At 48.2% G+C, this 57671-nt stretch carries 59 protein-coding genes and 1 pseudogene (2 of these 60 cut by a window edge); 12 read left to right on the top strand and 48 right to left on the bottom strand.

Annotated elements, in window-relative coordinates; genetic code table 11:
- From KZ483_RS07270 to KZ483_RS07230, 9 genes are all read right to left on the bottom strand, one after another.
- Window positions 1-111: the start of a glycoside hydrolase family 32 protein gene (locus tag KZ483_RS07270; protein WP_220352008.1), read on the bottom strand. Its footprint begins 1758 nt before the window's first position; the window shows 111 of its 1869 coding nt (coding positions 1-111); the start codon lies at window positions 109-111; its stop codon lies off the left edge, out of view.
- 6 nt (window positions 112-117) lie between these two features.
- The gene (locus KZ483_RS07265; RefSeq protein ID WP_397376162.1) at window positions 118-1629 is read right to left on the bottom strand and encodes a glycoside hydrolase family 32 protein; all 1512 of its coding nucleotides are present in this window, start codon (window positions 1627-1629) and stop codon (window positions 118-120) included.
- Between the two features lie 4 nt (window positions 1630-1633).
- Window positions 1634-2464 carry a carbohydrate ABC transporter permease gene (locus KZ483_RS07260; RefSeq protein ID WP_220352006.1) on the bottom strand — a complete coding sequence of 277 codons (831 nt, stop codon included), beginning with the start codon at window positions 2462-2464 and terminating at the stop codon, window positions 1634-1636.
- Between the two features lie 16 nt (window positions 2465-2480).
- Window positions 2481-3374, bottom strand: a complete 894-nt coding sequence (locus KZ483_RS07255) for a carbohydrate ABC transporter permease (protein WP_258881573.1) — start codon at window positions 3372-3374, stop codon at window positions 2481-2483.
- A 121-nt stretch (window positions 3375-3495) separates the two neighbouring features.
- Window positions 3496-4836: an ABC transporter substrate-binding protein gene (locus KZ483_RS07250; protein ID WP_220352005.1), complete on the bottom strand. Its 1341-nt coding sequence runs from the start codon at window positions 4834-4836 to the stop codon at window positions 3496-3498.
- 116 nt (window positions 4837-4952) lie between these two features.
- Complete coding sequence (locus KZ483_RS07245; RefSeq protein ID WP_220352004.1) at window positions 4953-6557, bottom strand: response regulator transcription factor; 1605 nt, start codon at window positions 6555-6557, stop codon at window positions 4953-4955.
- 88 nt (window positions 6558-6645) lie between these two features.
- Window positions 6646-8385, bottom strand: a complete 1740-nt coding sequence (locus KZ483_RS07240; RefSeq protein WP_258881712.1) for a sensor histidine kinase — start codon at window positions 8383-8385, stop codon at window positions 6646-6648.
- A 36-nt stretch (window positions 8386-8421) separates the two neighbouring features.
- Window positions 8422-8685: a hypothetical protein gene (locus tag KZ483_RS07235; protein ID WP_220352002.1), complete on the bottom strand. Its 264-nt coding sequence runs from the start codon at window positions 8683-8685 to the stop codon at window positions 8422-8424.
- Between the two features lie 21 nt (window positions 8686-8706).
- Entirely contained in the window at window positions 8707-9231 is a 525-nt protein-coding gene (locus KZ483_RS07230) for a phosphonate ABC transporter ATP-binding protein (RefSeq protein WP_220352001.1), read from the bottom strand.
- 327 nt (window positions 9232-9558) lie between these two features.
- On the opposite strand from KZ483_RS07230, the gene KZ483_RS07225 reads away from it, so the two are divergent.
- The 5 genes from KZ483_RS07225 (at window position 9559) to KZ483_RS07205 (ending at window position 13482) form a co-directional block, all read left to right on the top strand.
- Window positions 9559-10242 carry a response regulator transcription factor gene (locus tag KZ483_RS07225; RefSeq protein WP_220352000.1) on the top strand — a complete coding sequence of 228 codons (684 nt, stop codon included), beginning with the start codon at window positions 9559-9561 and terminating at the stop codon, window positions 10240-10242.
- A 124-nt stretch (window positions 10243-10366) separates the two neighbouring features.
- Window positions 10367-11455, top strand: a complete 1089-nt coding sequence (locus KZ483_RS07220) for a sensor histidine kinase (RefSeq protein WP_220351999.1) — start codon at window positions 10367-10369, stop codon at window positions 11453-11455.
- Between the two features lie 74 nt (window positions 11456-11529).
- Window positions 11530-11910 carry a hypothetical protein gene (locus KZ483_RS07215; protein WP_220351998.1) on the top strand — a complete coding sequence of 127 codons (381 nt, stop codon included), beginning with the start codon at window positions 11530-11532 and terminating at the stop codon, window positions 11908-11910.
- Window positions 11907-12929 (top strand): FAD:protein FMN transferase, encoded by a 1023-nt coding sequence (locus KZ483_RS07210; protein ID WP_220351997.1) that lies wholly within the window; start codon window positions 11907-11909, stop codon window positions 12927-12929. The genes KZ483_RS07215 and KZ483_RS07210 overlap by 4 nt, the downstream gene beginning before the upstream one ends.
- The gene (locus KZ483_RS07205; RefSeq protein ID WP_220351996.1) at window positions 12907-13482 is read left to right on the top strand and encodes a ferric reductase-like transmembrane domain-containing protein; all 576 of its coding nucleotides are present in this window, start codon (window positions 12907-12909) and stop codon (window positions 13480-13482) included. The genes KZ483_RS07210 and KZ483_RS07205 overlap by 23 nt, the downstream gene beginning before the upstream one ends.
- A 481-nt stretch (window positions 13483-13963) precedes the next feature.
- Here the strand turns inward: KZ483_RS07205 and KZ483_RS07200 are convergent, their stop codons facing one another.
- The 14 genes from KZ483_RS07200 to KZ483_RS07135 form a co-directional block, all read right to left on the bottom strand.
- Window positions 13964-14374 carry a hypothetical protein gene (locus KZ483_RS07200; protein ID WP_220351995.1) on the bottom strand — a complete coding sequence of 137 codons (411 nt, stop codon included), beginning with the start codon at window positions 14372-14374 and terminating at the stop codon, window positions 13964-13966.
- Between the two features lie 259 nt (window positions 14375-14633).
- Window positions 14634-14981, bottom strand: coding sequence for an RHS repeat-associated core domain-containing protein (locus KZ483_RS07195; RefSeq protein ID WP_220351994.1), 348 nt, complete (start codon window positions 14979-14981; stop codon window positions 14634-14636).
- A 902-nt stretch (window positions 14982-15883) separates the two neighbouring features.
- Entirely contained in the window at window positions 15884-17869 is a 1986-nt protein-coding gene (gene abc-f / locus KZ483_RS07190; RefSeq protein ID WP_220351993.1) for a ribosomal protection-like ABC-F family protein, read from the bottom strand.
- Between the two features lie 102 nt (window positions 17870-17971).
- Complete coding sequence (locus KZ483_RS07185) at window positions 17972-18115, bottom strand: hypothetical protein (RefSeq protein WP_220351992.1); 144 nt, start codon at window positions 18113-18115, stop codon at window positions 17972-17974.
- A gap of 978 nt (window positions 18116-19093) precedes the next feature.
- A complete protein-coding gene (locus KZ483_RS07180; protein ID WP_220351991.1) occupies window positions 19094-19552 on the bottom strand; it encodes a hypothetical protein in 459 nt (152 codons plus the stop codon).
- Window positions 19553-19614: 62 nt separating this feature from the next.
- Window positions 19615-20724 carry a hypothetical protein gene (locus KZ483_RS07175; protein ID WP_220351990.1) on the bottom strand — a complete coding sequence of 370 codons (1110 nt, stop codon included), beginning with the start codon at window positions 20722-20724 and terminating at the stop codon, window positions 19615-19617.
- A 729-nt stretch (window positions 20725-21453) separates the two neighbouring features.
- Window positions 21454-21714, bottom strand: a complete 261-nt coding sequence (locus tag KZ483_RS29090; RefSeq protein ID WP_397376161.1) for a hypothetical protein — start codon at window positions 21712-21714, stop codon at window positions 21454-21456.
- Window positions 21715-22001: 287 nt separating this feature from the next.
- Window positions 22002-22604 carry a TylF/MycF/NovP-related O-methyltransferase gene (locus KZ483_RS07165; RefSeq protein WP_220351989.1) on the bottom strand — a complete coding sequence of 201 codons (603 nt, stop codon included), beginning with the start codon at window positions 22602-22604 and terminating at the stop codon, window positions 22002-22004.
- A gap of 124 nt (window positions 22605-22728) precedes the next feature.
- A complete protein-coding gene (locus tag KZ483_RS07160; RefSeq protein WP_220351988.1) occupies window positions 22729-23106 on the bottom strand; it encodes a VOC family protein in 378 nt (125 codons plus the stop codon).
- 176 nt (window positions 23107-23282) lie between these two features.
- Window positions 23283-23840, bottom strand: coding sequence for a DEAD/DEAH box helicase family protein (locus KZ483_RS07155; protein ID WP_220351987.1), 558 nt, complete (start codon window positions 23838-23840; stop codon window positions 23283-23285).
- A gap of 127 nt (window positions 23841-23967) precedes the next feature.
- Window positions 23968-24336, bottom strand: a complete 369-nt coding sequence (locus KZ483_RS07150) for a histidine kinase (protein WP_220351986.1) — start codon at window positions 24334-24336, stop codon at window positions 23968-23970.
- A 298-nt stretch (window positions 24337-24634) separates the two neighbouring features.
- Complete coding sequence (locus KZ483_RS07145) at window positions 24635-25246, bottom strand: restriction endonuclease (RefSeq protein WP_258881572.1); 612 nt, start codon at window positions 25244-25246, stop codon at window positions 24635-24637.
- A 261-nt stretch (window positions 25247-25507) separates the two neighbouring features.
- Complete coding sequence (locus KZ483_RS07140) at window positions 25508-26986, bottom strand: hypothetical protein (protein WP_220351985.1); 1479 nt, start codon at window positions 26984-26986, stop codon at window positions 25508-25510.
- Between the two features lie 360 nt (window positions 26987-27346).
- Window positions 27347-27928: a TetR/AcrR family transcriptional regulator gene (locus KZ483_RS07135; protein WP_220351984.1), complete on the bottom strand. Its 582-nt coding sequence runs from the start codon at window positions 27926-27928 to the stop codon at window positions 27347-27349.
- Between the two features lie 98 nt (window positions 27929-28026).
- Here KZ483_RS07135 and KZ483_RS07130 point away from each other — a divergent pair, with 98 nt between their 5' ends.
- Both KZ483_RS07130 and KZ483_RS07125 read left to right on the top strand, forming a co-directional pair.
- Window positions 28027-28674: an NADPH-dependent F420 reductase gene (locus KZ483_RS07130; protein ID WP_220351983.1), complete on the top strand. Its 648-nt coding sequence runs from the start codon at window positions 28027-28029 to the stop codon at window positions 28672-28674.
- 19 nt (window positions 28675-28693) lie between these two features.
- Window positions 28694-30103, top strand: coding sequence for an MDR family MFS transporter (locus tag KZ483_RS07125; protein ID WP_220351982.1), 1410 nt, complete (start codon window positions 28694-28696; stop codon window positions 30101-30103).
- 168 nt (window positions 30104-30271) lie between these two features.
- On the opposite strand, the gene KZ483_RS07120 is transcribed toward KZ483_RS07125, so the two are convergent.
- The 6 genes and pseudogenes from KZ483_RS07120 to KZ483_RS07095 form a co-directional block, all read right to left on the bottom strand.
- Window positions 30272-30526: a hypothetical protein gene (locus tag KZ483_RS07120; RefSeq protein ID WP_220351981.1), complete on the bottom strand. Its 255-nt coding sequence runs from the start codon at window positions 30524-30526 to the stop codon at window positions 30272-30274.
- A gap of 412 nt (window positions 30527-30938) precedes the next feature.
- A pseudogene (locus KZ483_RS07115) lies at window positions 30939-31147 on the bottom strand (hypothetical protein); the annotation flags it as partial.
- Window positions 31148-31375: 228 nt separating this feature from the next.
- Complete coding sequence (locus KZ483_RS07110; RefSeq protein ID WP_220351980.1) at window positions 31376-32248, bottom strand: alpha/beta hydrolase; 873 nt, start codon at window positions 32246-32248, stop codon at window positions 31376-31378.
- Window positions 32249-32262: 14 nt separating this feature from the next.
- Entirely contained in the window at window positions 32263-32895 is a 633-nt protein-coding gene (locus KZ483_RS07105) for a bifunctional 4-hydroxy-2-oxoglutarate aldolase/2-dehydro-3-deoxy-phosphogluconate aldolase (protein WP_220351979.1), read from the bottom strand.
- A 1-nt stretch (window position 32896) separates the two neighbouring features.
- Window positions 32897-34396, bottom strand: a complete 1500-nt coding sequence (gene mutY / locus KZ483_RS07100; protein ID WP_220351978.1) for an A/G-specific adenine glycosylase — start codon at window positions 34394-34396, stop codon at window positions 32897-32899.
- The gene (locus tag KZ483_RS07095; RefSeq protein ID WP_220351977.1) at window positions 34393-35253 is read right to left on the bottom strand and encodes a helix-turn-helix domain-containing protein; all 861 of its coding nucleotides are present in this window, start codon (window positions 35251-35253) and stop codon (window positions 34393-34395) included. The genes mutY and KZ483_RS07095 overlap by 4 nt, the downstream gene beginning before the upstream one ends.
- Window positions 35254-35417: 164 nt before the next feature.
- Between KZ483_RS07095 and KZ483_RS07090 the strand changes: the two genes are divergently transcribed.
- Window positions 35418-35768, top strand: a complete 351-nt coding sequence (locus KZ483_RS07090) for a c-type cytochrome (protein WP_220351976.1) — start codon at window positions 35418-35420, stop codon at window positions 35766-35768.
- Between the two features lie 90 nt (window positions 35769-35858).
- On the opposite strand, the gene KZ483_RS07085 is transcribed toward KZ483_RS07090, so the two are convergent.
- From KZ483_RS07085 to KZ483_RS07050, 8 genes are all read right to left on the bottom strand, one after another.
- Complete coding sequence (locus tag KZ483_RS07085; protein ID WP_220351975.1) at window positions 35859-36092, bottom strand: hypothetical protein; 234 nt, start codon at window positions 36090-36092, stop codon at window positions 35859-35861.
- A 79-nt stretch (window positions 36093-36171) separates the two neighbouring features.
- Window positions 36172-36564: a holo-ACP synthase gene (acpS, locus tag KZ483_RS07080; RefSeq protein WP_220351974.1), complete on the bottom strand. Its 393-nt coding sequence runs from the start codon at window positions 36562-36564 to the stop codon at window positions 36172-36174.
- A gap of 37 nt (window positions 36565-36601) precedes the next feature.
- The gene (gene modA, locus KZ483_RS07075) at window positions 36602-37324 is read right to left on the bottom strand and encodes a molybdate ABC transporter substrate-binding protein (protein ID WP_258881571.1); all 723 of its coding nucleotides are present in this window, start codon (window positions 37322-37324) and stop codon (window positions 36602-36604) included.
- A gap of 183 nt (window positions 37325-37507) precedes the next feature.
- Window positions 37508-38317, bottom strand: coding sequence for an ammonia-dependent NAD(+) synthetase (nadE, locus tag KZ483_RS07070; protein WP_220351972.1), 810 nt, complete (start codon window positions 38315-38317; stop codon window positions 37508-37510).
- Between the two features lie 11 nt (window positions 38318-38328).
- On the bottom strand, window positions 38329-38763 hold the full coding sequence (locus KZ483_RS07065; RefSeq protein WP_220351971.1) for a BrxA/BrxB family bacilliredoxin: 435 nt from the start codon (window positions 38761-38763) through the stop codon (window positions 38329-38331).
- A gap of 111 nt (window positions 38764-38874) precedes the next feature.
- On the bottom strand, window positions 38875-39258 hold the full coding sequence (locus KZ483_RS07060) for a DUF3905 domain-containing protein (RefSeq protein WP_220351970.1): 384 nt from the start codon (window positions 39256-39258) through the stop codon (window positions 38875-38877).
- Between the two features lie 47 nt (window positions 39259-39305).
- Complete coding sequence (locus tag KZ483_RS07055) at window positions 39306-39458, bottom strand: hypothetical protein (RefSeq protein WP_220351969.1); 153 nt, start codon at window positions 39456-39458, stop codon at window positions 39306-39308.
- Window positions 39459-39530: 72 nt separating this feature from the next.
- Window positions 39531-41219, bottom strand: a complete 1689-nt coding sequence (locus tag KZ483_RS07050; protein ID WP_220351968.1) for a two-component system sensor histidine kinase NtrB — start codon at window positions 41217-41219, stop codon at window positions 39531-39533.
- A 253-nt stretch (window positions 41220-41472) separates the two neighbouring features.
- Here KZ483_RS07050 and KZ483_RS07045 point away from each other — a divergent pair, with 253 nt between their 5' ends.
- Window positions 41473-42747, top strand: coding sequence for a BaiN/RdsA family NAD(P)/FAD-dependent oxidoreductase (locus tag KZ483_RS07045; RefSeq protein ID WP_220351967.1), 1275 nt, complete (start codon window positions 41473-41475; stop codon window positions 42745-42747).
- Between the two features lie 5 nt (window positions 42748-42752).
- On the opposite strand, the gene modB is transcribed toward KZ483_RS07045, so the two are convergent.
- From modB to xylA, 7 genes are all read right to left on the bottom strand, one after another.
- Window positions 42753-43415 carry a molybdate ABC transporter permease subunit gene (gene modB / locus KZ483_RS07040; protein WP_220351966.1) on the bottom strand — a complete coding sequence of 221 codons (663 nt, stop codon included), beginning with the start codon at window positions 43413-43415 and terminating at the stop codon, window positions 42753-42755.
- Window positions 43416-43527: 112 nt separating this feature from the next.
- Complete coding sequence (locus KZ483_RS07035; RefSeq protein WP_220351965.1) at window positions 43528-44973, bottom strand: TolB-like translocation protein; 1446 nt, start codon at window positions 44971-44973, stop codon at window positions 43528-43530.
- Window positions 44974-45074: 101 nt separating this feature from the next.
- On the bottom strand, window positions 45075-45530 hold the full coding sequence (locus KZ483_RS07030; RefSeq protein ID WP_220351964.1) for a hypothetical protein: 456 nt from the start codon (window positions 45528-45530) through the stop codon (window positions 45075-45077).
- An 83-nt stretch (window positions 45531-45613) separates the two neighbouring features.
- Window positions 45614-46909, bottom strand: coding sequence for an ABC transporter permease (locus KZ483_RS07025; RefSeq protein ID WP_220351963.1), 1296 nt, complete (start codon window positions 46907-46909; stop codon window positions 45614-45616).
- Window positions 46910-46922: 13 nt separating this feature from the next.
- Complete coding sequence (locus KZ483_RS07020) at window positions 46923-47624, bottom strand: ABC transporter ATP-binding protein (protein ID WP_220351962.1); 702 nt, start codon at window positions 47622-47624, stop codon at window positions 46923-46925.
- 169 nt (window positions 47625-47793) lie between these two features.
- Window positions 47794-49290: a xylulokinase gene (xylB, locus tag KZ483_RS07015; RefSeq protein WP_220351961.1), complete on the bottom strand. Its 1497-nt coding sequence runs from the start codon at window positions 49288-49290 to the stop codon at window positions 47794-47796.
- Window positions 49291-49309: 19 nt separating this feature from the next.
- A complete protein-coding gene (gene xylA, locus KZ483_RS07010; RefSeq protein WP_220351960.1) occupies window positions 49310-50623 on the bottom strand; it encodes a xylose isomerase in 1314 nt (437 codons plus the stop codon).
- 299 nt (window positions 50624-50922) lie between these two features.
- Between xylA and KZ483_RS07005 the strand changes: the two genes are divergently transcribed.
- The 3 genes from KZ483_RS07005 to KZ483_RS29085 all read left to right on the top strand — a co-directional run bounded on the left by KZ483_RS07005 (window position 50923) and on the right by KZ483_RS29085 (window position 53120).
- Window positions 50923-51363, top strand: coding sequence for a hypothetical protein (locus KZ483_RS07005; protein ID WP_220351959.1), 441 nt, complete (start codon window positions 50923-50925; stop codon window positions 51361-51363).
- 397 nt (window positions 51364-51760) lie between these two features.
- The gene (locus KZ483_RS07000; protein ID WP_258881570.1) at window positions 51761-52897 is read left to right on the top strand and encodes an ROK family protein; all 1137 of its coding nucleotides are present in this window, start codon (window positions 51761-51763) and stop codon (window positions 52895-52897) included.
- A gap of 91 nt (window positions 52898-52988) precedes the next feature.
- On the top strand, window positions 52989-53120 hold the full coding sequence (locus KZ483_RS29085) for a putative holin-like toxin (RefSeq protein ID WP_397376160.1): 132 nt from the start codon (window positions 52989-52991) through the stop codon (window positions 53118-53120).
- Window positions 53121-53314: 194 nt separating this feature from the next.
- On the opposite strand, the gene KZ483_RS06990 is transcribed toward KZ483_RS29085, so the two are convergent.
- The 4 genes from KZ483_RS06990 to KZ483_RS06975 form a co-directional block, all read right to left on the bottom strand.
- A complete protein-coding gene (locus KZ483_RS06990) occupies window positions 53315-54673 on the bottom strand; it encodes an ABC transporter substrate-binding protein (RefSeq protein ID WP_220351957.1) in 1359 nt (452 codons plus the stop codon).
- Window positions 54670-56211: an ABC transporter substrate-binding protein gene (locus KZ483_RS06985; protein WP_220351956.1), complete on the bottom strand. Its 1542-nt coding sequence runs from the start codon at window positions 56209-56211 to the stop codon at window positions 54670-54672. The genes KZ483_RS06990 and KZ483_RS06985 overlap by 4 nt, the downstream gene beginning before the upstream one ends.
- Entirely contained in the window at window positions 56208-56774 is a 567-nt protein-coding gene (locus KZ483_RS06980) for an RNA polymerase sigma factor (protein ID WP_258881711.1), read from the bottom strand. Before KZ483_RS06980 ends, KZ483_RS06985 begins: the two co-directional genes overlap by 4 nt.
- Before the next feature lie 415 nt (window positions 56775-57189).
- On the bottom strand, window positions 57190-57671 hold the 3' end of the coding sequence (locus KZ483_RS06975) for an MFS transporter (RefSeq protein WP_220351955.1). 790 nt of this gene lie beyond the right edge of the window; the window shows 482 of its 1272 coding nt (coding positions 791-1272); its start codon lies off the right edge, out of view; the stop codon is at window positions 57190-57192.

Below are 57671 nucleotides of genomic sequence, written 5' to 3'. Positions count from 1 at the left end.
GCCTTCCGAGGAAGTCAATTTGCCATGACCTGTCATCAGAACCAATGCTCCCAGCCCTATGAGTATGATTGCAGCTGCTCCGGCCGTCCAGACCCACGCTTTCTTACTCATGCTGCCTCACGCTTCGCCTTGGACCCATATATTTTTCAGCGTCCACGCTTCCAGCTCAAACTTGACGGGACCTCCGTCAGCGAATATCCGCAGCCCGTCGCTGCCGCCAGAAGGATAAACCCGATTCGTAATGACCCGCTCGCCTTCATTGGCAAAAAGCTCCACTGACGATGTATCCACAAAAATGTGCAGCTTCATCGATCCATCCGTACATTCAAGCGGAGCAACGCTTATGTGTTGGTCACGGGTTCCCTCATAGTCGCGCTTCATTTGCAGCATCCGGTCTTCCACCTTGTAGGTGACAACCGTTTCTTCCTTGCCGTCGTCAGAGCAGCGCAGCTTGATGCCGAATTCCTTCACCTCTGCGGCAAACTCGATGCGGGCTTCCAATTCGTAGCTTGTGCTTCTGAACCCAGTGATTCTCATCTGATCGGATTCAATCGTATGGCTTCCTAATGCATAATGCTCGTTTCTCAGAAGTTTATGCTCCTGCACAGGCCTCATGAAGAGCTTGCCGTGCTCCCCAGGAACGAGCTCCCGCGGAATCGTCATCGCGCCTAACCAACCGCGGCTTGGCGCTTCGGTAATCGATTTGGAGCCCCACATGTCCATCCAAGCCATCAGGATGCGGCGATTTTGTCCGTCCAGCAGCGTCTGAGCCGCGTAGAAGTCGTATCCGTAATCCAATTTATCCTTGTAGCGATAATCGAATTTGCCGGTTTCATAGTTCATTTCGCCTGTGAGGTACATGTTTCTTTCTTGAACGTTCATTGGCGACAGGATCAATGCATGATGTCCCCCCATGGGAAATAAATCCGGGCATTCCCACATGTCCCCCATTGTACCGTCGCTTTCCGCGGCAATACCCAAATACGTCCAACTCTTAAGATCCGCCGATCGATACAAATGGATTTTGCCGTTTCCGTCTTTTCCGGAACCGACGACCATATACCATTGATCCTCGTATTTCCAAACCTTCGGGTCACGGAATCCGAAGCAATTTTTCTCAGGGGAATCGGCGATAACCGGGTTGCCGGCATATTTTTCAAAATGAATGCCGTCCTCGCTTCTCGCGATACATTGTGTTTCCTTAATGTCGTTGTCATCCACATGACCGGTATAAATTAACGTTAATACTCCGTTATCGTCCACTGCGGAACCGGACCAGCAGCCATGGCCGTCCAGCGTTCCCTTGTCGTACCATTCGGAAGGCGCCAATGCGATTGGCAAATGCTCCCAATGAACCAGATCCTTAGATTTGGCATGCCCCCAGTGCATCGGGCCCCATTTGGGGCTGTACGGATAATGCTGATAGAACAGATGGTATTCCCCCTTGTAGTAAACGAGACCGTTGGGGTCATTCATCCAGTTTGCGGGAGGCATGAGATGGTAATGCAGTCGATGCAGGTCACCGGCGACCGATTCGTTAACAATTGCGAGCGCTTCGTTTCCTAAATTTATCGATTCCTGATGGGCGGTTTGCCGCTCTACATAAGCTTCTTCTTTCAATGGTTTCATCTCCTTACCCTTTTACACCGGACATGGTGATACCTTGGACATAATAGCGCTGCAGAACAAGGAACAGTACGAGGATCGGTACGGTCGCGATTGTATTTGCCGCCAGCACTTTCGTCCATTCCGTGCCGGCCATAGACGTGAAGTTCGCAATGGCGACTTGAATCATCTGCATCCTGTCATCATTAATGACAACCAGCGGCCATAGATAGGCATCCCAGTTTCCCAGAAAAGTAATGATTCCAAACGTGATCATGGCGGGTACCGATGCAGGCAATACGATCGCCCGGTAAATTTGCAGCCAGGATGCGCCGTCCAGGCGCGCGGACTCTAATATTTCAGTAGGGATTTCTTCAAAAAACTGTTTCATCATAAAAATGCCGAATACAGACAAGGTTGACGGAATAATCAAACCTTTAAACGAGTTAAGCCATCCTAAGTTGTTGACCAGCATGTAATTAGGCACGAGCATGACTTCTCCGGGAATGATCAGCGCGCTCATGAATAGGACAAATATTACGGAGCTCCCGCGAAAACTCAATTTTGCAAACGCGAAGGCCGCCAGCGAGTTGATAAGCAAAACAAGAAATGTCACGGTAGAAGCGACAAACAACGTATTGAATACATATCGTAAAAACGGATTTTGGTCGTCGAATATCACATCGATATAATTTTGAAAGGTCCACTTTACGGGAATCAATAAGTGCAAGTTTACCTGGGTGGCGTACTGAAATAACTCCTGATAGGAGCGCATGGATCCGAGGACCATCCAAACGATCGGGAGCAAGCAAAGAACCGCAATAATCGTCATCGCCAGAAAATGAATGATTCGAAGCATCCGCCTCCGCTCCTTTCTAATAATTGACTTTAGACCGCAGGAATAACATTTGAATGACCGAAATGATCAGGATCATGAAGAACAGAATGAATGCCGCCGCGGACGCATAGCCCATCTGCATTTGGTCAAACGCTGTTTTATATATGAAATATACGATGGTTTCCGTAGAGGAATTGGGACCGCCTGACGTTAACACAAACACAATTCCTGATAATTTGATAGCGTCAATCGTTGTCATGATAATGATGAAAGCCGTTGTTCTCTTAAGGAGCGGCAATGTGATATAGAAAAACTGCTGGAGTTTCGACGCGCCGTCCACTCTCGCCGATTCATACAGGTCCTGCGGGATATTATTCAAGCCGGCAAGGTAAACGATCATGAAAAAGCCCGCCGCTTTCCATATACCCAGAATAATGACGCCGTTCATCGCGATATCGGCATTTGACAGCAAGCTGATCTTGGGAATGCCGACTGCGCCGATCAGCACGTTCAATAATCCAAAATCTCTATTGTAAATCAACTTGAAGACCGTGCCAGCCACCGCCGTTGATATCACGACAGGAACAAAAAAAGCAGTGCGGAAAAAGCCGGTGTATTTGAACTGGGGCTTAACGAGCAGCGCCAATCCCAGAGCGATCGCCGTTTGGACGGGAATGACGATGACGGCAAAATAAAATGTATGCTTGATGCTGTTCAAAAACTTCGTATCCTGCAGCAGATCCGCATAATTTTTCAACCCGACGAACGTTTTACTGCCGCTGACCAGCATGTAATCATTAAAGCTGTAATAAAAGGCTTTCGCCATCGGAATAAATACAAACACCAGAAGCAGAATAAAGGCAGGCAATACGAAGAGGAAGCCTGTTATCCCGTCACTTCTGCGAAGCGAATACTGTTTACCTGCAATCACGCTAAGTCCTCCCTCCTAATTCTCGATATTATGTCTCTAGAAACTTGCTTCGGAAGCATTAACCTGGTTATGAATAAAAAGCGATGGGAGGGAGCCCTCCCATCGCCAGCAATGATCGGTATTACCTTTTCAATGCCTCGATCGCATCGTCAATCTTTTTCACTGCATCCGCAGCTGCCGCGTTAACGTCTCTGTTGCCCTGGCCGACATCCTCGAACAGCTCGCGGATCGCAGCGCTTACCGCAGGATAGGCCGGTGTTACCGGACGTGGCATGCTGTACTTCTGAAGCTGCCCGACAAACACACTGTATGGATACTCCTTCATCTTCGGAGTCTGATCGACAACCGAATATCGAACCGGCAAAGCACCGGTCATGTCCGCATATATTTTGGCGCCTTCCGTGCCGGTCATATAGTTAATCAGCTGCCAAGCTTCCTTCGGATACTTGGAATCCGCGGTAACGCCGAATGTCCAGCTTCCGTTAGCCATCGCTTGCCGCTTTGCTTTCGGCAGCGGGGCGATGTCCCAATCCTCGCCCAATTTGAAATTAGGGAAGTTAGTTGTAAAGTTAGCCAGATCCCATATCCCGTCTACGAACATCGCCACTTTTCCTGTCGGGAACGGATCAGGCGGCAATTCAAGCGGCGATACTTTGTACGTCTGATACAGCGATTGATAGAAGGTAAGCGCCTCTTTGGCCTCTTTCGAGTCCAGATAACCTTTGGCGGTGCTTCCGTCCGGACTCAGCACCTCGGCTCCAAACTGCCACAGGATCGGCGTTTTGAAGTAAGCGGGACCTTCTCCGCCGCCAAAGCCTTGGGCAGGATCAATTCCGTAAACACCCTTAGCAGGATCGTTCAATTTCTTGGCTGCATCCAGGACCTGGTCCCAGGTCCACGCTTCATCCACATTTTTGGATGGCAGCGGAATCCCTTTGGCTTCAAACATTTTTTTGTTGTAAAACAAGGCTATATTCGCTTCGCTGATCGGAGCAATATAGTATTTCCCATCGTATTTCATGGACTGTAATATTCCCTCGGGTATATCCTTCAGGTCTGCGTCCGCTTCCATAAACGAAGTCAAATCATACAACGCGCCGGCGTTCGCGTAAGAAGACATGGTCGGCGCATCGATCGCAATGATGTCTCCCGCGGTTTTCCCAGCCAGAGCGGTACGAACTTTCGTTTCGTAATTGTCAAACGGAACATTCTCTAGATCTACTTTAATTCCAGGATTTTTGGCTTCAAAGTTCTCAATTAACTTGCTTATGGCGCCATTCTCGGCGTCATTGCCGCTCGGACGCCAAAACTTTAGCGTCACGGTTTCTGTTTTCGGGGAGCTTCCTCCGTTTTGCGGCTCATTGGTAGCATTCTTCGATTGATCCCCGCCGGGATTGGAGCATGCGGCCAGCACGATCGAGAGCATGGTCACAGTAAGCATCGAGCTAAACAATTTTTTCACTCTTAGGGCCCCTTTTCATATTTTTGCTTGCAAACTAAATATATCTGCTTTAGGCCGAATTTGATTTCGCTATCTTTGGAGCATGACTTTCAAAATCTTTGGAAACGGCTTTAGTCTTAATGATCCCCTCTTCTGAGCTGCTCCCTGTACACGCTTGGCGACGCATGATAAAACTTCTTGAATGCCGTGCTGAAGTAGCTTGAATTGGCATAACCAACAAGCTGGGCAATGTCGGTTAGCTTCAGATCCGTATCTTTCATGAGCTCCTCTGCTTTTTTCATTCTAACCATCACCAGGTAATCGCTGAAATTCATCTGTGTGTGCGTTTTAAACAAGGAAGACAAATAAGCTTCATTGAAATGAAATTGTTCGGAGAGCGTGGTGAGTGTAAGCTCATATGAATAGTTTTCCCGGATATATTTGCTTATCAGCCCGATCATACCTTCACCGGAGGTGTTTTTCTGTGATTGAATCAACTGCATGGCGTAATCGGTAAATTCCATTATTTTTCTGAATACGATGTCCTGCGAAGAAAATTGCCATATCGCGAATTGGCAGGCCAAAGACAGCTCCTGCAGCTTCTCCTGATCGCTGCTGTACCTGGCTGCGAGCGATCTGATCATGATCACGATTCGAACAGCAAGGAAAGAGAAATTAATAGCCGATAACGGCTTATCCGGAAACAGCAATTGCGTGAGCAGGGTTTGAAATGCTTGCTTGTTTCCCCTTTCCATTTCAACAACCAAGCGCCTCTCGGTTTCAGTGGAGAAATCTTGCGTGACGTCGGTGATATGGACCGACCCTGCATTCCCTTGAACTTTCAAGCTCCAATCCAGCAGGCAAGAGGCGTAACCGTTTTTGAAATCCTCCAGCGAATGGACGGCCTTGCCAATTCCGACTTTCATGTCAAGCTTAAGAATACTCGTCATTTTATCTTCAAGGCCCAGGACAAAAGCTTTAGATTGAGCGTCCAGTAACGGCATCGAATCGGACATCAGAATAAAATGCATCATATTCGAAAACGTTAAATCCTGAAAGCATAAAACCCGGCTCGCCAAATTCGCAAGCTCCTTACATAGAAGCCGGAATGATAAATAAAGTAAATCCAGTCTGCTGCTGTTCTGTTCGATGCGTTTTTCCGGTATTTTCATTTCAGCCGCGACGAATTGAAAACAATTGTAATCATTGATGTTTTGCAGTTTTAATTGGACTAACCGATCCTGCACGAATTGACCGCTTGTCCATTCGTTTTTGACCATCTGGTACAAAAATTGCTCTCGTTGTTCCGATAACAGCTGTTTCAGCTGCCAATCTTCCTTGCTTCTTTGGATCTCTTCCTGTTTCTCCCGATCGAGCTCATCCTTGATGCGCAATAGCAGTTCAAGCAATTCCTTGCGCGCAACCGGTTTAATCAAATAATCGACAATACCCGCCTTAATGGCGGCCTTCGTATATTCAAAATCCGAGTAACCGGAGAGCACGATTATTTTGGTGTTTAAATATCTTGAGGAGCACTCATTAAAAAATTGCACACCATTCATGACCGGCATTTGAATATCCGTAATGACGACGTCAAATTTATGCTCCTGCATGTAAGACAGCGCTTCCTGTCCATTTGCCGCTTCGGCAGCAATTTGAAATCCCAGACTGTTCCAATTTATTTTCGCCTTGAGACTTTCTCTTACGCCTATCTCATCATCAATAATCATCGCACGGTACACAAGATCAACCCCCCAAAGTTTTTGCGGGACTCTGCCCCGTCAGAAATGGACGCCTGGTGAAGCCAAAACTCGCATGCGGAAGCATAAACTAAAGCATCGGCAGCTTGAACGAAATCGTTGTTCCTTCTCCCAATACGGAATTCAGTTTTATTTCGCAAGCATCCCCGTAATATAATCGGCATCTGGCCAAGACATTGCTCAGGCCGATCCGGTTTCCTTCGCTGCTGAGCACTTCCGGCGCCGCGGCCGGGTCAACGGACGAGTAAAGATCTTCAATCTGGTCCTTGCTCATTCCTACGCCGTTATCCTTTACGCTGATGTAGAGAGTCTTATCCTTCCTCCGGATTTCCAAGTCCACTTTGGCGGTTTCCCTGTAATCAATGCTGTATTTGATGGCATTCTCTACAATCGGCTGAAGAATAAACTTGATTAGTTTGCAGTGCAAAGCTTCCTTATCGACTCTAATATCCAGTACCAGTCTGTCGCCAAATCTCGATTTGAGGATCGAGGTATAATTTTCAATATATTTCAGCTCTTCGAACAAATAAACGGTGTCTTCGCTTAATTTCAATGAATACGACATCATCTCGCCGAACTGCTCCGTAATGTCCATGACTTCCTCCGATTTTCCCTGAGCGGCCAGGCCCCCTATAATTTCCAGCGTGTTATTTAAAAAATGAGGGTTGATTTGCAGCAGCAAAGCTTTGTATTCCGCATTTTGCCTTCTTATATTCGTTTTGTATTCCGTGTCTATAAAATGGTTCAACCGGTCGATCATTTTTCTGAATACCAACACGACATAGCCTGCTTCATTTCTTCTTTCCATGCGTGGAATCAGCGCATTCGCTCCTTTAAAATCCCCCTGTTCGGCCAGCTTCATCGCTTTTGTCAATTGGGACAAAGGCCGGGTGACCCCTGTGGAGATCGCGATCGCTGCAATAACACTACATGCCAGCAAAACGGCGCTCAGAATGATCATCATCAATCGAATCGCCGAAATGGGCTGGAATAATTCTTGCTCCGATACGACGCCGACAACAAACCAGCCGGGAATTTCCTCGATGTCCCGGGCAAATAACAGGAATGATTTATCGCCGTCGTGAATGGTCAAATAACCGGTACGACGAGCCTTCTGAGCGAGATCCAAGTGTTTCGAAATAACCGGGTTGCTTCCGATATCCTGGTTCAGTACGGTCCTTCCATCATCAGATAACAGATAGGCTTGTCCCGTCCGTCCCAAACGAATTCGTTCCAACGGCTTTTGCAGCAGGTCGGTAGAAAAATTGATTTTGATTATACCCGCCGCTTTTAATAAATTGAGGTTTATCAGGGGTGAAACATAGCTGTTGACCATAGTTTGCCTCATTGACGATTCAGGTTGGTCAGGTTCTATATGCGCTTGTACCCAGCTATTGTTTCTCCCTTTTACGAAATCATTGTACCAGGAGCTTTTGCGGAAAGACTGATCCAGTCTCCATATGCCTCCGCTATCATCGAACACTGAAATTGAAAGGCTGTTTCTGTTGTTCGAGTAAACGGAGGATAAGAACTCCCTGAATTTGGCCCTCAACATTGGATTATCTTTGGTCATCACATAATCCTGTGTGATGGAGCTGCTTAGTACCTGGTTGCTCATGTCCTTGAACTGAATGGCGAGATTGTTCACATAAGTTGCATATTGTGTGATCGTTTGATCCGTAGAGGTTTCGATCGAGTGTCGAACCAGCCCTTCGGTTTTATCAGTCAACACAAAAGTCAATATGCTTACCGGGATCAACAGCAACACCGTAAATAGGATGACAATCTGATTGCGAAGAGAAAAGAGCATTTGCAGCACCTCACCTGTAGGAATAACCTGTTTGAGCTATTTTTTATTACCGCAGTTTTTCAAGATAAGCATTGGGATAGGCACTTTATAGAGTCTTTTTAGAGGAAGGTCTTCGAACCGAAGTTCCCTTTCAATCTTACTTCTAAAGAGGAGGAAGATGATAATTTTTTTAGCGATCGACTGACGAGTTATGCCCACCCCTCTCAATCCGCCGCTACGTGCAGCTTTCCGATGTTCGTCATTCATGTGCATGCCGTATAGCAATAGTTTCGCCAGCCCTGTATTCAGCCCATTCCACATGTTCAAAAATCGACCTATGCCTCATGTTCGAGGCTTCCCGTCATACTGTACCTTTCCGCCATGAATTCCGATAATTCTGTGGCCATAGGCGTTTGCATATTCCAGTTGATGCAGATTGCAAATGATCACCGTACCCCTGGTCTCATTGATCTGCTGAAGAATGTCCAATATTTCTCGGCTCATCACCGGGTCCAGATTCGATACCGGCTCGTCTGCCAGAATAACATCGGGATTCTGTACTAACACCCTGGCAATGCCCTCTCGCTGTTTTTGTCCTCCACTCAATTGGTCCACACGAGTGTTCATTTTCTCCCTCAATCCAACAATTTCAATGGCTTCCTCAGCCTTCTTTTTCTCTTCTTTCGTAAAAAAAATGTACCAAAACGACTTCGTTCCAAGCAAGCCAATGAGAACATTTTGCTTAACCGTCAAATTACCGATGACATTGAAATTTTGGAAAATGAATCCGACCTTTCGGCGCAGCTTCTGAAGATTTTTCTTGCAAACTTCAATGTCATTGATACGAATACCTGGAACATGTGACAAAAATTGGCGGTTTCTTTTTTGGCTTTTGTATTCGGTCGTAGCATAAATTGGAGACGATTCGTGTTAACCAAGATGAAAACGCATAAATGTTTATCAAAATAAAAAGCGCAAGAAATATTCCTAATGACACGACCACTAGAAATTTTACTCTACCCAGGGAATGAAATGTTTTAACTCCTATGTTCAACCACAAAACAGTACATCGTACAAGCGGTTTCTGTATTTTCGAAATACATTCCTGACGTATCGTGGCGCACAAATTTTGTTTTAATAATTATCAATTACAATATAGATAATCCCATCCATCTATTATATAGGAGGAAACCCATGCGACTGCTTGTTGCAGAAGACGACAAACATTTATTGAGTGTACTGAGCACTGTTCTCTTTGATGAGGAGTTCGACTTGGATCAAGCTGAAAACGGTATCGATGCCAAGTTAATGGCCGAGCATAACGAATACGACGCGATCATTTTAGATATCATGCTGCCGGAAATTGACGGTATTTCTATCTTACGTAAACTCCGTGCCAATTCTGATGCAACACCAGTGTTGATCTTAACCGCCAAGGATTCGGTGGAATCGAGGGTGGCGGGCCTGGATGCAGGTGCCGACGATTACCTCGTAAAGCCTTTTGCGATCGATGAATTATTGGCCCGAATTCGAGCATTGCTAAGAAGGAGCAAAGGCCTCGGTGTGTCCGAGATTATCTACGGTGACCTCTTACTATCTCATCACAGTTATGATGGCTTCTGTTCCGGCAAAGCTTTAAAGCTTACTCCAAAAGAATATGAGCTGCTGGCCTATTTTCTTCAAAATAAAGAACAAATCCTGAGGAGAGATCAAATTTTCAACAGGGTGTGGGGATATTACTCGGAAGCGAATGAAACGGCGGTGGATCTTTACGTCCATTACATCCGAAAAAAGCTGGCCGCCTTTGGCTGCGAAGAATATATCCGAACGATACGCAGTGTCGGCTACATGCTCAAAGCGGTGGACCGTCATGCTTAAGAAGACACGCCTACGTCTGGTTTTACTCAATGCCTTCGTATTCTTCCTACTGCTTAATTGTTTTGGTGCAACCTTGTATGCATACATGCATTACCGTTTATATCGCTCGGCAGATAATACCCTTATGAGCGAGCTGACGAATCTCGAAGCTCATATGAAATCGAAGGACGATAGCGACCCAAACGATGACCAGCCTCCTTCGCCGTCAACTTATATCTACTGGGGATCAAATGGCCGGTTTATCAAGCAAATACCGGCTGCTTCCCTCTCAAGTGAACAATTGCGGGTGCTTCGTAACTATAACGGCCATCATTCATTGGAAACTGTACATGCAAACGGAGACACTTTTCGTACTTTATCTGCCATTGGTGATACCGGGACGCGTCTTCAGGTCGTTTATGATTTAAGAACGGAGACAAAAGTACTTTCCGAAATGCTGATTATCATTTGGCTCCTGGTTGCGGGAAGCATCGGACTATCCCTCATTGCCGGTTTTTTTCTGGCCAAAAAATCATTGGTCCCTATTCAGAAATCATGGGACAGACAGCAGCAATTTATTGCGGATGCATCACACGAGCTTCGCACGCCGCTAAGCGTACTGCAAATCCATCTGGAACGTTTGTTCAGGCATCCCGGGAATACAATCGAACAAGAAAGCGTGAACATCTCCGTTATGATTGATGAAACCAAACGAATAAATAAACTCGTTTCCGAGCTGCTCCTGCTGGCACGATCGGATTCAAATGAACTGCAGCTGATGAAACAACCATTACGGTTGAATACGATCATAAATCATGTTGTGCAGCAGTTTCAGATTGTAGCTGAGATGAAGGGGATATTTCTTCGAACGACAATTGATTCTGATATGGAAATGATGGGTGACCTTGAGCGCCTGCATCAGCTCTTTGTCATTCTGCTGGATAATGCAGTGAAATTTACTAAGGAAGGCGGCGTTACGGTACGAAGTTATCGCAAAGGCAATGAGTGGCGGCTTGTTATCGAGGATTCCGGAATCGGCATAGGGATTACGGATCTGCCGCGAATTTTCGACCGTTTTTTTACCGTGGACAAAATTCGCAACCGCATGGCCGCGGGGACGGGTTTGGGACTTTCCATTGCAAAATGGATTGTGGAAGCTCATGAAGGCATAATTGAAGCCTCGAGCACATTGGGGAGCGGAACGACTATTGAGTTACGCTTCAGAGCCGCATAAGTGATACGCGCCTTCCAATGATATTCAAATAAATAATCGGTATGATGATTGAGAGACGAAGGAGGACACCGACCATGCGACAATTAACCAAGAAAAAAGTGAAGAAGTGGGGCATCGGGGCAGGATGTACGCTGTCTGCCGTCATGCTTTTCAGTCAAATACAGAACGCACAGGCCCAGGCCTTGGCAACTCTCAATACGGACAATGAAGCTTCATCGGTTTCACCCTCTCCGGTCGTGTCCAACCGGGATCCCGTTATAAGTGAATTCAAGCAATATGTTCCTTCTGCTGCAGCTCCGCAAAAAGAGACCCAACAGGCGCATAGAGCGGAGAACAAGGACTCAAATCCGATACCAGTCAAACCTCCTGCAAAACAACAAGCAGCAAAGCAAAAGACTCCTCAGCAAGGGCATATCTCTGCGCATAGAACCCGGGTCAGGACAAGGCACTCATGATGAAGACCGACGATAAGGACGGAAAATGGGTCTATGACCGTTTTTACGGGATGAATACACAAATTGAGACGGCGCTCGGCTTTCAAACTGAAGCCATGGAAGCAGGCGAACCATACGCCTGGGTCAACGACGTCCGGAAATGGTTCGGATTTGTAGAGGATACTTTCAGTCGTTTTCGTCCGGAAAGCGAGCTTTGCCGGCTTAATCGTTCGGCAGGAAAACCTATGTTTATCAGCTATACGATGCAGGAAGTGCTGCTGATGGTTTCGGAGTATAGAAGGTTAACTGAAGGGATGTTTGAACCTTTCATTTTACGAGCCTTGGAGGATTGGGGATACAATACCAGTTATGACCAAATGAATAAGGAATGTATAACACCGTCGCGACTGACGACCGCATTGCAAAAAAAGAACGAGGCGCTTGAGCTCAATACCGGAATGAGAGCGGCCAGATTGGCGAATGGTGCAAGAATCGATTTGGGCGGCATTGTGAAGGGCTGGTCGGTCGACAGGCTTACAGGACATTTAGTGAGTCAAAAAATTAAGAGCGGGATGTTGAACGCTGGAGGCGATCTGCGTGTATGGGGTGGCAGCCCACTGAATCCTTGGGAAATTGAAATCGCCGATCCGCGAGATACTCACAGTACCATTGCGTCTGTAAAGCTTCACAATTGCGCTGCGGCCACATCCAGCATGCTCGGAAGAAGGTGGATGACCGAACAAGGTACCGCACATCATCTCATAGATCCGCGTTCAATGGCGCCCGCCGTATCCGATATCGTTCAGTGTACGGTAGTAGGCGGAACAGCCGTCGAATGCGATATTTTCGCCAAAGTATTATGTATGTTAGGCCTTGAGAAGGGAATCGAGTGGCTCATTAGCTGTGCCGATCGCTGCAATCAAGCATTGATGGTCACTGAGAACAAAGAGGTTCATTATGTAGGAACAATAAACATGTGGGAACGCCGCTGGAGTGGCGTGTCAGGAGTGATTATCCATGATACAAGCTCTATTGCTTGATATGCCGACATGGCAAATTATCCGTGTACTCGGACTTGCATCGTATTCATTACTGTTTATGGGAGTCTCCCTCGGTTTGATTTACTCGATGCCTTTCTTGAAAGGAAAACGCAAAGCGCTGGTTTACAAATGGCACTCCACTGCAACCAATGCGGGATTGATTCTAATTCTCGGACATATCATTTTTCTTCTAATTGACACGTATGTGCCTTTCACGTGGAAGGGGATCGCCATTCCATTCAGCGCAGGCAAAGATCCCATTTGGAACGGGCTCGGCACAATCGCGTTCTATGGCGTGGTATTAGTGATCGTAACAACCGATTTCAAGGCGTTCATGAGCAATGGGCTATGGCGGTCTATTCATATGCTGGCTTACCCTGTTTTTCTACTGGCCATGGTACATGGCCTTGGCTCGGGAACGGATAGTAGAAATGTCTGGATCTTCGGATGGTATGTGACCACTTGTCTGATTGTTACGTTATTGATTGTCTTGAGAGTCTTCCTGAGAAGCAGGGAAGGTGTGCCGATCAATTCACATACAAAGGAAAGGTGAATGAGAAAACATTGACTTATCTACTCAAGAATGCTCACTTTCTCGTTAAACATGTTCCAAATTAATGTGATCAGTTTTTTATTTGATCTGGTCGCAATGCCGTTTTGCTTATGAGATCGACCCCTCGACCCAATCTTAAAAATGTACAACTTCATATCCCTGCCCCCCCTCCTGTTCTAACTATGGCGATATATGCTGCAAATCTGGAAAACCTTTGATGTTCATGGAAATTTCGCTTTCAGGTCAATGGAACCAGCTCATGAATGACATACGACGAAACTACGTAGCGTCGGGAATGGGATCAAGTTCTTGTCAACGCAAAATGACAAGAACTTGATCCCATAAATAAAAAAGCCCGCGATTTACGCGGCCTTCATTGGGACGAAGTTCTTGTCACCCGACAGGAGGGGTCGGTATCCCTTTGAATCATCACTGAAAACAAAAGACCTTGAAGGATAAGTCCCTCAAGGTCTCTGAAACATTATTTAACTTCTTCAATGGACACGTCGTTACATAGGATAGACAACCACGGTTTGGAGTAATCAAGAGTAAATAATTCAATATGCTTTAATCCCTTAAGCCTGTATTGTCTCAGTAGTTCACTTTCATCATTTACCTTGAAAAGCACGATGGTATAGCAACTATCAGTATTCATCATCATTTCTTCTGATAAAGGCAATATATCCTTTTTTATCTGAAAATCAGCTTTTACGCAATGTGCAAATTTCAACTTTAGCTGTCTAGTCTCAGAACGACCTTCCTGAAGGTCCCAATAGTAATCAACAACTAATGTTAAATCAAGCAAACTGTTTTCCCATCTAATATCGGTAACGATACTATCTGTAAAATCAAAGTTATCTAGCACTTCATGAATATTTGAAGCCAGTTGCATTGTTCCACCTACTTCCCGAAGTAGAAATGAGTTTGGTCTCTAAGTTCTTGTTTTGTTGCATTACTTGGAAACACTCCATTGTCATTTAGGTAGCCCCCACTTTTGTTTTGAACCCTAAAGTATGGTGTACCTTCTCCTGGAGTTGCATGTATCCGAACCTTTGTACCAGTTGCTGGGTCAACAAATATGGTTGCGTCCCCACTCTTTTTGCCGCCTGGCTCAACTGTTTTCGTCCACCCTGCATCCTCAAGATTCTTAGTCAAGTCATTTGCAGAATTGCACGTAAATACTGCAGATCTGTTGTGTCATCCTGCATTTCACCCGAGTATTTAAAGGGCTGCGGGATGTTCTCTGTTTGCGAAGTGATATTCCCAAAGATATCATAGTTGTACTGGTTCAATTTAGTCATTCCAGTACGATCCATGAGGTTAACTACGTCACCGTGACCGTTTTTGACATAGTATGCTTTGCCTAGGCTATCTTCCCGAGCGACAAGCCCTTGGCCGCGGATATATCGGGCTTTAAAGGATGCCGAACCACCACCGTAGGCAAAATAATCAAGATTTACTCCATAATCGGTTGCTGATGGATGTTTCGTACCTTTCACAATTATGAGACCCATTTGTTAAGTTGCTGTTTGAATAAACAGCAGACTGAAAATATCGATTGGCACTGTACGTATCTCCGTTTGAAACTACTGTTACACCGTCCAGGACAATATCATACATGCCTCCACCTGGGCCTTTACGCATGGCGACTGAAATTGAACTTCCCGCAAAGCTGAATTGAACGCTGTCGTTTGCCTTAACGCTGGCCTTAGTAGTTCCGTTGTAGTCTCCTGCCATGTTCGTATCAAACCATGTACCGGTATATTGGACGGAAGCCGAAGTATTGTCCACGAGCTGTGCATTCACTTTTCCTTCCGCAATAATTTGATCTCCATCCCAATAATAGCGGGTTGTCTGCCCTTTCACCATTCGTTCCCAAAGCAACCCATCACCGTATTTGTTGTCTTCTACTTTCGATTATAGAGTCGATGAATTTACGGTACTATGAGAATCTATCTATAATAGTTGTCTTTTTTATACTTTCTGGTGCTATCTTATACGGATATAGCATTTTTTTAGTGTTTAACCGTCATGAATAGGAAGCGTTCAAGTGTGAGAGAATCCCCAAACCCATCCCACGCCGAGAGACTATTCGGAATTACATATTGCGGCGTCAAGTGGCTCCTTCCGCGATATACAATATCGGCCGTCTACCGGGATCACTCAGCGCGTCAGACTAGGATCAATCCATGATTTCTCTGACACCTGGGTTTCAATCTAACAGGATCACTGTTAACGTACGATTTTTTCCAATTCGTGAGGTGATCCGAATTTTGCAGTTAGAAACAGGTAGCATATAGGTTGTTTGTAGAGTTGGTCTCGCCATCAGAGACTAACTCTTAGTTATACTGCCCAATCAATCTGTGAGAATTGATATATTAAAGCCACTTAGTTCACATCATCAGCTCGGCAGCTCCATCCACAATTCCAGAAGCGCATCAAGCTGTGATTGCTCCTCTTCCCGCTTACGCCACATTGCTTCAAGCTGGACAGTGTCGCCAATACTATCTAGACGGCACAGTTCTTCATCGGCACGAGCCAGCTCCGCTTCCAGTACAGCAATCTCAAGTTCCAACTGCTCACGTCTCCGCTCGTTTTGGCTTGCCAAGTCACTGCTTTGAGCCGCTTTTGCTTCTGGTTGATGCCGATCAGATGCCTTCTTGGCTTTCTTCTTTTCTGTCTGCTGCAGCGTACTCATATGAGTTGCCGAAATTGTATCACCTGTACCACTTACCGATATACTCTCTTGCGACGACCTTTCTCCACGCTTCTCCTTAAAATCATCGTAATTACCGAGATACGTGGTAATCCTACCTTCCTTTAGCTCCCAAACGCGCTCCGCCAGACGATTAATAAAATATCGGTCATGGGAAATCGCCAGTACTGTTCCGGGAAAATCCTCCAGCGCCTCTTCCAATGCTTCGCGTGAAGCCATGTCGAGATGATTCGTCGGCTCATCCAGCAGAAGCAAATTCGGCTTGCGCCTCACAAGCAACGCTAGCCGTAGACGTGACCATTCACCGCCGGAGAGCATTTGCAGCGGCTTAAATACGTCAGCGCCATAGAACAAATATTTTGCAAGCACGCTTCGCGCTTCGCCTTCCTCCAATCCTCCCTCGGTGCGGAAATATTCCAGTACCGTGAGCTTATTATCCCTCACCGGCTCCTGCTGAGCCAAATAACCGATTTCCACACGCGCCCCTTGCTCCACCTTACCTGTATCCGGTTCAATCACGCCAAGAAGCAACTTGAAAAGCGTCGTTTTCCCCGATCCGTTATCCCCGAGCAGCATGACCTTCTCGCCATATAGCAGGCTTCCTTCCGCTCCATTCAAAATCACAGATTCCCCGATTTGCTTCGTCACGCCTTCGAATGCGATCACCTTACGACAAGAACGATCAAGGGGGGACAACTCGAAATCTGCCGTTTTCCGCTCCAGGACAGGACGCTTTACCGCCTCCATCCTCTCCAATGCTTTTCGAATCGAGGCTGCCCGTTTGAAAAATTTCTCATTACCTCCAATGCGCCCCCATTCCTCCAGCTGACGGATCGTTTCTTTCATTTTTTTCATCACTTTCTGCTGCTCTTGGAACTGAGCGAACTGTTGTAAAAGACGCTCTTCCTTCTCCTTCATATAACCGGTGTAGTTGGTGAGATACGTATAAGCCTCCCCGTCCTCCAGTTCGATCATTTTCGTGCCGACGGCATCGAGAAAATAACGATCATGCGATACTATGACACATGCACCGTGATAATGCTGGAGAAACTGCTCCAGCCACTCTATACCCTTTAGATCAAGGTGATTCGTCGGCTCATCTAACAGCAGCAAGTCGGGACGGATAACCAATTGGGATGCCAGAACAATACGTGTCTTCTCTCCTCCGGACAAGCTGCCAAAAATCCTCTGATCGTTGTTTCGATTAATTTGCAAGCCGCTCGCTACTTGATCAATCACCGTATCCATCTCATAGCCGCCGCCTAATTCAAACCGCTCTTGAACCAACGCATACGTCTTTAGCAGCCGCTCCATCATTTCGGGATTGGCCGCGGCCTCAGAACTGCACATCTGCTGCTCGAGGACCGACATTTCCTGCTTGGTGACCATCAGTTCCCGATAACCATAGGCGAGCACCTCGTATACGGGTAGTTCCTCGAACTCGGCAGGAATTTGAGGCAAATAGCCGATTGTCAAATCCTTCTTGATGGTCAGCATACCTTCATCTACCGGCTCATGGCCCGAAATTAACCGGAGCAGAGTCGATTTTCCGCTGCCGTTGCGGCCGATCAGGCCGACCTTCTCACTGTCTTGGAGTTGAAGCGTTACCCCGTCCAAAACAAGGTTTGCTGCATGGTATTTTTTTATCTGTTGAGCGTTAACTATTATCATTTTAAGAGCCTCCTGTTAGATGAAGACCCTAACTTGAATGCACAAAAAAGAGCCGCAGCAACAAGCCCGCGACCCTCAGGATGATAATGCTATCCGTTGTGGTTAAGGTAGGCGTCTTCTCGCGAATGGTTCAAACATATTATCGTAATTGGACAGACTGATCCCGTTCGCGAAAAATACATGAACAATGCCAGCCGTAGCAATCGGTAGCTGGCTAATACGGTTGTTGACCATTTCGAGATTCACCTACCTCACCTCCTTCACATTAGTATTTCTAAGTTAACATAAACCATGGTGTCATGGCAATGCAATAAGTTCATGTAGCAACTCATGAAATGAAATCCTGATAGCGGTTTTGCCTTCGCTATCCTCATCGGTCAACCTTCCCGGGGAAGATGCTGCTTCCCCTTTACAGACGTATGATCCCCGTACTCTGACGCAGCCGTTTATTGGAATAATACAGCATAGCAGCCATGAGCAATAGTCGGTGTTGGGTGTGACCACAAACAGGAAGGATTACCCTTCCTAAATGTCGAAATTGATCTGAAGGAGGATGATTATGTTTAAACAGGCTTTATTCTTTCAACGCAGGCCCATATCGAAGCAGCTATGCATAACTGCACATCAGTTTCCGTCTGGATGGAAGGTAAAATCGTCGATTATGGTGGAGTCATCGAAGAGATCAAGAACGGATCAGTCAAAATTAATGGTAATTGGCATCCTTTTTATATCAGTGACGGTGAGCTCACGGTACGGCCGTGTGAGTTTAGGATCCGCTAGTATCAAAAACAAAAACCCAATAACGAGGCCGCACCATCCCGCTTTCGTGATCGCCTGAAGCTTCAGCTGGCCATTTCCTTATTTTTATTTGGATGGTAAGAGCTGGGGCGCGTAAAATAGTAATTTTAAGACATTAACTTTGAAAAAGGTCATAATTGATGAGAAAAATACAGCAATAACCATTGATTTATCAAAGGGCATTTTCAGAATTAATGAGAAAGGCTTACTGATAAAAAGAGATTAAACCCTACCGATTTTCACAATTAATGAGAATACCGAAAAGCACAAAATGAATAATTATACACGTTATACATATCTACTCTTTATGCGCTGAGTTGAAGTTATAAAGGTGGGGGCAGAAAATAAAAAAATGCTTAACATTAACGTACTCGTCAATGTTAAGCACCAATAATATCCTACATTTTCGCATGATTAAGAAGTGGATTATATGGAGAATTCGTTCTTTTGTCGTTTAAATAAGTAAGCAATTAAAACTATGAGTGAAATGGCAATTAACCAAATGTAACCATTTGCCCAAATATCATTTGTATACTGATTAATCCAATTCAACCGATATATCTTAGAGTTAGGCTCATCAATCCCACCACCAACCGCCTGAATGCGGTGCTTAATAAGACGAAATTCTTGTATCGTACTGAAAACCAGCATAAATAAAGCTATTATAGGCAAAATTGCATGTATCTTAATTCGTCTTAATAATAAAAACCCAAATGTCATCGACGCGATTAAAAAGATACAATATACAGGTAGAAAAATGAGCCCCAAATTTCCATTGCCTGAAATCTTATCTGGGGACACCGTGAAAGCTGATATTAAGAATATAGAAGCAATTGAAAGGATTGAGGAAAGGGTGAATAGTAACACTACGGTTCTTCTGTTCATATAACCCTCCCAATATATTTAAACTGCCGAAACATAAAATACGTTTCAGCAGTTAGTGAATTTTAGTCCCAATTCCAAACGGGATAGCCCATATCCATATCCTGATCGTTAACCGTCCAACTTGCCCAGTGAGTTCCAGTATTATACTGTCCACCATCTGGGTCTTTATAACCAAAATAGTTTACTCCAGAGACATTTTTAATCCCATTTCCCGCGACAAAATGGTAACTTGCCTCAACGCCTTCAGAGGTCCAAAAATCAAATCTCAAAGCAACCGGTCTATGCGCACTAATTCTTTCACGGTATTTTTCCCAGCCTCCTAGTGGGTCCGTGGCTCTCATAGAGCCAACTCCCCAACCAGTTGGAGTATAATTATGGTTCAGATGAAAATAGAAACCTTGACGCCAATCTGGCATAGAGGTACCAAACTGAGTTGCATTAAGTTCATAATAAAGATGATCAATAAATTTATCCACTGTTCCATATTCAGCAGTTCCTCTAATCGGGTGTCCTTCAATACCTTTTAAGAAATTTGATATCATTGCCGCTGTGGTTGGCCCACAGGCAGATCCAGGGTAATCAACGCCACTTGTCCTTTGCCAAATCCTTGGTACTGCTAATTCTAAATTGGTGGCCAATGTTGTTGCGGCTGAAGCAATTTGATTACTTGATTCTAAATATCTGTTCCATTTTTCTTTGTTTGATGCATCACGTTCAATTGGCTTGATTTGTTTATTATTTCCGTGCCTTTTAGCTATTATTTCGTATAATTCACTTTTGTTGCTAGCAAAAACGTATTGTGAAGCTCCAAGATAATGCAATTTCTTAGAACCTTTTATATGTTCATCAACCACCTGATTCATTGTTTCGCCGAATTCTAACACCGGCTCCCTATCAGTTGAAGATGAGGTAATTACGTATCCAATGACGTTTGAACCAGATAACAAATAAAACAAGAATCCAAGATGAACATCTTCGGAATCGTACAAATCTGCTTTGAATTGCACTGCAGCATTATCCCACCCCAACAGGTCCACTTCTCTAATAAATTTAGACACAACTTCCTCTGCTTCATTCGCGCTAATATTTTCTTTCAATGCACTGACCAGCGAGATTGGCTGTACGAATACGCACAGTGAAATAATCAAAAAGAAACAAAAGATTTTTTTCATTGTCCCCCACCTTATATTTTATTATAAAAGCTAGACAGTTTGCCATTAATCTTTGTGTAATTAATTAACTCCACTTTTTTCTATTGCAAACTGGCTGGTTTGAATCCCTTATTTCAGGTTAACTGCTTTTCTATAGTCAGATACATAAAGTTATTGATTTATTAAGTCAAGCTTTCACCCCCATATAATCTACCGATACAGTTCCTGTTGCTTTTCTATTGACAGAAGCAATATCATCGATGTAGTTTCATTGTTACTTGTAACCGTTGTATATTTCTCCCACAATACTTCCATAATTTACTATTTATTACAATTGTATTGTACGTTATTTCAGGTACTGAAGCCCCTGCGGACTATTTTCGATCATTTTTGGTTATACATGCACCCTTTTCCCGATATCAAGGCTGTATTCCAGAGAAAGTCTGTAATCACGTGATTACACATTTATCCAAATGCACTATTATGTGAAAAGGTCAGACATATTTTTTGCAGCTCAGATAAAATTTCTTGAGTACTTCTGTTGTTAATTCACTGCTTCTTACAATTGAGCAATTTACAAGATGCATCGTGCTGAGCGCCTTAAATCTGGTAGACAACTCTAGTTTTGAAACCAACAGAACCAAACGTACCTTCTTCCAGTTCCTGCTTTCAAAAAGGCTACGGAACGCAAAGGAGGAAGCGCTGACCAATGGAACCTAAGGGATCTTGGCCGGGCCGCTACTGCCCGACTTAGAACCGGTCGTTCGCTTGGTCAGCCCGACTGAACGAGCTGGGGGATCCAAATTCAAAGGTCTTAGACGACTGACTGGTGGCAGGCGCCACTGAGCTAACGTGCTTCTCATAGCCCAGATGTTCATCCATCTCGGCTTCCAGCATCTCCTGCAGCGTTTCGGCAAACAGCTCTTTCAACGCATTCTGTGCATCCTGCGCCGAGACCAATTTATTCTCCTTGATGAACTGCCGGAGTTGCTGTTTCGTCCATAATCCCATGTGTTCTCCCCAACCTTTCTTCTACTTCCATTGTAATAGGTTTAGGAGTTTACACAATCTATTTTACAGACTCGGATCGAGATAGGTGACCCGTTTGATCGGTTCATGAAAGAGTTGCTGTAGCTTAGAATCGTAGCCATCAATGGAACACTCCCCGTTTATTTACCAGCTGCTTCGCACTTATGAAATTTCCTAATATTACGCAATCTTGCCCGATAGTTAAGCAGGCTGCCGATCAATCATGACGGCAGCCTGTCCTATGGAGCTATCGGTATCCGTTAGCGTAATTATCGTATCACCCTTACAGCGGCACCATATCGATTATTTCGCGATACAGGTTCCACTTCCCTTCCGTAATCCTTAAGCCATTCTTTTAAGGCTTTATATTCTCCATTTTGCCAATTGTCGTATTGTTCATGTAAATTCCCCCATCCCGTAATTTCATCAAAGTACAGAATTGATCCATTTACAATCTGTTCATTTAGAACAGTTAGAATCGTCCTAGCAGAACTATATAAGTCAGAATCTATATTGATGAAAGCAATCTTTTCGATTTCATTAAATATTGGTAACGTGTCGCTAAACCACCCCTTTATTAAAACCACATTAGCTCGTACCTCGGGTATTTTCTCCACGGAGAAAGTTCCTGCTTCATAATTTAGTGAACCATCCCTTTTCCTTTCCCAAGTTTCAGGCAATCCCTCAAACGAATCAAAACCATATATGATATGTGGAGATATAATATTAGCGATATAATTAATTGAATCCCCGTCTCTCACGCCAAATTCTAAAAATAGTCCACCGATCTTTACCTGTTGTAAAACGTATTTAAAATGGTCATAACGGTCATCGACACAAAAAGAATCACGCATCGACTCAATTAATTCCATAGTACACCCCCGAATAGTAACTGAAATCATTTTTGCCAGTCAGTTGAGCAGGCTGCCGATCATCCAGCAGCCTTCGTCATGGAGCTATCGTTATCCGTTAATTGAACAAGGATAATATGTAGATTTATTTATCCTCAGCGGCGAAATACCGATTTCCGTCAATGTCGCAAAAATAGAGCCACCAGCCACACCCACCAGCATCTTCAAGTGTCGCTGGGGAACCACTATCGGTTAGTTTTTGTTGCAGCTCGCTAATATTCTCACAATAGAATCCAATGATATAATTGTCTTTATCTTCAGTGGAAATGCGTAGACGGGTTTTATCATCTGTTTGAATTAGATGGACGGCTGCTCCTCTATCAGGGAGATGTAAAAAAGCCATTTTTGATTCAGAATTTATCGGTCTTTCAAGTTCAAATCCAAGAATATTCACATACCATTGTGCAGCATTTTCTAAATGAGAAACAGGTACTTGATGATGAATAACAGTTTTAATACCCATTAGAATTATCCTCCCCATATTCCATATTTACCCCCCTAACATACAGTAGATTTTTTCGCATGTAAACTCTTTCTTTATCCATTTTACTGCCAGTTACTTCAACGATCAGGAGCAAGTCTCCGCGGCGCCTGTACCAGTCATAATTATTCCTCTATTGTACCCTTTAGCTTAATGATCTAGATCTGGAATCGCTCTTTAATCAATTGTGCCGTTTCTGCTGGTGTTCGTTTTGTAGTTTTAATTCGAATGTAGTTTTTCCTCGTGATCTCACCGGGTAACGAGTTCAACCGATGATTCTCCATAGTTTGAATTAAATCCTTTTCTGATCGTTCGACGTTACGCTTAGTCGGCTTATGGTGCAAGCGATGCGGGGACTTGTTGCGCGCAAGTCTTTCCTCTAAATCAGCCTCGAGCTCCACAAAGCATACCTCATGCCCCTTGGATTCAAAGATGCCACAAATTTGTTCGACAAATTCCCAGTCGCCTGGTAAATCAAACCCCCAAACGTATGTGAACATGAATCCCACGCTATTACTTTGAGACATCTGCTCAAAGATTTCCTTGCGAAATAGATCGGACAACCGCCACATTTCAGGTCCGAAGCCAAAATAAGGATGAAGTAGCTCAATTGTCTGATGGTTGTGAAACAACTTCAAAGACGTGATTTTCTCAAGTTCGTGACCCACTGTCATCTTCCCTACAGCCTGAGGACCGAATATAAGTATGAACTTCATCTTTCCTCCTATGTGGACATTTTCCCCATTCTTTAAATTGAGCCCCAAGAGAAACAGAACTGTCGACCATCTCTAAGGTAGCTTTGTTGTGAAAGTCATTATGCTCTCGTCTCCGTTAGTTCAGTGTTCACTTTGTATTTTTCCCCTCATGTTCATATAAATAGTTCATAAAACCATCATGCAATTCTCCAACCTCCCTTAAAGATTTTTTAGTATCCTTATCAATCAAATCCACAGAATATTTCAAATCACTATACCCATCAATAAGTTCCATAATCCTATAAATAACAGCCTCTACAAGTTCGTTTTGTATTATAGAAATGGCATTAAGGTCGTCCTCTGATTTCAACTTTTCTTGTAGCAATTTATATGCTTCATTGGAGTCAGCCCACGTTATTCTTGATTGAGGATTAAAACTATTTACTGAAAAATCTACCCAAGTATCCTTTATCCCCTTTAAACTTTCGAAAAGTAACTCTTGCTTTTCCTTCGACATTTGGAGTCTCCTTTCCAATTACAGAGGCTGCCGATCTATGCCGGCAGCCTCGTTCTTGTGATTGTTGAGCTATAGTATCCGTTTGTTCAATGGTCAGAGAGTAACGCATTAAAGGCGATGGATCGGATCCATCGCTGCACTGTCGTTCCCCGGTAGCTCCCGTAGTCACGTCTTCAAGATAAACAAATGCCCACAGGAAATGGCATCCCTGCGGGGTTATATCAAATTGCTTGGATATTCTTACATCCAGGGAAGTTCGAGCACGCATAGACCTCGCCCTTGGTGCTCTTCCTTATAATCATATGGTACCGCCACAAACATCGCATATACTATCTTGCTTTGACGAAAGCGCTGCGGTTTGTTTGGCCGTAGCCCCTTTTGATGACGACGCTGGTTTCTTTGGCGTTTTTATCTTAAGCATCAATTCAATTAGCTCGTTTCTGGCGATTAATCGAACGCCATTCGATTTAGCAAGTGTGTAAGCTTGATCGGTATAGTCATTGTTTGTGACTACCCACGCTTCTGATGCTCCATAATGTGCCTTTCCAGCCTGTACCTGCTGAACTGCCTCAAGTCCGACATTCCCCTTGTACCGTTTGGCTTGTACGGCGATCTTCTTTCCTTGTTTCTTAAGGAGAAGATCTACTCCGAAATCACCAGCAGCCTGTGTGACTTCTGCATGGTAACCCTGGGAACGGAACAAGTGACCGAGATAATGCTCGAATTTATGACCGTCCATTTTGTCGACCTCAGCTATGCCCGATAGCCTTAGTCGCTCAGCTTTAAGCATTCCGATGAAGAACACGATGCCAAGACCAGCAGCGAAAACCATTCCTGCGGCAAATCCGGCCACCCCAAGTGATTTCGTAGCCGAAAAAGTTGCAATAAATGCTCCTAACATCAATAACATGACAAGTGTGCTGCAACAGGATCCTCTTTTTTCTTACGTCTTCGTCTCTTTGCCATGAAATTCGCCCCTCCGATGGTTATAAAGAATATATCGGCACCGGATAAGGGAAATATTACCGACATGACACTTGTTGAAGGATCAATCTATGGATAATTCGCATTGAACAGGAACAGTGCGGTTAAGAGGTTTTATAAAACTGATAGACCAATTGCGTGTAATCCATTGTTGGGCTATCGTTTCCGTTAGTTCAGAAAATTCCCCTTAAAATATTTCGTAAAGTCTAATCTTACTTTGTTCCTTGCCTGCATCCCATTGTTGACCATTCCAAGTGGCAAAGAAGGCTCTGTCTTGTTCATTCAATAGTCTATTAAATATTTGTCCCTTCAACTTGTGACGGGAGAGAATCTCTAGATCGGAATTCCTAACTTCCAATGTGCTTTCTCCTGTTTGAATATAGACATTTCTGCTACGATCAACATGCAAAAAACTAAGGAAATCGGTACACTTCCTACTAGTGCTTATCCGAAATGGTCGAAGGTCAATCTTAATTAATTTCTTATCAAAAATATATAAATAAATAACATGGGATTTTTTATCCATTATTGAATCAAAACTCGTATCATCAATTTCGAGCTGATCCAGGATCTCAAGTTGTTGACTCAGACAGTAAATACGAGTTCGGTTCTGACCATTTTCTTCTTGAGTACAGCAGTAATAAATGCGATTATCACTATCAAATAAGAAATTCCTCCAATGACAGCCACCTCTTGTATCCAGCTTTAAACTAGATTCAATCTTCCCCTGCCGATTTATTTTTACAACTAGGGGCATTTCATTCTCTTTTTGCATGTGCATGTAAAACGCATTTAGGTGGAATGTAGGGGGTACTTTTAAGTACCCCACCTCAAACTCCCACTTCTTTTCACCTGCCACATCACACTCAAACAGGACTTGCTTTGAACCATAGGTTGAATAAAGGCTAGCACCATCACGAAGTTTAAGATGAAGGTATCTATTCTCATCAACAGTCTCTTGTATTGTACGAATCAGAGTCCCATCGGTCTGCAATTCAAAATTATCAGGATCATCAACGAGATAGCGACCCTCGGAATAGGGCAGTTTTACAACTGACGAAGTAGCTGTGTTACATATCGGCATTCCTTCAAATTCTGTTACAAGGTATGCCTTGGTTTTATTTATTATTTGGCGTTTAGCCTTTGATTCAGCACAGTAATCTTGAACTACGGACTTATCGAACTGTCTTTTTATTAATTTATTCTCCGATAGTTCGACGTCATCATAGTGTATCCATAGTGGAACACCCAGTAGATGCTCCAATAGCGCAACTTTCTCCTTCAAATGCTCGCATTGAAAAACTTCCTTTAAAAGCGAAGCATCTTTGAGGTCCAACTCAAGGCTTTGTTGAAAACGTGCTGGATTTCCGCGTTTTGCAAGATATCCACACGCGTCATTGGAAATATCCGAAGAGATCATCTTCCCTTTGTGGAACAAGTGAAGAGCCAATACATCGTCGTCGTAGTAACCCACAGACAGCACTACGTTATTTATTTGTTTTGATAATCTATGAGCTTCTCGTTCGACTTCACCAATCTGAAAATCTTCCCGCAACACTGTCGTCCAACCTTCAGACATTACCCTAACAATACAATCTGGCATATGTGTTTGAACGTGGGTAGGATCAAGGTTCCTGACTTGAATATTGGCAAACTTTACTCCCATGTCTCCTCCTTTTCAGCTCGACGAGCAATAACTTCTCGATCATGACTTGTAACTATTAGATTTCACATGTCATGGGGAAAATCCTTTTCATTAAATTGTTAAACTATGCTGCCCGTTACTTCAATGAAAAAAAAGCAGACTGCCGATGCAATCTGCTTCATTCCACTATCGTCTCCGTTACTTCAATGTACTGCGTTGTTCTCTAGGGACACTGCTTTTCATATTATTTCCGACTCAACCCATCTTCTCAAGTTGATGATTTGGTTATCCAAGTGCTCCCCGCTAATACGCCAGTGCGTATTAACAAGAAGATCCAGTAATGGTCGTCTACAATACTGGCTCTCTTGCGGTTCGCTTGTTTCATTGGCGATGCATATCAACCAAAGCCTTGGCCGCAAGAACGACGTCCGCCGCAGGACTGTCCGCACCGAAGAACCGGGAAGATATGCAGAATCCTTCCAGCAGCACAAACAGCTGTCTAGCCAGCGTATCGGGGGACTTCAAGCCTGCCCGTTCGCAGATGGCTTGCAAACGATTCACGATGGATTGTTTGTGCACGACAGCCGCTTGGTTCGCAATATGTTCGGGATCCGGGAACTCGACGGCCACATTCTGATAGAGACAGTAGGTCGATCTCGGGGAGTTCGAATGCCCTTTGGCAACGGCATCGAAAATCGCGGTAAGCTGTCCCTGTGGTTCCGAGATGCCTTGAATCACGCTCTCGAACCAATCCCAATAGATCTCGCTCGACCGCTCCAATATTTCAACGATTAAATGATCTTTAGACGGAAAATGTTTATACATCGTCATCTTCGTAATGCCTGATTCGGCAACGATCGTGTCGACTCCAACAGCGTGGAAGCCTCTTTCGAAAAACAGCCTGCTTGCCGTATGCAGCAGCTGCTCACGGGCTGCTGATTTATTCCCGGCTGTTCTACTCATATTTACGCTCACCTCTTATGATTGACATTATACAGATCGGTATGTATACTGTCAATTGTAAGTATACTAACCTGTATGTATATTAGGAGGGGATGGAAATGAAAATTGGATTTATCGGCTCGGGCAATGCAGCGCAAATGTTAGGCCGCTCACTCGCCAAAGCGGGACACGACGTGAAATTAGGTGCGAGAAACCCAGATAAGCTGAACGCTTGGCTGGAGCAACAACAACAAGATGAGAAAGTAAGCGTCGGCACCGTACAGGAAGCCGCCGTTCACGGCGACATTGTCTTTAATGCAACCCCTGGTACTGCTTCTCTCGAAGCATTGTCCGAAGTCGGCAGCCGAGCGCTGCAAGGCAAAGTTTTGGTAGACATAGCTCTTCCACTGGATTTCTCGAACGGCGAGCTTACCTTGGCCGTAGCCAACACGGATTCCCTTGGCGAGCAGATCCAGCGCGCTTTCCCGGATACCAAAGTGGTGAAGACGCTGAATACCGTTTCATCCGCGATAATGGTCAATCCCCAAAGCGTGGCCGACGGTCAACATGACCTATTTGTCAGCGGCAATGATGCGGACGCCAAGCGGATCGTCACTGCCCTCTTGAAGGAATCGTTCGGCTGGGAAAGCGTCATCGATCTCGGGGACATCAGCTCCGCGCGCGGCACCGAAATGCTATTGGCTCTATCCTCCAGAATTTATCAGGGACGCGGCCATATGAATTTCAACGTTAAAATTGTCGGTTAAGCCGAGGAGACCTGCAGACATGCCGGGGAGTGCCACAGCGGCAAGGAGGATGACCGGATCACTATCCGCCATAATGACCGCGATGTTCATTGTCTATCTGGACCATACGGTCATGAATGTGATGCTTCCCCGACTAATCAAAGAATTCCACAGTACTTATAATACCGTTCATTGGACGGTAACAGGGTATGTGCTTGCACAAGCTGCCGTGATTCCGCTTGCCGGTTGGCTGTCCGACCGGTATGGCGCGAAGCGGATCTTTCTCTTGGCGATCGGATGGTTTGCCGCGGGTTCTTTATTATGCGCGGTGGCCTCAGGAATCGAGCAGCTAATCCTATTCCGCATCGTACAGGGGCTGGGCGGGGGCATGATTGCCCCCATCGGATTCGCCTATATTTATCGATTGAGTCCTCCAGGCCAAGTCGGAAGATTGATGGCAAAGGTAAGCATACCTATCTTGCTCGCTCCTGCGCTTGGTCCGGCTTTCTCAGGTTATCTGGCGGACTCTGTTGGATGGCAGTGGATATTTCTTATGAATATCCCGGTTTGCATCTTCGGCTTGTACACCGGTATCCACCACCTTCCAAGGATTAAGAGCCAAGCCGCGGCGGAACTGGATTTGGCGGGATTTCTTCTTGCCCCGCTTACTTTCGTCAGCTTGTCATACGGCATCAGTGCGAGTGAGGGGAGTTCTTGGGGGGCCATTGGGGGATTGGCTACAGGCGGAATGGCATTGTTTTTGCTTGTGGTCACCCAGCTGCGCCGGTCTAACCCTCTGCTAGAGCTGCGCGTCTACAGGTCAGGTCATTTCGCACAAGGAAGTCTAGTGCTAGGAATCGCGCAGTTCGCATTTTTTGGAACCTTGTATCTCATTCCGCAATTTCTTCAGGTTGTGAATGACTTCGGAGCGTTTGAAGCCGGCTCCTTTATGATTCCCTACGCGGTTGCTTTGGGGATCGTAATGCAGTTCTCCGGAAGGTTGTTCGATAATTTCGGCGTGCGTTGGCTGGCCGTTGCCGGCACATCCTGTTTAGCCTTTGCAATGTTCGTATTATACCGAATCGAACCAGATACAGGAAACGGGATGCTCTTGTTGGCGATTGTGCTGCTTGGTGCAAGCGCAGGGCTTTGCATGATGCCTCTTCAAACTTATTTAATGAAGGCCGCTCCGAAGTCTTTGGTCGGCCGCGTTACTTCTCTAACGGGCTCCATACAGCAAGTCATGGTCTCCTTTGCGGTGTCAGGCATGACGACCGTTCTGACAAGCAGGCTGGATATTTATGCGAAATCCGCTTCTTTGCCGGATGCATGGCTGCAAGCATTTCGAGATGCTTTTACCGTCATCCTGGTTGTTGCGGTCATAGGCGCCTGCGCGGGACTATTCATACGCAACGCCGGAACGGACGATAAACCAATGGCAGACGCTTGATGATAGCAAAAGTACATTCTAGATTACCCTTCCCTAACAAGGAAGGGCTTTTTTCATCCGAAAAAAGGCCGAAATACGATACATCATCCGCCACGTTATCCTGCCAGTTAGTTCAATGAAAAAAAAGCAGACTACCGATGCAATCTGCTTCATTCCACTCCCGTTAGTTCAATGCTCAATTGATATTAAGCTCGGTAATTGCCATCTCTTTTTCTCATATTTAACCCAATACTTCTCTCCAACCGCAATTAAATCACTAATATTCAAAGATGTTGATACGCTCGCTTTCCGCCCACTTTCATTTTCTAAGGAAATTGAGTTTTGTGTTTTCTCAACAATTGTTGCATATTCGTAGGTAACCGTCGTTTTCGAAAACCAAATAAAGATAGCAAATATAAGCAGGGCAGTAAAAACTGTCATCATTATTTTCCACTTCGTTTTTACTCTATAAATGTTCTCCACTTCCTCTTTCTTCAATTAGGGAATGTCAGCAAATAAGTTATTCAACGGTTTCAATATGCAATTTCCATTTACATCTTATACGTAAGCTATAAGGGATTGGTAACGCATAACTGCCAGTTAGTTTAGCGGCGCCGCGTGAGTCTAACACTTTATTTCTCAGTGTAACACTTTATTTCGGTCTAAAACTTTATTCTCATCGAACATTATTATGCAAAAAAAGCTGGGACCATCCCCTGCTTCCTTAGAAATGTATCAATTGAACGAAATAGGGAACGAAAATTAAGCCGGTAGCGTATACCGGCTTATACTGAATTTATTGGTTCATTAATAACGACTGAGGCACACAGTGTTCTAAATTGATCGCGATTATATTCTACTTTACTACAATCCTTATCCGGCTGTAGCCTTCCTTCGTTTTGGTCACTTCCAGGACGGCAGGGAACGCTTGTTTCAGTTCGTTGACTTGTGAAATCACACCGATCATCCGGCCAGCGCTTTGCAGATCGATTAAAGCAGCAGCAATTGCTTTGTGAGGGAATCTTCGTCGAGCGAGCCGAACCCTTCGTCGATGAACATCATCTCCGTCCTTTTACTTTTATGCATCCGTTAAAGAACTTTATTTTCAATTAAAGAACTTTATTTTCCCTCACCAAACTACATTAAAGATCTTTAAGAATCAGCTTTTGTAATGAAACTGTAATATTTCCTTCATGTTCCTTTCATAAAACCTTTTTATAATGAAAACATGACCCCCCTTTATTATATATTCTCTCTTGTTGCCTGCGGATATGCCGCAGGCCTCTTTGTTTTCTATAGCAGATGTTCATTCAGGAAAGGAATGACGCGCCTCCAGAAAGCTGGATCCTGCTCGGACATGCTGTGGCCGTTTCCATTAACAAACAGCGTATCGATGTGACGCTCCCTGGCGAGAGCCCGTAAATCATCGGCAGGTATGAAGCTGTCTTCATTCGCGTGAATCATCAAGACCGGCACGCGCGCTCCGGCTTCATTCGCCTCAAGGGCAAACGGAATTTGGGCTGCTCTGTATTCGCTAGGCGTTATTCCTGAGCGAAGCAGCCATATTGGCGGAATGAGATAACCAAGAGGAAAGAAAGGCAGCTTCTTGCGCTTAAGCTCCGCCTTCAGCATCGTCTCGAATTTAGCCGGCATCGAATCGGTGATAACCGCTTTGACCGGGAGTCCCCGGGCAAGCGCCAGGAGCGTACCGAAACCTCCGAGTGAGTGGCCAAGTACGGCGATACGTTCCGGGTCGATGCCCGGCAGAGAACGGGCTGCCGTAACCGCGGCTTCAATATCATCGCGAAACATGAGCGCAGAAGGCGCTTTTATCGTACCGCTGTCTCCATGGCTGCGGGCATCGTAGAGCAGAACAGCAAAGCCGGCTTCAAGCAGCGGCTGCGAATATCTAAGGACACGCGACCGGTTCGATCCCCATCCGTGTGCAATCACAACCAGAGGCGGCCGCACAATGTCCGAAGCCGGGAATATCAGCCAGCCCTGTATTATTGACCCCTTACTGCCGAAGACAATGGATGTGAAGGGGCCGTCAGGTTCAACTACATTCGCAAGCTTTCTAGGCTGCTGCGCCCGCGCGCCAATAGACCAGATAAGTAATAAAAGAGGCGCGACAACCGCCGCACCTATCGTCAATCCTATAATCATGATGAAGTCACCGCCTACAGCGATTTTACCGCTTCCGCGAACTGCCGCGCCCGATCTGTGAGCAGGTCGAAACGGCCGCTGCGCACCCAATCCAAATTCACAAGCTTGCTGCCCATACCTACCGAGCAAGCGCCGGCTTGGAAGTAATGGGCGATATTATCGAGGTCGACACCGCCGGTAGCCATCATCGGTATCTTATCAAGAGGAGCTTTAATTTCCGCCAGATATTTCAAGCCGAGAGTACCCATCGGGAACACCTTCACCGCATCGGCGCCCGCCTTCCAGGCGCGTACGATTTCAGTCGGCGTCATGACGCCCGGCCATACGGAAACGCCGTTCTTAAGGCCGTAATCCACAACCGTCTCGTCCAGATTAGGCGAGATAAGATACTGCGCTCCGGCTGCAACCGCCTCCTTCGCCATTTGAAGATCAAGAACCGTTCCGGCGCCGATTGCCGCCTGCTCCCCATATTTCTCCCGCCAGCGGTTGATCATTCCAAGAGCGCCTTCCGTGTTCATGGTAATCTCCATCATCGTGATGCCGCCGGCCAGAAGAGCCTCTGCAGCCTGGTCCGCATGACGGTCTTCTATATTGCGAAAGATAGCGACTATCTTCTCCTTCATAAGCCTCTCAAGCATGCCTGCCATTTTACTCATCCCCCAATCCGAAAGTTACCGAATCCCAGTAGTCCCGCAGCAAACGCAGAAAAACATTCGGAAATGCGAGCTCACGCATCTGTTCCGGCCCTATCCACCGATAATTCGGCGGCAGTCCGCCAAGGCCGTCACGGCGGTTAGCTTCTCCGGTTATGGAATACAAGGATCGCTCCTCCGCTGCCATCAGGTTTCCGTAAGTCAATGAAGCACCCGGTGACGCTGCGAGCTCTTGCTCCTCAAGAGCCGCAGCATCCGCCAACCAGAAGCCGAATTCCGCCCGATAGACTTGAACATTCCACACAATATGACTAAATACGTGCTCGGCTTCGCCCCACCAACCGGCCGGCCTGACAAGAAGGCCGTCCTGCTCGTAGAGCCCCCTGCACAGCATGTCCGACTGCACCGCGTGAAGCGGCAGCGGAGGTCCGCCGATATGCTGCTGCGAGCCATGGTGGAGCGGGTGCCCGGCTGCAGCTTGCAGCGGGACATCGCCTCCTCCGATCTGCACTGGAAGCAGCGTGCCGTCGCCTTCTGCCGTGGCAGCGCTGTCCGGCGAGCGCAGCGGTATGCCGCCCCGCGGCGCCGGCAGGCTCTCGCCGACCGATAAGAACGGGCCGGGAGCAGCTCCCCGTCCACGCCTTCGCGGTTTCACCGCCGTGCCGCCGCCGGGCAGAGGCCCCTCCACGTGCGGCAGCTCCCACATCCGTGCGAGCAGGCCGCTTTCCTGCCGCTGGCGGACAAGCACCTTCCCGGCATGCTCGCCGGTGCCGACAACGAGCGCTGCAAGCCGCGTCTCCGGCCGCGGCGGCTTGGCCTTCGTCTTGACAGGCAGCGTGTGCTCCTTGCCTGCCATCCGCCCTTCGCAATGCGCCATCACCGGGCATGTAAGGCAGCCCGGTGATTTCGGCGTACATACAAGCGCGCCGAGCTCCATCAGGCCTTGGTTGAAATCGCCGGCTGACCCTTCGGGGATAAGCGATGCGGCAAGCTTCTCGATCTTAACCCTGGTAGACGGCTTGGCAATATCGTCCTCCAGGCAGAAGTACCGGGAGAGTACGCGCATCACATTGCCGTCCACCGCCGGTTCCGGCCGGTTAAAGGCAATACTCATGATAGCCCCGGCCGTATAAGGCCCTATGCCTCTTAGAGCTGAGACCGCTTCCTTATCATCCGGGACGGTCCCGCCGTGACGGCTGACCACCTCGCCCGCTCCCGCCTGCAAATTACGGGCGCGTGAATAATAGCCGAGCCCCTCCCAGCATTTGAGCACCTCGGCCTCCGGCGCTTCCGCAAGGGCGGCCGCGGTCGGAAACTTCTCCATGAACCGCTCATAATAAGGGATGACCGTATCAACCCGCGTCTGCTGAAGCATCACTTCCGATACCCAGATCCGATAAGGATCGCGGTTCATTCTCCATGGCAGGGTCCGTTTATTCTCAAGATACCAGCTCAGCAGCTCCCTGCTGAAATAACCGGCGGCTTCCGTTGTCATAACCCGCTTCCCCCTTCTTCCGCGCCGCATTGCGCCGCCCGGTAAATTTGCCGGTATCGGCTGGGCGTCAGCCCGATATGCCGCTTGAACAACCGGGATAAGTAATGATTCTGCATACCGACCTGCCGGGCAACATCGGACACGGCGGCCGCCGTTTCCTCCAGCAGCCTTTTCGCCTCCTCCATCCGCCTTATATTGACATACTGAATCGGAGAACAGCCGACGACATTTTTGAAAAAGCCGATAAAATAATTCGGATGCAGAAACGCCAGCTTCGCCAAATCTTCCACCACGAGATTCTCCGACAGATGGAGATCGATATATTCCAGTACGCGGTCGATGTTTTCCAATGATTCAAACTGCTGAAGAGTCTGCTCCCGCATATCGCAAAATTCCAGATAACATGCTAAAATTTCCAGTAGTCCCGCTCTTAGACGCAGCTCCCTCGTGAGTGCTGACGACCGGAAGGCTTTAATCATATTTTCAAATAAATCGGTTACCTGCTGCCCGTGATCAGGCTCAACAAACACCGGAAGCTGAAGCAGCTCGAACAAATGCATATCTCCGATATCCGCGTAGAAATGGCACCAATAGATGCCGATTGAAAGCTCCTGTCCCGAACAGAACGATTGCATAGCTCCCGGCGGCAGCAAATACAACCGGCCCGGCTTCAGTTCATAGCATTGACCGTTCAGTTTAAGAATTCCTTCCCCTTCATGAATGAACCAGAAACGGTAGAAATCAGGCGACTGATCCTCGTGCATGCCCGGTTTGGTTTGCGAATAAGCGGTCATTGTCACATCAGCCTGAAAGCGGTGAAAGTAGTTCCGGATGATCGTCTTGTATGTAGGTTTCATTGCGGGCTCCCAATCATCGTGATGTTATCTGACACTATTACTTATTATACGTACTATCAGGTCAAAAGGATAGGCGGCAGAGAGGTTTGCAATCCGGTTCCCAGGCCCTTTATACTTGAAATATCCATTTCACAATTGCTCAAGGAAGGAGCTTCGAATACTTCATGAACAAATCGATACTTCAAACAAACATACCCATCCGACTTCTTGTATGTATTCCTGTTACGACCGTGTTACTCATACTGCTTGCGGCATGCGGATCGTCGTCGTCAACGCTTGAGGGCCCGGCAGAAGTCGTTGAGGTCTTCAAAGCCAATTGTATATCGTGCCATGGCGCCGAGCTGCAGGGCCGGATGGGGCCTTCCACGGATTTGCAGCATGTCGGCGGACGGCTGACGAAGGAGCAAATCAAACGGCAGATCGAAGAAGGCGGCGGCAGCATGCCCGCTTTTCAATCTAGACTGACGGCCATGCAAATCGAGCAGCTGACGAACTGGCTGGGCGATAAGAAATAAATAAAAAAAAGAACCTGCGCAAAGCGGCGCGGGCTCCGGAAACGTGGAATCTATCTTCAAGCTTTAGATATAGGTAGTTATTAAATCAGCTTATGGCCGTTTCATGCTTCTGAGCGGGTGAGAATCCGGCAGGCCGGATGAGAGCGGCCCGGTATAGCTCCACTTGGAATCGCCCATTTCCCGGTGCGACGGGAAAAGCTCTCCCTGAAGCAGCGGAAGGAGTCCGCCCCACACATCAGAATACATGCCGTCAAACGGCACGAACTGGCCGCTCGCGAATCGCCTTGTTTTTTGCCCGGAACTGTAAACCATCGTTGTCATCATCGCCTTTCCCTTCTCCTTGGATTGTTTTATTCCAAGTATGGGCAAAAGGTGACTGCAATATAAGCCGCAAGCAGCAGTCTTACAGCTTCTCCACAATGACGAACGCGGATGCAAGCGACTGATCGTGCGTGATGGTAACATGGATGGCGGTATATTCCGCATCAAGTCCGAGTCTCTCCCAGGCTCCGCCGGACAACCGACACTCCGGTTTGCCAAGCGCCCCCCTGCAGACATTGATATCGTGAAAAGAGAGCTTGTCTCCTATGCCGCAGCCGAACGCCTTGGACACCGCTTCCTTAGCGGCGAACCGGCCGGCAACAAACTCAACCAGACGTATCCCGCTGATATCGGAAGCAATCGCCAGCTCGCCCTCCGCCAATATTCGCTCCATGAACCGGGAACCGGTTCTGCCTTCCAGCAGCGTACCTACCCGCGCAAGCGATGTTATATCGTGCCCGATGCCGATAATCATGGCTACACCTGCCTTAATTGCTAATAAAATCGCCGTACTATTGCGTAAAGCCGAAGCCGGCAAACACCGCCCGCGCTTCCTCGCTCTTCAGGTAGTTCAGCACCTCTCCGGCCGCATCCGCATGCTTGGACTGCTTGACAACAGATGCGACGTAAACAATCGGTTTATGCTTATCCGGAGGAATCGGCATTGCGATTGCGACTTTATCGGAGGTCAGCGCATCGGTCCTGTATACGAAACCGGCGTCGGCATTGCCCGTTTCCACATAGGTCAGAACCTGGCGGACATCCTTTGCATACACGAGCTTGCTCTTCAGCGATTCCCACATGCCGTAGGATTCCAATGACTGCTGCGTATAGGCTCCGGCAGGGACTGTAGCAGGCTCCCCGACAGCGATTTTCTTGAAGGCCTGTCCGCTTAGCGTCTTTATATCCCCGAGCGGCCCAGCCGCCGACTTAGGTACTATCAAGACAAGCTGGTTCCTCAAAATAATGCCGCTTCCCTCGATCAGCTTCTGCTTGTTCAGCTCGTCGATCTGCTTCTGGCCGGCAGAGATGAACAGGTCGACAGGCGCACCCTCCTCGATTTGCTTCTGAAGGGTGCCCGAGGATCCGAAATTGAATACGAGGTGAGTTCCGGGATGGCTCTGCTGGAATTTGGTTTCAATTGCTGTGAGCGCATCCTTTAAGCTAGCGGCCGCCGATATGACGATCTCCGTCCCAGCGGATTCCCGATTGCCCCCGCACGCGCTCAAGGACATGCAGAGGACAGCCAAGAACAATACCAATCGCATCCATTTTCCGAAAAATTTGCTTACAGTCTGCATTTCCTCTCCCATCTCCATATAAGTTTTAGTTTTATATTCTCTCCCAATCACGGGAAAAACGCCCTGCACCTTTTGCGATAGGGCGTAGGGCGTTTCGATTGCTTAATTCTAACCCGGTTAAATGCCGGGAATCGGTTCGCGCTTGTGCACCGTCTTCAAATACTGCCGCTCCAGCTTCTCGCGGGCCTCGTCGCTTACAGTCTTCCCTTCAAGGTAAGCGCTGTTGTCGTCGTACGTTATGCCAAGCTCGCTTTCGTCGGTTTGGCCTTCCCAGAGGCCGGCCGTAGGCGCCTTGTCGCGCACGCTCTGCGGCACCCCGAGCACCGCCGCAAGCTGCCGTACCTGCCGCTTGTTAAGCGAGGTGAGCGGCGTAATGTCCACCGCTCCGTCCCCCCACTTCGTATAGAAGCCGGTGACCGCTTCGGACGCATGATCAGTTCCCACAACAAGTAAATTAAGGTCAAAGGAGAGCGCGTACTGCATGACCATCCGGGTGCGGGCTTTGACGTTGCCCTTGCTGCCGCGGCTGATATGACGCGACATCCCGATCATTTTCAAGCCGTACTCGACCTCCAGCGCGATCTCATCCACGGCTTCCTTAATATCCAGCTCCATACGATGCTTCAGGTTGAATGCTTCAGCCACTTCGTAACTGTGAGCGATGTCAGCCTGTTCGCCGTAAGGCAGAAACACACCGAGCGTCATGTATTCCTTGCCGGTCTCGGCTGATAGCTCATCCGTCGCTTTCTTGCACAGGCCGGTAGCGACTGCGCTGTCGATTCCTCCGCTGATGGCGATAAGCAGGCCGGTGGTACCGGACTTCAGCACATATTCCTTAAGAAAATCGACCCGTCTGCGAATTTCCTCGTTCGGGTCAATCTCCGGCTTTACCCCAAGCCGCTCGATAATTTCCTGCTGCAAGCTCATCCGATCACCTCTTATCGGCAAAACCGTTCGAAGGCGGAGATCAAGTCTGCCGAGATATCTGCTGCCGAACGGTTTTCAATTTGATGACGTTCGATAAAATGAACGAGTTCTCCGTCTTTCATCAGCGCAATCGACGGCGAAGAAGGCGGGTAAGGGGCAAAATATTCACGGGCCTTGGCTGTAGCTTCTTTATCTTGACCGGCAAAAACAGTATATAGATGATCAGGTGTCAAATCATTCTGCAGCGCGTGCGCCACACCAGGACGGCATTGACCGGCCGCACATCCGCACACGGAGTTAACGACGACAAGCGCCGTTCCTTTTGTATTCGACAGCTTGGCTTCCACGTCTTCAGGCGTACGCAGCTCCTCGATTCCAAGCCTAGTCAGTTCGTCGCGCATCGGCTGCACCATATCGAGCATGTATCGTTCAAAAGACATTGACATGTTCAATCACTCCTTGTAACGTCGTTTCTTACCATTATAACGCCGCAGGAAATTGAAAGCAAAAGAAAAAGCAGCAGGAGGCATATCCTCCTGCCGCTTATAAATACCGGGCTACCGACTCTCTTCGCCATGAGCGTCTTCACCTGCGCGGTATGCCACATCCTTGTCCTGATGCATAAAAATGCCGCCCTGCGGCGCTATGCCTTTCTCGAAATAATCAAGGTTCTCGCTCGTCAGAAATCCGATGTCCTTATAGGGGTGAACCCATTCGCTGCCGGCCATCACGGCGGGGTCGGTCTCTTCGGTCCAATTGCTGAGGGGCGAATCCGGAGACTCGTAAATATGGTCCCCGATCAATACGCCGCTGCTGTTCACAAACGGCCCCCTTGGGCCTCTGCCGCTGCGGAAACGCGGAAGAAAATTGATTTCATACGGATCAAGGTCCGGATCATCCGCTCCCGCTTTGTCTTCCGGGCTGTTAAAATTCGAATCCATTTCTACGGCACCTCCGGAGAAACTAATCTTCGCATTGATTTGTGCTTCTAGACTGAAGGACGGTTGGGGCCATCCAATTTCTTGTGATAGCCTTCCGATTCAGGCGCTTTGTCGTATTGCGAATCCCGTTTTTCTTCAGCGTACGGTATAGCAGCAGCCTCTTGCTGCTCTTCGGCTTTTCCGTTCTGAGTGTTTACCAATGCCCGCACCTCCTTCTAAGCGCTAGTATGCGCGCTAAGGAGGTTATCTATCCCGTAATTGCTCAGGTATACCTACTCTTCCAGCGCCGCTGCAACTCCGCTTACGCTTGGCCCGGGCTCAAAGCTGACGATAAAGGTAGTTCCCTGGCCCTCCGCGGATTCAACACGGATTTGACCGCCATGCCGCTCCACAATGCTCAGGCAGAGCGGGAGACCAAGACCTGTTCCGCGGGATTTGGTCGTATAGAAAGGCTCGAACAATCGTTCCAGCTTTTCCTTCGGGATACCGCAGCCGTTATCCTTGACTCGAAGCTCCGCCACACCATGGTTAAAGGAGGTGGCTATTTGAAGTACACCGTTCTGGTCCATAGCCTCCATTCCGTTTCGCGCCAGATTCAAGATAAGCTGCTTCATTTCTTTCTCATTAAGCATGAGCGGCGGCAGCCTGTCGTCGAGGTTAAGCTCGATCGTCAAGCCTCGCATGTTGGCATCCGCCACTAGAAGTGGGAACAGGTCGTTGATAAGGCTTTGAAGAGAGCAGCTTTCCTTCTCGAGTATGCGGTCTTGCGCCAGCGACAGAAAATCGTCAATAATGCTGTTGGCGCGGTCCAGCTCTTCCATTACAATCTGGAAATATTGTTGATGATGCTCGGGACTCCGCTCACGCATGAGCTGCACGAATCCGCGTATGACAGCCATCGGATTGCGGATTTCGTGAGTAATGCTGGCTGCCATTTGCCCGACGAGGCTAAGCCGCTCCATCCGTCCGATCTCATCGCGCAGCCGGTTAAGCTCGGTAATGTCATGGGCGATTATCGCGGCTCCGATAATGTCGTTATTTTGCATGTCTCGAACGCAAATCCCTGTCTCCATATAAATTTTCCCTTGTTCCTGAACGAGTTCGCTTGATGTTTGATGCCCGCCCAGCGCCCGGTAAAGCAGCCTGCCCAGCGTATCCGTCTCGACATTGTCGTACAAACCGGTAAACGGCTCCCCGATTAATCTCACACGGTCTTTACCGGACAGCTTATGCCTAAGAATATGTATGGCCATTTCGTTAATTTGAGTAATGATGCCGGACTGATTGACGAAAATAACGCCGAGTGGCGTCTCTTCAATAAATTGCTGAAGCTTCTCCACTTCTATCCGGTAATTATTGGACACTTTATGAAGCCTGTAAGCCAGCCTCAGTTTTTCAATATAATCTTCGGTCAGTTTAATTAAAACCATGATTGTAACCATATAAGCACTTAGGTGGGCGGCGGCATAGTAGACATTCGCGGGGGAGATACCCGCTCCACTGGAAACCAGGTATCCCATGAGTGAGCCGCTCACTGGGATCAGCATAGTCAAGGTTAACCCCAGCACAATGCGATACTTTCGTTTGCGTAAGGACTCCTGAAACGGTTTGATCGAGCTTAACAGCACCGGAACGAAAAAGAACAAAACGCCTGCAAGCTCCAGCCATTCCCACATCCCATGAATTGTTGCAAGCCGGGAAACGATATATACAATTGTAAGCAAGGCAGCTGTCGGCACGCCCCCGTACAAGGACCCGACAATAAACGGAGCGAAACGAAAATCCAGATCGTATCCATTTATATCAGATGAAGCCGCGATCCCCAGCAGCATGGAAAAACCGCATATAATGGCAATATAAAATGCAATACCTTTCCTGCTCTTCGACCGGTCATACCAGATTTGAAAGACAAATAACGGCAGTAAGGCGACAATAACCTGTAATAACATTTGCTTCCACAAGTATCTAATTTCCCCCCTTTTCCTTGTGTTATCTTCACTTTTACAGCTGTTCAATCCGATTAAATCATATGTGTTTAAAATTTACAATCATCTAATTCGACAAAATCTGGTAAAAAAACAAGAACTCTGAAGGCGCGGCGCGGTTTATCCGAACCCCCGGGCAGAGTGAGTGATCGCCCGGAGTAGACGGCCCTTGAACTGGATAGTATGATGAATAACGAAAGAAACACTGAACATTTAAAGAGGAGATTACATGAATTACGATGTTATTATCATTGGCGGAGGCCCTTCCGGGCTGATGGCCTCGATCGCAGCCGCACAATACGGAGCGCGCACGCTGCTGATCGATAAAGGGGACAAGCTGGGGCGAAAGCTCGGCATCTCCGGAGGCGGCAGATGCAATGTAACGAATGCCAAAGAGATCGACGAGCTTATAAGGAACATTCCCGGCAATGGCCGGTTTCTGCATAGCGCGCTTGCGAATTTCAACAACCGCGATATTATAGCTTTCTTCGAAAATATCGGAATTAGGCTGAAGGAAGAAGACAGGGGACGGATGTTCCCGGTGTCTGATAAGGCGAAAACGGTAGTAGATGCGCTAATACGGAAAGCCAAATCGGCCGGTGTGGAAATGCTGGTAAACAAGCCGGTTGCGGGGCTGCTGCTCGGCGAGGGCGAGGTACAAGGCGTGCGGCTTCGTTCGGGCGAACGGATTTCAAGCACCGCTGTCATCATTGCCACCGGGGGCAAGTCGGTGCCCCATACCGGGTCCACCGGGGACGGTTACCCATGGGCTGTGCAGGCCGGCCATACCATAACCGAGCTCTATCCGACGGAGGTCCCTCTCGTATCCCGGGACGCGTTCATTCAGAGCAAAGAGCTGCAGGGGCTGTCGCTGCGGGACGTCAGTCTGTCGGTATGGAATCCGAAAGGGAAGAAAGTGATCGAACATGATGGGGATCTTATATTTACGCACTTCGGTCTATCAGGACCGATTGCGCTTCGCTGCAGCCAGTTCGTGGTCAAGATCCTCAAACAGTTTGAGGTCAATTCAGTCAAGGCTACAATTGATTTATTTCCGCAAAAGCCGGCAGACGAGCTCGCTACCGAATCCCTCAATCTCGCTAAGAACGAACCGAAGCGGGCTGTTAAAAATGTCTTGAAAGCACTGCTCCCTGAACGAATGATTCCAATCATATTAAAGAAATCGGGGCTAAGCGGGGAAACCACCTTTGACAATATTCCCAAACAGCCATGGTCGGATATGGCTGCGCTGCTGAAGGGCTTCCCCGTCAATATCTCCGGTACGTTGTCCATAGAAGAAGCTTTTGTTACGGGAGGAGGAGTGAATTTAAAAGAAGTCCAGCCTGGCACGATGCAGTCGAAGATTACGCGAGGACTGTTCTTCTGCGGTGAAATCCTGGATATCCACGGCTATACAGGTGGCTACAATATAACGGCGGCCTTCACTACGGGATATACTGCGGGCAAGAGCGCCGCGGAAATGCTTCATGATAAAGCGCGGTAACACATCTAATCTCTTATAAACCTGTTGGCCCAGAGCAGCATAACGAACGAGAGCAGCACCATGACCGCCGCCCATGCCCAGGCAAGCTCCATATTGCCGCCGTCCACCGCAACATAAATAGCAGTCGGAATAGTTTGTGTCCTGCCCGGAATATTGCCGGCAATCATTAAAGTGGCGCCGAATTCACCAAGTCCGCGGGCAAACCCCAGAATAAACCCGGCAGTCAGGGTTCTGACTGTTAGTGGAGCTGTAATATAGCGGAACACCTGCCATTCGGAAGCGCCATACGATCTTGCCGAATCCTCGAGTTCCTTGTCCACCGATTCGAAGCCCGCTCGCATTGTCCGGTAAGCGAGCGGAAAAGCGACAATAACAGCCGCAACAACTGCGGCCCCCCATGTAAATACAATCGGTCCGTAAAACAACCATTCGAATGCTTCGCCGATCCAGCTGCGTCTTCCGAGTACGACAAGCAAAAGAAAGCCGACTACCGTAGGCGGCAGCACAAGCGGCAGCAGCAATACCGTTTCTACAACGTTCTTTCCGGTAAACCGCGCTTTTGCCATCCAGCGCGCCGTCCATATGGACAGGATGAAAACGAAGACACTGGAGGCGATAGAAACTTTTACAGATAGTATAATAGGGTCCAAAAACTCGTTCCAGTCCATGTCGTCGCACCTTACAACAATTATTTGAATTGCGGTATTAATTTCACTTATATTAACACACCGCAGATCATAACGTGAATCGCGTGTTTATGGTATACGAGAAAAGGTATCTTTATTTCGGTATTTTCTTCGTGACTATGAACGTGCCGCCTTTATCATCATGAACGAGAGCGGTCAGGCTTTGGCCGGTAGGCGACCACGTCAACTGCTCAACTCGCATAAATTCCCTCGTTGCATAACGCTGGTCACTGCCGTCTGAATCTGACAAAATAATACGGCTGCCAGGCGTAGCATCACGGTCCGAGTAAGCAACCGTTCCTGAAACATAAGCTAACCGTCGGCCGTCCGGCGAGAAAGAGCGGAAAGCTGTGGCCAAGTCACTCCGTTCCCGATCATCCGGAAACAGCGAGCGAATATGTCCATCAGATCCGTATACGGCTGTATATTTTGGAATGGATACTAAAAATTCACCGAGTGCTCCATTGTAGCTCAAGTCATACGCCCCCATACCGTCGGGAAGAAGCTGTCTCTCTTTGTTATGAGTCAAATCAATTAGCGCCGGGTTTGTGTAATTGCGGTCGGACCCTTCATTCAAGGTACGGTCAATTAGCAGCTTACGGCCATGATCGGTCCAACCGATGATTCTGATATAGCCGTGGTCAAAAGGCAGCAGGGTCATCGAGCGTTTAGAGAGGTCATAGCGGGCTAGAGCGAATTCGGAGCCAAGTCCGTCACCAAGACTGCGGCCCGTTTGATGGAGATAAATAAACGATTCAGTACCCGGGATCCACAGCGGCGAGTGATCTTCGGGCTTATCGGTAAGATGAAGCTTCGTTTTACCGTCATTTGATTTTGCCCAAATGCCCGGTTCACCGTTTACTCTGTAAAGCGTCCAGCGGCTGCCCGCAGCAAGCTCGAGTTCCGGATTCCGGTCCAGCTTCCCTGTTTCTGGGGACAAAGTATAATTAATGATATGCTCCGTTTGAACCGGCCGATCCGTAAGCTCAATTAGCCTCGTTCGCACGTTGTATTTCATCGCCGTGCGTCCTTTTCCGGTCCATAAAACGACTGAGGTTCCTTTCTTAAGGTTATACCGCCGAATTGTGGCAGTTACCGCTTCCATTTCTTCTTGTTCATATTTCACAAGCACCTCCTCGTCATTAATAACCGCGAACTCCGCAACCGACTCCTTACCTGATATATAAACGAAATGATCAAATTCCTTGGCGACGATTGCTCGTAACTGGTCGTATGTCCATTCCGCCGCGTCATAGATAATCTCCGTTTTCGTCTGTTCATCCGGTTGAACCGGGCTTCCCGCCGCTGCGTACAAATTGGGTTCTGCCTCTGATGCAGGTTCCATTTGTGGTGCAACAGCCTGTGACTTTTCCGCCGTTTCCTCCGGCAGTTTATCCATAACTTGAGACGCTTCCAAGACAAGTTTTTCTTTCTTATCCGCTTCCGACTCACACCCGGCTGCAAACACAACTAAGGCTGACAGTGCCAAAGCGGCTGTCAGCCTTAGTTGTGAACGATCACAAACCATCCTGATCTTCATTTCATCCACTCCCGCTTTCTATAACGTCTTTCTCATTTGACGTCTTATGCCAAACGAAAGTTGCGGTATGAATAGCGGACGTTGTCTTATTCATTCTTGATTCAAGTATGGACATCGCCTGAGAAATGATTGTAATCGCCGGCGTCCGGAATGAATGCCGTCTCGTCCCGCGCGCCCTCGTCCCTGCTCGTTAGTTGATGAGGGTCGTTATAAGACGCACCATCGGTTAAGGGGGCGCCATCAAACGGCTGGTCCGGACGTTCTTCACGTGCGACCCAGTCTTCGTTGACCACGTGGGCGGGAATTCGAATCGCATCCATATCATAGACGATATTAAACGCTGCATTATCACCTATAGGCGAATTTACGGCTAGCTGTCCCCCGAGCGCCTGGGCGATTTCCAGCGCGGATGTCAAGTCGCTCCCGTGGAGGTGAATATGCACCTCTCGATTTTGCCGAATCACCGGGTCGTAACCGAGCTCCTGCATCGTATCCGAGGCAAGCGCAGCGGCGGCCTCATCAGGGAATTGGAAGAGCAGAGCGGTATCGTTTTGCATAGGGACACATTCCTTTTCCGGGTAAAATATAGCAATCACCTTATAGAATGCCCTTCACATGCAGAGATAATGCGCCCCCTTGGTCAACGTCTTTCTTTGCGCAAGCTCAGCATCATGATATCGGAAAGAAACTTATTTACTACAAACCATATCGCCAGGGCCGGGGCTGCAATCACTATTCCCGGTATTCCATAAATCTGCAGCCCTGAAGTAACACTCAGCAGAACCACGGCAGGGACAACAAGCCAATAGCGCGCCCTTTCTGAAGCTTCCTTCAAGGCTTGATCGGACCAGGTGAACTGCTTGACGAACGCTTCTCCGGCAACATTGCGAAAGTGGGACTGCACCCAGATAGCGAGCAAAATCGGAAACACGAAAACAATCGTCAGCTTAAGTCCTGCCGGAGACAATGAAACCGCCATGATGGAAGCACCGGTAAAGCTCAGCCAGACACGCAGCAGCGACAGCCGCCGTACGAAAGTCTTCAGGACAGTCTCAGCCAATATCGTCTTATCGTCAAACGACTTGAATAACCGGTTAGATTCGCGCAGCAGCATCGGGCGATTAAGCTTCACCCGCGGTTTACGCGCGATGACACCTGTCAGTAGAAGCTCCGTGCTTGCGAGGCGAGCCCGGTGCTCCAGCTGAACGTCGGAATCGAACGTGTCGCGCGCCCGCAGCTTCATACGCGTAAGAATTGCAATTGCCGCAGCTCCGACGACAATCGGCAGCAGCAGCTGGTCCCATCCCGTCCCGGTTACTACACCGGGAACAACATAGGTAACCGTAAGCAGCGCGGCAGCGGCGGTCTTCCAAACGATTTTACGCCAGCCGCGGTAGCGGCCGTCAATGAGATTTCGCCAAATCGCTCCAATAATCGCCCACTCGACTGTATAGCCCCACAACGCTATAATCGATCCGGCAGACAGATGGTGAATGGCGACCAGAAACGGAAGCAGCAGTGCATAAACGATCGATGCCATGAAGGCCAGTATGACCGACGTATAGCCCAATCCGCGCAGCGTAAGGCTGCGGACCCATTCTTTCTTTTGCAGCAGAAAAAGCACGTCGGCATCTTCCGCAAATGTACGCAGCCTGCCGATTAATACAACAATCAGCGATATTCGCTCTCCCGCCCATAACGGCAGCTCGGTTAGCCATGATGGCGGACTGTTCCATAGACCCGCATACAGGCCGCCGCCGATCCAGAGTGCCGGGATCAGAATATACAGCCACACTGTCCAGTCGAGCGCGGTTCGCCATACGCCCCATTGCTCTCTCCAAAATCGCGCCACCCTGCGGCGGAACAGTCCTCCTGCCGTCCAGCGGCCGGCGGCATCAGCCTTCGAACCCAGATGAGTCAAATGTGTCGATACCACAAGTTATCCTCCCTTAAGTGAGCGCATAGAAGCAATCGGTTAACAGCGCATCCGTTTCACATCCAGCCTGAGCTCTGACTTCCTCCATCGTTCCTTGGGCGACAACCGATCCGCCGTTGATCAGAATGAACCTGTCGCATATCCTCTCTGCAGTATCGAGCACATGCGTACACATAAGCACACCTGCGCCGCGGCGGCGTTCCGCTTCAAGCAGCTCGAGGAAGTCGCGCGTCGCTCTCGGGTCAAGGCCGACGAACGGTTCATCGACGACATATATGTCCGGCTGAAGGAGGAACCCGATAATCAGCATCATCTTTTGCTGCATGCCCTTGGAGAAGCCGGTCGGGAGGCGATGACGCTCCTCGGTAAGACGGAACCGGTCGAGCATCAGCTCCGCCCGGCGGAGAAAGGTCTGCTCATCGAGGCCGTACGCCGCCGCCGCAAGCTGAAGGTGCTCCCAGAGTGTCATATATTCATAAAGCACCGGCTGCTCGGGGACATAGGCATATCGTTTGTATTCGCCTTCGAATACAATCGTCCCGTCGACATGGCGGAGAAGTCCAAGCAGAGACTTTATCGTCGTGCTTTTGCCCGCGCCGTTTGGACCTATCAATCCGACAAGCTCGCCTGCTTTTACCGAAAAAGAGACATCGCGGATGACGGGCTTGCTTTCTTCATACCCTGCATTCCGGATGTCTACGCTTAAGACGTTCATCTCGATCCCTCCACTTGGATGCTGAACCTGTCCATATAATCACATCATGTATACGAAGGAAAATGAGAATAAGTTGCTTTTGAAGTAACAAAGCCGCCCCCTTCGACTTAAGCGAAAGAAGCGGCTGATAATAGCCAGTACTCTGGATTTCATGCGAAACCGGTAGATATTAACCTCTGAAAGACTTAAGCGCCTCGTTCAGTCCCTTTGTTTGTCCATAAACATCCTGATAGACCCGGAACAGCCCTGCATAAGCATCCACTGCCGCAGGCTGCGGCTTATAGACGGAAGCGCGCTTCACGAAACTGTCCGCGCATTCATCCAGACTGTCAAACCAGCCGCAGCCGTGAGCTGCAAGCATGGCGGCGCCAAGCCCGGGTCCCTGCTCGTTCTCGAGCGCAACGACGTCGGCACCAAATATATCGGCCTGCATTTGCAGCCAGACCGGATTTTGAGCGCCGCCGCCGATGGAAACGATCGTATCGACCGTCTTGCCGGCTTGGCGGAACAGATCGACGGATTCATTGAGCGAGAACGTGATGCCTTCCATTACCGCCCGGGCAAAATGAACCCGTTCGTGCGAGCCGTCAATGCCGATAAAGCTCCCGCGGATGACCGCGTCGGCATGCGGCGTCCGTTCGCCAACGATATACGGCGTGAACAGCAGGCCGTTCGCGCCTGGACGAACATCCCCAACGCCGGCAAGCAGATCATCGAACGACTCGCCCTTGGCAAACGTGTTCTTGAACCAGCTGAGACTGTAGCCGGCCGCCAAAGTGACGCCCATAGCATAGAAGGCGTCCTCCTTGCCGTGGTTGAAGAAGTGCACCTTCCCCGCATAGTCGCTGCCGCTTCCCTGCTCATAGGAGAGAATAACGCCCGACGTGCCGATGCTGCACATCGTCAGGCCGTCCTTCAGTATTCCGGCGCCGATCGCGCCGCACGCATTGTCCGCACCGCCTGCGAATACTTTTGTCGACGGCGACAGGCCTGTTCGTATCGCTTGCTCCGGCAGCAGTGTGCCTACTTGGCCGTGCGATTCGATAAGCGGCGGACAGAATGATTCAGGCAGTCCGAAGGAGGCAAGAACGTTGCCGCTCCACGATTTGGCCGCAACGTCCAGCAGCAGCGTGCCTGCAGCGTCGGAATAATCCATATGCAGCGCGCCGGTCAGCCGGTAGCGCACATAATCCTTCGGCAGCAGGAACAGCTCCGCTTGCGCGAAGAGCTCCGGTTCATTCTTGCGTACCCATAGAATCTTCGGAAGCGTGAAGCCTTCGAGCGCCGGATTGCGGGTGATGCTCAGAAGTCCTGCGCCGAGCGTCTGCTCGATCTCGCGGCATTCCGCCGTTGTACGCGTATCGTTCCATAGGATCGCGCTGCGCACCGGGTTTCCTGCCGAGTCGAGCAGTACAAGACCGTGCATCTGGCCGGAGAAGCTGATGCCTTCGATCGCATCGGCGGCTGCTCCGGATGACTGCACGAGCTCGCGAACCGCTTCCAGCGTTCCTTCAACCCAGTCGTCCGGACGCTGCTCGCTCCAGCCCGTATGCTCGTGAAAGAGCGGGTAGCTGCGCGTCGCTTCCGCGAGAACCGCGCCGCTCCTGTCGAGGAGCAGCGCCTTCACCGCGCTTGTTCCAAGGTCGATCCCAATGACATAAGACATTTGAAAACGGACCTCCTTTTTATACGCTGAAAATAACTTCGCTGAGCAGCAATTTGATGCGCTCTTGACGGCCGGATTCGTTTTTGATCGGGTTGTTCTGCAGGGCGTACTGCTCCAAGGATTGCAGCGTCGCTTTGCCGGAAACGATCTCCGCGCCGATGCCGTCCCGGAAGCTGCGGTAGCGGTTGTCCACAATGTTGTCAAGAACCTTGTCTTCGATCAGCTTGGCAGCCGCTTTAAGTCCCCATGCATAGCTGTCCATACCAGCGATGTGCGCGAGGAAGAGGTCCTCGTCCTCGAACGAACCGCGGCGCACCTTCGCGTCGAAGTTGACGCCGCCTTTGCCGATTCCGCCGGCTTTCAGCACTTCGTACATCGTCAGCGTCGTTGCGTACAGGTCGGTCGGGAATTCGTCGGTATCCCATCCGAGCAGCAGATCGCCTTGGTTCGCATCAAGCGATCCGAGCATGCCGTTGATTGCAGCAACGCGGATTTCGTGCTCAAACGTATGGCCTGCCAGCGTCGCATGGTTGGCTTCGAGGTTCAGCTTGAAGTACTCTTTCAAGTCGTATTTTTGCAGGAATGCAATGGTGGTTGCAGCGTCAAAATCATACTGATGCTTCGACGGCTCCTTCGGCTTCGGCTCGATTAGGAATTGAGCGCCGAATCCGATTTCCTTCGAATAAGCGATCGCCATATGGAACAGGCGTGCCAGGTTGTCGAGCTCAAGCGCCATATCCGTGTTAAGCAGCGTTTCGTAGCCTTCGCGGCCGCCCCAGAACACGTAGTTCTCAGCGCCGAGGCGTTTGCCGATTTCAAGGCTTTTCTTCAGCTGCGCGCCGGCGTAAGCATAGACTTCCGCATTGGACGTCGTGCCTGCGCCGTGAACGAAACGCGGGTTCGTGAACATATTGGCTGTGTTCCACAGCAGCTTCGCGCCCGATGACTTCATGTTGGATTCCAGCATATCGACGATAATATCAAGGTTCTTGTTCGTTTGCTGCAGCGTCTCGCCTTCAGGGGCGATATCGCGGTCATGGAAGCAGTAGTAAGGAATGCCGATCTTCTCGAGGAATTCAAAATTCGCTTCGACACGGGCTTTAGCCTGATCCATTGCGTCCGGGCGGTCCCATGCGCGGACAGCTGTTCCAACGCCGAACGGATCCGAGCCGGAGCCTGTAAATGTATGCCAGTATGCGACAGCGAAACGAAGATGCTCCTCCATCGTTTTGCCGAGTACGGTCTCTTTTGGGTTATAATGCTTGAATGCAAGCGGATTGTCCGAGCCTTTTCCTTCGTAGGCGATTTTGCCGACATTTTTAAAATAAGTCATTTAATAAACGGCCTCCTTGAATGGAATGGAATGGTAAAAATGATGATATCGACGCATAAATGTAAACGTTTCCTTGCAGCGCCCTGCAACAAGCATAGCATAAAATAACTTTGTTTGTCTATTAAACAAACTAAGGGTTATTGAGGGTGCCGGTGAAAAATTTACAAGACGGGCTGCTTCATCCGATGGGAGACAAGCAGGGCTCGTTCAATCGATTTATTAACATTACTGCATTTGTCCAAGCACCTCTTGGCCTGTCTACATAACATAACTAGTGACATAGGGAGACTGAACTGTCGATGGCACGTTTACTAGACGCCAGAACTTCGCAAAATGCAAGTTTCAGCTCTTCGATTTCGGATACTTTTGGAATGGATCCGGAACTTTTCGCTCAAGTAGGTCTTGACTGCATCAACCCCGTTGGAATCATTCGCGTCCAATTCACGGCGACTGCAACGATTAATATTTCGGCGGCATCGGATGCAGTTGTGGAAATATTTGTTGTACGTGGAACGCGGTCAACAGATCCGCAGGTTTATAACGCAATCTTTAGTGAGGGGGACAATCCGGGGCCCCTCATGCGCGTTTTTACCGTTACGGGATCGGATTATAATGTACCTCCGCCTCCGTCCAATCTACTCGTCTATACCGCGTTTATCCGTGGTATTGCTAATCTTGGTTCGACCCTGACCCGGGTCGGCCCGGAGAGCTTCAATGCTGTTGCTTATTGCGATGATTGATATAAAATTTCCTATAGCTGATTGGACAAGAAACTATTTTATAATATCGGATACTGTAAAGTTATCCCATAAATGAACAGCTGCTGAAACAGCAGCTTTTATTTATTATGGGATAATTTTATTGTGGTTGGTCACACGCTATCTGAAAGGGACCATAATGCTTTGCTGCGTTTGATCTTGCACTTTCACCATCGTGTTTGTTTGTCCATTAAACAAACTAAGTAAATGTGGTAAACTAGTTTTGAGGTAAAGCATGTTACAATGTGAACTGGCGATTAACCCGCCGGCCTTCCGACAAACGAAACGATAGGACGTTCTTGGTCCAATTGATATATGTAAGCTCGAAACCATCATGACAGGAGCCACCAAACCTATGAGGCCGACCGGCGATCTCACTATGATTAAAAAAATAAATACTGCCATTGTGCTGGAGTCGGTGCTGAAGTCGGCTCCGCTATCCCGGGCGCAAATATCCGAATTCACCGGACTGAACAAAGCGACGGTGTCGAGTCTGGTTCAGGATCTGATCGACAGCCATCTGGTTATCGAGATCGGCCCGGGCGAATCCAGCGGCGGCCGCAAGCCGGTAATGCTGCTGTTCAACCGCAGTTCCGGATATGCGATCGGCATTGATCTCGGCGTTAACTACATCCGGGGAGTTCTGACGGATCTGGAAGGGACCGTCGTTACCAGCCGTGAGCTCACTCTTAAGGCCCAAGCGGCCCAGGATGTTCTGCCTATATTAACCGAATGTATAGAAACATTAATCGCGGCGATGCCGGATAGTCCTTACGGGCTGGTTGGAATCGGCATCGGCGTGCCGGGCATCGTAAATGACCGGGGGGATGTATTGTTCGCACCCAATCTGGGTTGGACTCAGGTACCGCTGGAATCCATGATCGAGGAACGCTTCAGCGTGCCGGTAACCATCGACAACGAAGCAAATGCAGGCGCACAGGGGGAGCAGAAATACGGAGCCGGGCGCGGCATTCCACATCAAATCTACGTGAGCGTCGGCATTGGGATCGGGACGGGTATTATTTTGGGTAAAGAGTTGTATAAAGGGGCCTCCGGGTTCTCCGGCGAGCTGGGTCATCTTTCTATCGAGATGAACGGAAAGCCATGCCGCTGCGGCAATCTGGGCTGCTGGGAGCTGTACGCTTCGGAGAACGCGCTGCTCGAAGCGGCCGCTCCGCTTGGATTTGCCGATCTGGAATCGCTGCTAGCGGCCGCAGAGGCTGGCGATCAACGAATCATCGCGTTATTCCGGCAGATCGGAGAATGCCTTGGCGCGGGAATCGCCAATATCGTCAACGTTTTCAACCCCGACGTTGTCATTATCGGGAACCGGATGAGCCGCGCGGAAGCCTGGATCGGCGCTGCCGTCCGCGAAGCGGTCGACCGCCGCACACTCTCTTACCACCGCGAGCGGCTGCGCATTCTGTTTGCGGAGCTGAGCGAGCAATCCGCCGTTCGCGGAGCGGCTTATTACGCTATCAGCCGCTTCTTTACCAAGATCAAAGGCGGGGCGTGACATAAATAAGGACAACTTGAAGAAATCCAAGTTGTCCCAACTAACAATGGACATAGGAACATACGTTCCTGTATAATCAAAGTGCGATAGAATGGCTTGCGAGGGCGGTTGGCTAGTCTCCCGGAAGGGAGGTGATGCTGTGGAGGTACAAGACGCGTTGACGTTAATGTTCATGTTCGGCATGTTCATTCTCGCTTTGCTTACTTACCTCAAGAAAAAATAGACCGCCCTCGCCAAAGGTACCGGTCTATTTCCTGATCATTACCCTTTTTCCAGCCTCCGCTCTTAAAAGCGGCTACTCGCGCAAGGAGTCGGTTGCAGCCGGCTCCTTTTGCATTTTGTGTTTTTCTTTCCTCCAATATACCACACCGCGATTTATTATGAAATATTGTGGAAGCAAGCTTCCCGGTAATCCCTTTATTTTGTTTTCTTCGCTGCATCAAGGAGCGCTTGACCATCCTTCTGAATCGTTTTGATTATCTCATCAACCGATTTCTCTCCCTTGATGGCAGCGGCCATTTCCTTATTCACCAACTCTTCGAACAAAAGATAGAACTTCCTTCCATCGTAAACAGTCTCAATTTCCGGTTCAGCCGTTGAGTAAACAGGCTTTAGCTGAAAAAGGCGTCCAATTATAGGATCCTGCACATAGTTAAGGTACGACTTCCGGGTTGGAAAGCCTGAACTTGCCGTGTCCGAACTCAATTTCGATTGGATTTTTGCCATATGATCACTGGTCATGAAACGAATCACATCCCAAGCCGTCTCCGCATTCTTCGCCTCCGCACCGATCGCCATTATATTAAAAATATAAATGTTGCTGCTGCTCAGACGGTCCTTCGAACTGACGGGTGGTTCGACGTACCCGGTTTTGAACTTCTCTGTGTTATACGAAATGCCATAATAACCGATACTCATGGCTGCTTTCCCCTGTTCGAACAGATTCGCTTGTTCAGTGGCTTCCTTATCGAACGTCAATACCCCGTTAATCATTTTCCCTTTAACTTCCTTCGTGGATAAAGTTCCCGATTCGTATAGATTGATTACCGTTTCAATAATATGGCGCCAGAGCGGAGTATCCATGCTGACCTTGCCGCGGGAAAAAGTCACATCCCGGATGCCTTCACTCATGGCAAATTGTGAGAGAACATTATAGGGCAGATTGGAAAAGGGTTGATGCATGCCGACTATGCCGTCCTTGCTGCCACCGCCCGAAGTAAACCGGCTGGCCAGCTCTATCACTTCCTCAAGCGTCATTCCGTCGTGAGGGAGTTCAATTCCATACTTCTTGAATAAAGTCTCATTATAATAGAGAACGCTGGACTGGAAGAACGGTGCAATGCCGCTAAGCCTTCCTCCGCTTGCCTGCTTCACCCATTCTATCATGCCCGGATAGAAGTCATCCTCTGTCATACCGCTTTCCGCAAGCCGGACGGACAAATCCGCCACAAGACCCTTTTCAGCAAGCTGTACATATCGGTAAGAAGACGTGAGTATTAGGTCCGGCTTTTCCGTTTCGATTTTTTTCATAAATTCTTGAATGCTTAACCTCGGCTTATAGTCCTCCTCTAATTCAATAAGTTCAACTTTCAGCCCGGGAAATGCCGCTTCGACATAGTCCCGGTATTTATAGTCATATTCCCCTTTTGAGTCAACGGCAATTCTAAGAACCTTATCCCCTTGTGATGGTTCCTCATTTGGGGAACACCCTGCAGTAACAACAAACAGAAGAACCAAAGAAATGAATAAAAATGCTATTTTTGTGCAATCTCTCATTGTTTCTTCTCCTCATTATTTATCTTAAGGAGTGATGCATCAAGTCCAGCCTGTATCTTCTCCAGTGCTTGATCGACCGTCTCCGAGCCTTTGATAACCGCCTTCATATGCTCACCGCTAAGCTGCATGAACTGCTGATAGGCTTCCTGGTAACGTTTATCTTCCTGTTTTTTTATATTTGCTATGACCTGCTGAGGGTCAACCTCCATTTTATAAAATGCTCCCCACTTCTCTGAAGGCTCCGATTTCATCGCACCGGCTCGGGATAATATCATTTTCGAATTCATCTGCCCTTGGTCAAATCGAGACGCTGTCTCCGGACCTGCAATAAACCGCAGCAATTCCCAAGCCGCCTCGGTGTCGGATGTTTGAGCATTAATGGCATAAACAAACATGGTATTCAAATAATCCGCTTGGTTCGTAGCCGCCGGATCGATGCGGTAAGGTAATGTCATCCAATTCATTTGTTTTTTTGTCGTTTTTTCATAGTCAAGAAGACTGCCGTAATAGTTATTGTCTTCAATAATCATGGCTGCTTTACCTGAAGCGAACAGATCGGATTTAAATATGTCGGTCATTAAAATACTGCCCTTGCTCCAATCAAGCGGTGGTGATTGCCCAATCCATCCCTTTTTATTGCCGTCCGCAACTTCCTGCCACACCCGCTTCCAGCCGTCGGTTTGAACCGTAGCTTTAACGCCTTCCCTCGTCAAGGACACAGCTTGCATACCAGTCGATTGGCCGATTAAAGCCGCTAGTTGGGACGGATTATCCCTCCTATAAGAGGTAAGCCCATACACGCCTGTTCCTTCGAAGCGGGCGGCCGTCTTTAATATTTCATCAAGAGTTGCACCTTCTTCGGGTATGGGTATCTTATGTTTCTCAAACAAATCCTCATTAACGTAAAGAACGGTGGAATTAAACTGATTAGTCAGACCATATAACTCTCCTCCGCCTGCTGAACGAAGCAGATCAACAAGGGGTTGGTGAAGCTCCCCCAAGTCAAAATTATTTTTCTTGATTAGCGGGTCGAGCGGCTTTAGCTTTCCTTCTGCTGCTAACCTCATATACATCCCCAAAGGAAGCATAAGAAGATCGGGTTTCCCCTTATCGATCGCCTCAAGAAACTTATCCGGTGTGTAAGCTGTTTCTGGTGAGATCATGAATGTATTAATCGTGACAGACGGATGCCGAATGATAAACGGTTTCTTAATTTGATTAAAATCACCAATAGTCAATAGTTGGACGTTTAGTGTTGCTTCCTTATCCGCCAACGGGTCATTAAAAATAGCAGCGAGATTGTCTTCCTTCTTCTTGGGCTGAAGCAATTCCTTCAAATCAACCCGGAACCACCAGCCGCAGCCGAGCAAAATCACAACGCTCAATAGCGCTGCGACAGCCCGGAACGTCGCTGTTCTATTTGTTTGTTTCATTCGAATACGTTCCCTCACTTTGCGTTCAAGGTCTGAGGTGAACCCGTTCTTGATCGGGGGTCTTCCGGCCAGCCGGCGCTCCCATTCGTTTACCGGATCATTCATGTCCACTTTTCCTCCCCGGTTATCCGCGCATCCTCGGACAGATTGCGATTTACCGCTGCTCTTGCACGGTGAAGCCGCGATTTTACCGTACCGATCGATACCCCAAGCATGTCCGCTATCTCTTTCATCGCAAGGCCGTGATGACTGCTCAGCAGCAGAACCTCCCGCAGCTTCCGCGGCAGCTTCAAGACGACCGCCCACACCTGCTCGGTCATGAGCTTATCGATCGTCTCGCGCTCCGCAGAAGGGTGAGACTGCGTTTCTTGTCGGCTTACAGGCATCAGCGTAACACGGCGGATCCAGGCAGACCGCAGCACGTCGCGCGCCGTGTTGCGGGTGATGGCCAGCAGCCATGTTTTGACAGACGATTGCCCCCGGAAATCGTATAAGTGTTCGAACACCTTGACGAATACATCCTGGGTAATATCGTCGGCCAGCTCTCTCCGATGAGTCATGAAGAAGGCGAAATTCCAAACGTCTTTGCCGTAAGCGTGCATGAGCTCATCCAGCACGGCATGACGGTCCAAGCCGTCTGTTACATGTTTCAAGTAATCGAACTGCAAAAGGTTCACCTCGCAAAAGTAGACGAATAAGCATGAAAAAGGTTCCCTAACTTATTTTCCACGATTATATAATGAATCTGGTGAGTCATGGGAAAGAATGAACAAATTTATTTAAAAATCAAAAAGCCCCGTATCACTCGGCATTATGCCGGTATACGAGGCTTGAATGTATACATTTTGTATAGACATGTAATAAATTCCCACATAGATTACAATATGTATAATCACAATGTGGAGGTAAGCTTGGGAAAACGGATTGCCGTACGTTCTCATTAAAGTGGAACTCGAGTATCACGGACCGCCAATTACGTCAGAGAAAAGATAACGGCTTCGGGATAATCTCCTCTTCATCTGACGCAATTGCCTGAGCTTGCTGCTCATATCCGTTTACTCATGAATTCTTTACCCATTCCACTTAATGGGCGCCCATTCCCGAAGGCGACGGCTGCTGCGCCGCGGCCTCGGGCGCCTTGTGCTTGAAGATCGGAACCACCATCAACATGCCGGCAAACATCAATGCACCGGATACGGCGTAGATCGTTACAAGCGGCATCACTTTCATCAGAGGACCGGCTGCTGCCATCATGATCACCATCGCGCCGACAAACATCGGACTGAGCACTCCGTTCACCCGTCCTACATAGGCTTGATCCGACCAGCTGAGCATCATCGTGCTGATGGCGATCTGGATGATCGGAAAGGATAAACCATTCACAAATTGCATAACCAGCGTTAATGGAACGCTTTGCGAATAACCGATTGCGACTGTGCATAACGCGCTGCAAAGCATTCCGGCGGCCAGCATTTTTTGCGGAGAAACCTTCTTCGAGATTGCCATTGATGCCGCGCCGCCTACAAGCATTGCAGCGCCGTTCACCATCATGATGAATTGGAGAA

It is taken from the genome of Paenibacillus sp. sptzw28 (assembly GCF_019550795.1).
In the GTDB taxonomy this organism is placed as follows: domain Bacteria; phylum Bacillota; class Bacilli; order Paenibacillales; family Paenibacillaceae; genus Paenibacillus_Z.
This window is presented reverse-complemented; position numbering and strand designations above follow the sequence as displayed.

Coding starts and splice junctions, on each gene's coding strand:
- KZ483_RS07045 (WP_220351967.1), top strand. CDS start 41,473: ATGAATTACGATGTTATTATCATTGGCGGAGGCCCTTCCGGGCTGATG.
- KZ483_RS07150 (WP_220351986.1), bottom strand. CDS start 24,336: ATGTCGAAGGAAAAGCAAGAGTTACTTTTCGAAAGTTTAAAGGGGATA.
- KZ483_RS07085 (WP_220351975.1), bottom strand. CDS start 36,092: ATGATGACAACGATGGTTTACAGTTCCGGGCAAAAAACAAGGCGATTC.
- acpS (WP_220351974.1), bottom strand. CDS start 36,564: ATGATTATCGGCATCGGGCACGATATAACATCGCTTGCGCGGGTAGGT.
- modB (WP_220351966.1), bottom strand. CDS start 43,415: ATGGACTGGAACGAGTTTTTGGACCCTATTATACTATCTGTAAAAGTT.
- KZ483_RS06990 (WP_220351957.1), bottom strand. CDS start 54,673: ATGAGAGATTGCACAAAAATAGCATTTTTATTCATTTCTTTGGTTCTT.
- KZ483_RS07110 (WP_220351980.1), bottom strand. CDS start 32,248: ATGATTATAGGATTGACGATAGGTGCGGCGGTTGTCGCGCCTCTTTTA.
- KZ483_RS07200 (WP_220351995.1), bottom strand. CDS start 14,374: ATGCAACTGGCTTCAAATATTCATGAAGTGCTAGATAACTTTGATTTT.
- KZ483_RS07145 (WP_258881572.1), bottom strand. CDS start 25,246: ATGTTATTGATGTTAGGAGCATTTATTGCAACTTTTTCGGCTACGAAA.
- KZ483_RS07235 (WP_220352002.1), bottom strand. CDS start 8,685: ATGTGGAATGGGCTGAATACAGGGCTGGCGAAACTATTGCTATACGGC.
- KZ483_RS07120 (WP_220351981.1), bottom strand. CDS start 30,526: ATGATGACAGTTTTTACTGCCCTGCTTATATTTGCTATCTTTATTTGG.
- KZ483_RS07105 (WP_220351979.1), bottom strand. CDS start 32,895: ATGGCAGGCATGCTTGAGAGGCTTATGAAGGAGAAGATAGTCGCTATC.
- KZ483_RS07030 (WP_220351964.1), bottom strand. CDS start 45,530: ATGCAAAACGATACCGCTCTGCTCTTCCAATTCCCTGATGAGGCCGCC.
- KZ483_RS07095 (WP_220351977.1), bottom strand. CDS start 35,253: ATGAAACCTACATACAAGACGATCATCCGGAACTACTTTCACCGCTTT.
- mutY (WP_220351978.1), bottom strand. CDS start 34,396: ATGACAACGGAAGCCGCCGGTTATTTCAGCAGGGAGCTGCTGAGCTGG.
- KZ483_RS07000 (WP_258881570.1), top strand. CDS start 51,761: ATGATTAAAAAAATAAATACTGCCATTGTGCTGGAGTCGGTGCTGAAG.
- KZ483_RS07140 (WP_220351985.1), bottom strand. CDS start 26,986: ATGGGAGTAAAGTTTGCCAATATTCAAGTCAGGAACCTTGATCCTACC.
- KZ483_RS29090 (WP_397376161.1), bottom strand. CDS start 21,714: ATGGGATTATGGACGAAACAGCAACTCCGGCAGTTCATCAAGGAGAAT.
- KZ483_RS07265 (WP_397376162.1), bottom strand. CDS start 1,629: ATGAAACCATTGAAAGAAGAAGCTTATGTAGAGCGGCAAACCGCCCAT.
- xylB (WP_220351961.1), bottom strand. CDS start 49,290: ATGTCTTATGTCATTGGGATCGACCTTGGAACAAGCGCGGTGAAGGCG.
- KZ483_RS07180 (WP_220351991.1), bottom strand. CDS start 19,552: ATGAACAGAAGAACCGTAGTGTTACTATTCACCCTTTCCTCAATCCTT.
- KZ483_RS07035 (WP_220351965.1), bottom strand. CDS start 44,973: ATGAAGATCAGGATGGTTTGTGATCGTTCACAACTAAGGCTGACAGCC.
- KZ483_RS07220 (WP_220351999.1), top strand. CDS start 10,367: ATGAGCGAGCTGACGAATCTCGAAGCTCATATGAAATCGAAGGACGAT.
- KZ483_RS07060 (WP_220351970.1), bottom strand. CDS start 39,258: ATGGATTCGAATTTTAACAGCCCGGAAGACAAAGCGGGAGCGGATGAT.
- nadE (WP_220351972.1), bottom strand. CDS start 38,317: ATGAGCTTGCAGCAGGAAATTATCGAGCGGCTTGGGGTAAAGCCGGAG.
- KZ483_RS07090 (WP_220351976.1), top strand. CDS start 35,418: ATGAACAAATCGATACTTCAAACAAACATACCCATCCGACTTCTTGTA.
- modA (WP_258881571.1), bottom strand. CDS start 37,324: ATGTCCTTGAGCGCGTGCGGGGGCAATCGGGAATCCGCTGGGACGGAG.
- KZ483_RS07175 (WP_220351990.1), bottom strand. CDS start 20,724: ATGAAAAAAATCTTTTGTTTCTTTTTGATTATTTCACTGTGCGTATTC.
- KZ483_RS07225 (WP_220352000.1), top strand. CDS start 9,559: ATGCGACTGCTTGTTGCAGAAGACGACAAACATTTATTGAGTGTACTG.
- abc-f (WP_220351993.1), bottom strand. CDS start 17,869: ATGATAATAGTTAACGCTCAACAGATAAAAAAATACCATGCAGCAAAC.
- KZ483_RS07005 (WP_220351959.1), top strand. CDS start 50,923: ATGGCACGTTTACTAGACGCCAGAACTTCGCAAAATGCAAGTTTCAGC.
- KZ483_RS29085 (WP_397376160.1), top strand. CDS start 52,989: ATGGCTTGCGAGGGCGGTTGGCTAGTCTCCCGGAAGGGAGGTGATGCT.
- KZ483_RS07210 (WP_220351997.1), top strand. CDS start 11,907: ATGATGAAGACCGACGATAAGGACGGAAAATGGGTCTATGACCGTTTT.
- KZ483_RS06985 (WP_220351956.1), bottom strand. CDS start 56,211: ATGAATGATCCGGTAAACGAATGGGAGCGCCGGCTGGCCGGAAGACCC.
- KZ483_RS07130 (WP_220351983.1), top strand. CDS start 28,027: ATGAAAATTGGATTTATCGGCTCGGGCAATGCAGCGCAAATGTTAGGC.
- KZ483_RS07125 (WP_220351982.1), top strand. CDS start 28,694: ATGCCGGGGAGTGCCACAGCGGCAAGGAGGATGACCGGATCACTATCC.
- KZ483_RS07205 (WP_220351996.1), top strand. CDS start 12,907: ATGATACAAGCTCTATTGCTTGATATGCCGACATGGCAAATTATCCGT.
- KZ483_RS07165 (WP_220351989.1), bottom strand. CDS start 22,604: ATGGAATTAATTGAGTCGATGCGTGATTCTTTTTGTGTCGATGACCGT.
- KZ483_RS07155 (WP_220351987.1), bottom strand. CDS start 23,840: ATGAAGTTCATACTTATATTCGGTCCTCAGGCTGTAGGGAAGATGACA.
- xylA (WP_220351960.1), bottom strand. CDS start 50,623: ATGACTTATTTTAAAAATGTCGGCAAAATCGCCTACGAAGGAAAAGGC.
- KZ483_RS07215 (WP_220351998.1), top strand. CDS start 11,530: ATGCGACAATTAACCAAGAAAAAAGTGAAGAAGTGGGGCATCGGGGCA.
- KZ483_RS07020 (WP_220351962.1), bottom strand. CDS start 47,624: ATGAACGTCTTAAGCGTAGACATCCGGAATGCAGGGTATGAAGAAAGC.
- KZ483_RS07135 (WP_220351984.1), bottom strand. CDS start 27,928: ATGAGTAGAACAGCCGGGAATAAATCAGCAGCCCGTGAGCAGCTGCTG.
- KZ483_RS07240 (WP_258881712.1), bottom strand. CDS start 8,385: ATGCTCTTTTCTCTTCGCAATCAGATTGTCATCCTATTTACGGTGTTG.
- KZ483_RS07260 (WP_220352006.1), bottom strand. CDS start 2,464: ATGCTTCGAATCATTCATTTTCTGGCGATGACGATTATTGCGGTTCTT.
- KZ483_RS07160 (WP_220351988.1), bottom strand. CDS start 23,106: ATGGGTATTAAAACTGTTATTCATCATCAAGTACCTGTTTCTCATTTA.
- KZ483_RS07065 (WP_220351971.1), bottom strand. CDS start 38,763: ATGTCAATGTCTTTTGAACGATACATGCTCGATATGGTGCAGCCGATG.